This is a genomic window from Kineococcus halophytocola (assembly GCF_041276425.1).
GTDB lineage: Bacteria > Actinomycetota > Actinomycetes > Actinomycetales > Kineococcaceae > Kineococcus > Kineococcus halophytocola.
On record NZ_JBGFTU010000001.1, the window covers coordinates 168,121 to 224,828 of the forward strand.

General features: G+C 75.3%; 54 protein-coding genes and 1 riboswitch (2 of these 55 only partly in view). Of the genes, 31 read left to right on the forward strand and 23 right to left on the reverse strand.

The features are described 5' to 3' along the window. Positions 1–279, forward strand: the 3' portion of a protein-coding gene (locus AB2L27_RS00900) for a hypothetical protein (RefSeq protein ID WP_370439566.1). The gene continues 207 nt to the left of window position 1, outside the view; only the last 279 of its 486 coding nucleotides appear in the window; its start codon lies beyond the left edge, outside the window; its stop codon occupies positions 277–279. A 78-nt stretch (positions 280–357) separates the two neighbouring features. On the opposite strand, the gene AB2L27_RS00905 is transcribed toward AB2L27_RS00900, so the two are convergent. After that, positions 358–1,512 (reverse strand): glutathione-independent formaldehyde dehydrogenase, encoded by a 1,155-nt coding sequence (locus AB2L27_RS00905; RefSeq protein WP_370439567.1) that lies wholly within the window; start codon positions 1,510–1,512, stop codon positions 358–360. A gap of 124 nt (positions 1,513–1,636) precedes the next feature. Further along, complete coding sequence (locus AB2L27_RS00910; RefSeq protein ID WP_370439568.1) at positions 1,637–2,473, reverse strand: alpha/beta fold hydrolase; 837 nt, start codon at positions 2,471–2,473, stop codon at positions 1,637–1,639. Positions 2,474–2,842: 369 nt separating this feature from the next. On the opposite strand from AB2L27_RS00910, the gene trpS reads away from it, so the two are divergent. Next, the gene (trpS, locus tag AB2L27_RS00915) at positions 2,843–3,955 is read left to right on the forward strand and encodes a tryptophan--tRNA ligase (RefSeq protein WP_370439569.1); all 1,113 of its coding nucleotides are present in this window, start codon (positions 2,843–2,845) and stop codon (positions 3,953–3,955) included. 72 nt (positions 3,956–4,027) lie between these two features. Next, positions 4,028–5,224: an MFS transporter gene (locus tag AB2L27_RS00920; protein WP_370439570.1), complete on the forward strand. Its 1,197-nt coding sequence runs from the start codon at positions 4,028–4,030 to the stop codon at positions 5,222–5,224. Positions 5,225–5,258: 34 nt separating this feature from the next. Here the strand turns inward: AB2L27_RS00920 and AB2L27_RS00925 are convergent, their stop codons facing one another. Then, complete coding sequence (locus AB2L27_RS00925) at positions 5,259–5,651, reverse strand: ATP-binding protein (RefSeq protein WP_370439571.1); 393 nt, start codon at positions 5,649–5,651, stop codon at positions 5,259–5,261. 207 nt (positions 5,652–5,858) lie between these two features. After that, complete coding sequence (locus AB2L27_RS00930; RefSeq protein WP_370439572.1) at positions 5,859–6,476, reverse strand: TMEM165/GDT1 family protein; 618 nt, start codon at positions 6,474–6,476, stop codon at positions 5,859–5,861. Between the two features lie 142 nt (positions 6,477–6,618). Here AB2L27_RS00930 and AB2L27_RS00935 point away from each other — a divergent pair, with 142 nt between their 5' ends. After that, the gene (locus AB2L27_RS00935) at positions 6,619–7,506 is read left to right on the forward strand and encodes an Fpg/Nei family DNA glycosylase (RefSeq protein ID WP_370439573.1); all 888 of its coding nucleotides are present in this window, start codon (positions 6,619–6,621) and stop codon (positions 7,504–7,506) included. A 166-nt stretch (positions 7,507–7,672) separates the two neighbouring features. Continuing rightward, positions 7,673–7,945, forward strand: a complete 273-nt coding sequence (locus AB2L27_RS00940) for a hypothetical protein (RefSeq protein WP_370439574.1) — start codon at positions 7,673–7,675, stop codon at positions 7,943–7,945. Positions 7,946–8,076: 131 nt separating this feature from the next. Here the strand turns inward: AB2L27_RS00940 and AB2L27_RS00945 are convergent, their stop codons facing one another. The 6 genes from AB2L27_RS00945 to AB2L27_RS00970 form a co-directional block, all read right to left on the reverse strand. Beyond that, positions 8,077–9,096 carry a cell wall-binding repeat-containing protein gene (locus AB2L27_RS00945; protein ID WP_370439575.1) on the reverse strand — a complete coding sequence of 340 codons (1,020 nt, stop codon included), beginning with the start codon at positions 9,094–9,096 and terminating at the stop codon, positions 8,077–8,079. A gap of 26 nt (positions 9,097–9,122) precedes the next feature. Beyond that, positions 9,123–10,055, reverse strand: coding sequence for a ferritin-like domain-containing protein (locus AB2L27_RS00950; RefSeq protein ID WP_370439576.1), 933 nt, complete (start codon positions 10,053–10,055; stop codon positions 9,123–9,125). 131 nt (positions 10,056–10,186) lie between these two features. After that, positions 10,187–10,783, reverse strand: a complete 597-nt coding sequence (locus AB2L27_RS00955) for a hypothetical protein (RefSeq protein ID WP_370439577.1) — start codon at positions 10,781–10,783, stop codon at positions 10,187–10,189. A 209-nt stretch (positions 10,784–10,992) separates the two neighbouring features. After that, positions 10,993–12,552 carry a hypothetical protein gene (locus AB2L27_RS00960; RefSeq protein WP_370439578.1) on the reverse strand — a complete coding sequence of 520 codons (1,560 nt, stop codon included), beginning with the start codon at positions 12,550–12,552 and terminating at the stop codon, positions 10,993–10,995. Positions 12,553–12,697: 145 nt separating this feature from the next. After that, positions 12,698–13,072, reverse strand: a complete 375-nt coding sequence (locus AB2L27_RS00965; RefSeq protein WP_370439579.1) for a hypothetical protein — start codon at positions 13,070–13,072, stop codon at positions 12,698–12,700. Between the two features lie 381 nt (positions 13,073–13,453). Next, positions 13,454–14,020, reverse strand: coding sequence for a DUF421 domain-containing protein (locus AB2L27_RS00970; protein WP_370439580.1), 567 nt, complete (start codon positions 14,018–14,020; stop codon positions 13,454–13,456). Positions 14,021–14,238: 218 nt separating this feature from the next. Between AB2L27_RS00970 and AB2L27_RS00975 the strand changes: the two genes are divergently transcribed. The 5 genes from AB2L27_RS00975 to AB2L27_RS00995 all read left to right on the forward strand — a co-directional run bounded on the left by AB2L27_RS00975 (position 14,239) and on the right by AB2L27_RS00995 (position 20,146). Further along, positions 14,239–15,801, forward strand: a complete 1,563-nt coding sequence (locus AB2L27_RS00975; protein ID WP_370439581.1) for a cation:proton antiporter — start codon at positions 14,239–14,241, stop codon at positions 15,799–15,801. An 86-nt stretch (positions 15,802–15,887) separates the two neighbouring features. Further along, positions 15,888–16,472 carry a retropepsin-like aspartic protease gene (locus AB2L27_RS00980; protein ID WP_370439582.1) on the forward strand — a complete coding sequence of 195 codons (585 nt, stop codon included), beginning with the start codon at positions 15,888–15,890 and terminating at the stop codon, positions 16,470–16,472. Positions 16,473–16,707: 235 nt separating this feature from the next. Next, positions 16,708–17,100 (forward strand): phage holin family protein, encoded by a 393-nt coding sequence (locus tag AB2L27_RS00985; protein ID WP_370439583.1) that lies wholly within the window; start codon positions 16,708–16,710, stop codon positions 17,098–17,100. A 380-nt stretch (positions 17,101–17,480) separates the two neighbouring features. Further along, positions 17,481–19,859: a phosphoketolase gene (locus AB2L27_RS00990; protein WP_370439735.1), complete on the forward strand. Its 2,379-nt coding sequence runs from the start codon at positions 17,481–17,483 to the stop codon at positions 19,857–19,859. 14 nt (positions 19,860–19,873) lie between these two features. Beyond that, the gene (locus AB2L27_RS00995) at positions 19,874–20,146 is read left to right on the forward strand and encodes a DUF6343 family protein (RefSeq protein WP_370439584.1); all 273 of its coding nucleotides are present in this window, start codon (positions 19,874–19,876) and stop codon (positions 20,144–20,146) included. Positions 20,147–20,161: 15 nt separating this feature from the next. Here AB2L27_RS00995 and AB2L27_RS01000 read toward each other — a convergent pair whose 3' ends face one another. Both AB2L27_RS01000 and AB2L27_RS01005 read right to left on the reverse strand, forming a co-directional pair. Beyond that, positions 20,162–22,135 (reverse strand): PP2C family protein-serine/threonine phosphatase, encoded by a 1,974-nt coding sequence (locus AB2L27_RS01000; protein WP_370439585.1) that lies wholly within the window; start codon positions 22,133–22,135, stop codon positions 20,162–20,164. Positions 22,136–22,233: 98 nt separating this feature from the next. Further along, complete coding sequence (locus AB2L27_RS01005) at positions 22,234–22,764, reverse strand: SSI family serine proteinase inhibitor (RefSeq protein ID WP_370439586.1); 531 nt, start codon at positions 22,762–22,764, stop codon at positions 22,234–22,236. Between the two features lie 214 nt (positions 22,765–22,978). Here AB2L27_RS01005 and AB2L27_RS01010 point away from each other — a divergent pair, with 214 nt between their 5' ends. Beyond that, the gene (locus AB2L27_RS01010; protein WP_370439587.1) at positions 22,979–25,048 is read left to right on the forward strand and encodes a HelD family protein; all 2,070 of its coding nucleotides are present in this window, start codon (positions 22,979–22,981) and stop codon (positions 25,046–25,048) included. A gap of 6 nt (positions 25,049–25,054) precedes the next feature. Here AB2L27_RS01010 and AB2L27_RS01015 read toward each other — a convergent pair whose 3' ends face one another. Beyond that, a complete protein-coding gene (locus AB2L27_RS01015; RefSeq protein WP_370439736.1) occupies positions 25,055–25,993 on the reverse strand; it encodes a ribose-phosphate diphosphokinase in 939 nt (312 codons plus the stop codon). Positions 25,994–26,057: 64 nt separating this feature from the next. On the opposite strand from AB2L27_RS01015, the gene AB2L27_RS01020 reads away from it, so the two are divergent. Further along, positions 26,058–26,405: a rhodanese-like domain-containing protein gene (locus AB2L27_RS01020; RefSeq protein WP_370439588.1), complete on the forward strand. Its 348-nt coding sequence runs from the start codon at positions 26,058–26,060 to the stop codon at positions 26,403–26,405. 43 nt (positions 26,406–26,448) lie between these two features. Here the strand turns inward: AB2L27_RS01020 and AB2L27_RS01025 are convergent, their stop codons facing one another. Further along, positions 26,449–27,399 carry a glucosyl-3-phosphoglycerate synthase gene (locus AB2L27_RS01025; RefSeq protein ID WP_370439589.1) on the reverse strand — a complete coding sequence of 317 codons (951 nt, stop codon included), beginning with the start codon at positions 27,397–27,399 and terminating at the stop codon, positions 26,449–26,451. Between the two features lie 301 nt (positions 27,400–27,700). Here AB2L27_RS01025 and AB2L27_RS01030 point away from each other — a divergent pair, with 301 nt between their 5' ends. The 5 genes from AB2L27_RS01030 (at position 27,701) to AB2L27_RS01050 (ending at position 33,359) form a co-directional block, all read left to right on the forward strand. Then, complete coding sequence (locus tag AB2L27_RS01030; RefSeq protein ID WP_370439590.1) at positions 27,701–28,150, forward strand: ATP-binding protein; 450 nt, start codon at positions 27,701–27,703, stop codon at positions 28,148–28,150. A gap of 147 nt (positions 28,151–28,297) precedes the next feature. Beyond that, positions 28,298–30,508, forward strand: a complete 2,211-nt coding sequence (locus AB2L27_RS01035; protein ID WP_370439591.1) for a SpoIIE family protein phosphatase — start codon at positions 28,298–28,300, stop codon at positions 30,506–30,508. A 9-nt stretch (positions 30,509–30,517) separates the two neighbouring features. Next, positions 30,518–31,267, forward strand: a complete 750-nt coding sequence (locus AB2L27_RS01040; RefSeq protein WP_370439592.1) for a glycosyltransferase family 2 protein — start codon at positions 30,518–30,520, stop codon at positions 31,265–31,267. Between the two features lie 3 nt (positions 31,268–31,270). Next, a complete protein-coding gene (locus AB2L27_RS01045; protein ID WP_370439593.1) occupies positions 31,271–32,713 on the forward strand; it encodes a putative hexosyltransferase in 1,443 nt (480 codons plus the stop codon). 247 nt (positions 32,714–32,960) lie between these two features. Next, on the forward strand, positions 32,961–33,359 hold the full coding sequence (locus AB2L27_RS01050; protein WP_370439594.1) for a helix-turn-helix transcriptional regulator: 399 nt from the start codon (positions 32,961–32,963) through the stop codon (positions 33,357–33,359). 98 nt (positions 33,360–33,457) lie between these two features. Here the strand turns inward: AB2L27_RS01050 and AB2L27_RS01055 are convergent, their stop codons facing one another. Continuing rightward, positions 33,458–34,420: a sugar phosphate isomerase/epimerase family protein gene (locus AB2L27_RS01055; protein ID WP_370439595.1), complete on the reverse strand. Its 963-nt coding sequence runs from the start codon at positions 34,418–34,420 to the stop codon at positions 33,458–33,460. A 303-nt stretch (positions 34,421–34,723) separates the two neighbouring features. Between AB2L27_RS01055 and AB2L27_RS01060 the strand changes: the two genes are divergently transcribed. Genes AB2L27_RS01060 through AB2L27_RS01085 form a run of 6 tightly spaced genes read left to right on the forward strand, consistent with a single transcriptional unit; the run spans position 34,724 to position 41,358 of the window. Continuing rightward, positions 34,724–35,641 carry an HD domain-containing protein gene (locus tag AB2L27_RS01060; protein WP_370439596.1) on the forward strand — a complete coding sequence of 306 codons (918 nt, stop codon included), beginning with the start codon at positions 34,724–34,726 and terminating at the stop codon, positions 35,639–35,641. A 24-nt stretch (positions 35,642–35,665) separates the two neighbouring features. Further along, a complete protein-coding gene (locus AB2L27_RS01065) occupies positions 35,666–36,799 on the forward strand; it encodes a Gfo/Idh/MocA family protein (RefSeq protein ID WP_370439597.1) in 1,134 nt (377 codons plus the stop codon). After that, positions 36,796–37,731, forward strand: coding sequence for an MBL fold metallo-hydrolase (locus AB2L27_RS01070; RefSeq protein ID WP_370439598.1), 936 nt, complete (start codon positions 36,796–36,798; stop codon positions 37,729–37,731). The genes AB2L27_RS01065 and AB2L27_RS01070 overlap by 4 nt, the downstream gene beginning before the upstream one ends. Further along, positions 37,728–39,314 (forward strand): YcaO-like family protein, encoded by a 1,587-nt coding sequence (locus tag AB2L27_RS01075; RefSeq protein ID WP_370439599.1) that lies wholly within the window; start codon positions 37,728–37,730, stop codon positions 39,312–39,314. The genes AB2L27_RS01070 and AB2L27_RS01075 overlap by 4 nt, the downstream gene beginning before the upstream one ends. Further along, positions 39,311–40,618, forward strand: a complete 1,308-nt coding sequence (locus AB2L27_RS01080; RefSeq protein WP_370439600.1) for a glycosyltransferase family 4 protein — start codon at positions 39,311–39,313, stop codon at positions 40,616–40,618. Before AB2L27_RS01075 ends, AB2L27_RS01080 begins: the two co-directional genes overlap by 4 nt. Beyond that, positions 40,615–41,358, forward strand: a complete 744-nt coding sequence (locus AB2L27_RS01085) for a PIG-L deacetylase family protein (protein WP_370439601.1) — start codon at positions 40,615–40,617, stop codon at positions 41,356–41,358. Before AB2L27_RS01080 ends, AB2L27_RS01085 begins: the two co-directional genes overlap by 4 nt. Here the strand turns inward: AB2L27_RS01085 and AB2L27_RS01090 are convergent. Next, a complete protein-coding gene (locus AB2L27_RS01090) occupies positions 41,339–42,025 on the reverse strand; it encodes a PAS domain-containing protein (RefSeq protein ID WP_370439602.1) in 687 nt (228 codons plus the stop codon). The genes AB2L27_RS01085 and AB2L27_RS01090 overlap by 20 nt on opposite strands. Before the next feature lie 103 nt (positions 42,026–42,128). Here AB2L27_RS01090 and AB2L27_RS01095 point away from each other — a divergent pair, with 103 nt between their 5' ends. The 3 genes from AB2L27_RS01095 (at position 42,129) to AB2L27_RS01105 (ending at position 46,157) form a co-directional block, all read left to right on the forward strand. Continuing rightward, the gene (locus AB2L27_RS01095) at positions 42,129–44,690 is read left to right on the forward strand and encodes a DEAD/DEAH box helicase (RefSeq protein WP_370439603.1); all 2,562 of its coding nucleotides are present in this window, start codon (positions 42,129–42,131) and stop codon (positions 44,688–44,690) included. A 64-nt stretch (positions 44,691–44,754) separates the two neighbouring features. Then, entirely contained in the window at positions 44,755–45,735 is a 981-nt protein-coding gene (locus AB2L27_RS01100) for an aldo/keto reductase (RefSeq protein WP_370439604.1), read from the forward strand. A gap of 23 nt (positions 45,736–45,758) precedes the next feature. Then, positions 45,759–46,157: a hypothetical protein gene (locus AB2L27_RS01105; RefSeq protein WP_370439605.1), complete on the forward strand. Its 399-nt coding sequence runs from the start codon at positions 45,759–45,761 to the stop codon at positions 46,155–46,157. 31 nt (positions 46,158–46,188) lie between these two features. Here the strand turns inward: AB2L27_RS01105 and AB2L27_RS01110 are convergent, their stop codons facing one another. Continuing rightward, on the reverse strand, positions 46,189–46,851 hold the full coding sequence (locus AB2L27_RS01110) for an MOSC domain-containing protein (RefSeq protein WP_370439606.1): 663 nt from the start codon (positions 46,849–46,851) through the stop codon (positions 46,189–46,191). Positions 46,852–47,196: 345 nt separating this feature from the next. On the opposite strand from AB2L27_RS01110, the gene AB2L27_RS01115 reads away from it, so the two are divergent. Both AB2L27_RS01115 and AB2L27_RS01120 read left to right on the forward strand, forming a co-directional pair. Then, positions 47,197–47,400, forward strand: a complete 204-nt coding sequence (locus AB2L27_RS01115) for a hypothetical protein (RefSeq protein WP_370439607.1) — start codon at positions 47,197–47,199, stop codon at positions 47,398–47,400. A 476-nt stretch (positions 47,401–47,876) separates the two neighbouring features. Then, positions 47,877–48,296, forward strand: a complete 420-nt coding sequence (locus AB2L27_RS01120) for a YunG family protein (protein WP_370439608.1) — start codon at positions 47,877–47,879, stop codon at positions 48,294–48,296. A 29-nt stretch (positions 48,297–48,325) separates the two neighbouring features. Here the strand turns inward: AB2L27_RS01120 and AB2L27_RS01125 are convergent, their stop codons facing one another. From AB2L27_RS01125 to AB2L27_RS01135, 3 genes are all read right to left on the reverse strand, one after another. Beyond that, positions 48,326–48,829, reverse strand: a complete 504-nt coding sequence (locus tag AB2L27_RS01125; RefSeq protein WP_370439609.1) for a GNAT family N-acetyltransferase — start codon at positions 48,827–48,829, stop codon at positions 48,326–48,328. A 100-nt stretch (positions 48,830–48,929) separates the two neighbouring features. Continuing rightward, on the reverse strand, positions 48,930–50,978 hold the full coding sequence (locus AB2L27_RS01130) for an alkaline phosphatase (protein WP_370439610.1): 2,049 nt from the start codon (positions 50,976–50,978) through the stop codon (positions 48,930–48,932). Between the two features lie 178 nt (positions 50,979–51,156). Next, the gene (locus tag AB2L27_RS01135; protein WP_370439611.1) at positions 51,157–51,612 is read right to left on the reverse strand and encodes an Lrp/AsnC family transcriptional regulator; all 456 of its coding nucleotides are present in this window, start codon (positions 51,610–51,612) and stop codon (positions 51,157–51,159) included. Positions 51,613–51,714: 102 nt separating this feature from the next. Here AB2L27_RS01135 and AB2L27_RS01140 point away from each other — a divergent pair, with 102 nt between their 5' ends. Together AB2L27_RS01140 and AB2L27_RS01145 are read left to right on the forward strand one after the other, a co-directional pair. Continuing rightward, positions 51,715–53,391 carry an alpha-keto acid decarboxylase family protein gene (locus AB2L27_RS01140; protein ID WP_370439612.1) on the forward strand — a complete coding sequence of 559 codons (1,677 nt, stop codon included), beginning with the start codon at positions 51,715–51,717 and terminating at the stop codon, positions 53,389–53,391. A 57-nt stretch (positions 53,392–53,448) separates the two neighbouring features. Continuing rightward, positions 53,449–53,512: riboswitch (guanidine-III (ykkC-III) riboswitch) on the forward strand. Positions 53,513–53,523: 11 nt separating this feature from the next. Beyond that, positions 53,524–53,838, forward strand: a complete 315-nt coding sequence (locus AB2L27_RS01145) for a DMT family transporter (RefSeq protein WP_370439613.1) — start codon at positions 53,524–53,526, stop codon at positions 53,836–53,838. A gap of 15 nt (positions 53,839–53,853) precedes the next feature. Here the strand turns inward: AB2L27_RS01145 and AB2L27_RS01150 are convergent, their stop codons facing one another. Beyond that, positions 53,854–54,390, reverse strand: coding sequence for an SRPBCC family protein (locus AB2L27_RS01150; protein WP_370439614.1), 537 nt, complete (start codon positions 54,388–54,390; stop codon positions 53,854–53,856). Between the two features lie 31 nt (positions 54,391–54,421). Further along, positions 54,422–55,609: an MFS transporter gene (locus AB2L27_RS01155; protein ID WP_370439615.1), complete on the reverse strand. Its 1,188-nt coding sequence runs from the start codon at positions 55,607–55,609 to the stop codon at positions 54,422–54,424. A 40-nt stretch (positions 55,610–55,649) separates the two neighbouring features. Here AB2L27_RS01155 and AB2L27_RS01160 point away from each other — a divergent pair, with 40 nt between their 5' ends. Then, entirely contained in the window at positions 55,650–56,312 is a 663-nt protein-coding gene (locus AB2L27_RS01160; protein WP_370439616.1) for a GntR family transcriptional regulator, read from the forward strand. Positions 56,313–56,565: 253 nt separating this feature from the next. Here AB2L27_RS01160 and AB2L27_RS01165 read toward each other — a convergent pair whose 3' ends face one another. After that, positions 56,566–56,708, reverse strand: partial view of an acyl-CoA thioesterase gene (locus AB2L27_RS01165; RefSeq protein ID WP_370439617.1) — the final stretch only. The gene runs 292 nt beyond the window's last position; 143 of the gene's 435 nt are visible here — the last part of the coding sequence; the start codon falls outside the window, past its right edge — the gene reads right to left on this strand; its stop codon occupies positions 56,566–56,568.

Genomic DNA, 56,708 nt, shown 5'->3' on the forward strand with positions numbered 1-56,708 from the left:
CCCCGCGCGAAACCCCTCCCGCGCTGGCAGCAGCGGCTGGCGGACTGGAGCGGGGCGATGCTCACCCGCGGCCGGTGGCGCGGAGTGGTGGTGCTGGCGTTGAGTTCCTCCGTCGGCCTGCCGCCGCTGCTGCTGGTGAGCGTGAGCGCCGGGCTGGCCAGGATGCGCACGGCCGACTTCCTCGTCGTGGGGGTGCTGGGGCGCGCCGTGCGGTTCGCGGCCGTGCTGCTCGGCGCCGGTCAGCTCGTCCACTGGTTGCACGTCCCCGGGCTGGGGTGAGGGGTCCACCCGTCCCACGGACGCGCGCCGCGACCGGACCCCTCGGGGTCCGGCCGCGGCGCACGGATAAGGGGTGGGTCAGCGGGCGGTGGCCAGTTCGCCCGGGTGCAGGACGACCTTCGTCCAGCCGTCCTCGCGCCGGTCGAACGTGCCGTACGCCGAGGCCGCCTCGGTGAGGTCGAGCTCGTGGCTGACGATGAAGCCCGGGGTCGCGACGCCGGCGGTGATGAGGTTGCGCAGCTTCACGTTGTACGCCTTGACGTTGCACTGCCCGGTGCCCATCGACTGGCCCTTGAACCAGAACGTGCCGTAGTCGAAGGCGATCTTGCCCTGCTGCGACAGCTCGTCCTTGGCGCCCGGGTCCTGCGGCAGGTACACGCCGACCACCCCGATGCCACCGGTCGCCTTGACGACCTGCACGAGCTGGTTGAGGACCATCGAGGCGTCCTCCTCACCGGAGGGGTCGTGCGCCTGGTAGCCGATCGCGTCGACGCCGCGGTCGACGCCCCGGCCGCCCGTGGCCTGCATGATCTGCTCCACCGGGTCCCCGGCCGAGTAGTCGACGGGGGTGGCCCCGGCCTTGCGCACCAGCGCCAGGCGGTCGGGGTGGCGGTCGACGACGAACACCTCGGCGGCACCGCGGATGCGGGCGGAGTGGGCGGCCATGAGGCCGACCGGTCCGGCGCCCCAGACCACCACGGAGTCCCCCGGCTCGAACCGGGACAGCTCCACCCCGTGCCACCCGGTCGGGAAGATGTCCGACAGCATCGTGTAGTCGAGTTCCTTCTCGGTGCCCTCGGGCAGCACGAGCGCGTTGAAGTCGGCCCACGGCACCCGCAGGAGTTCGGCCTGCCCGCCCGCGTACTCACCCATCGAGGCGAACCCGAAGGCGGCGCCCGCCGTCCCGGCCTGGTTGGCGCGCAGGCAGAACGCCGTCCGGCCGGCGACGCAGTTCTCGCAACTGCCGCAGGCGACGTTGAAGGGGAGGCTGACGCGGTCGCCGACCTTCAGGCGGTCCACGCCCTCGCCGACGGCCTCGACGATCCCCATGTTCTCGTGACCGAGCACGCGCCCGGTCTCCATGTCGGTGCGGCCCTCGTACATGTGCAGGTCCGAACCGCAGATGTTCGTGGACGTGATGCGGACGACCGCGTCGGTGGGCCGTTCGATGCGCGCGTCGGGGACGTCCTGGACGGTGACGTCGAACGCGCCGTTGTAGACCAGTGCTTTCACGGGAGGCTCCTGAGGGGTTCGGGGTGGTCGTGGCGACGGGGCGTCACCACGGTGTTCCGGTGGCGCCCCGCTGCTGGAGACGTGGTGTCCGGTGCCGGCGGGACCGCGCGGGTCCCCGGCCGGTTCAGTCCGCGAGGAACTCCAGGAGGACGCGGTTGAACTCCTCGGCGTGGCTGACGTTGAAACCGTGCGGGGCCCCCGCGACGACGTGCAGGCGGCTGCCCGCGACGGCGGCGTGCGTCAGGGCGCCGGAACCCTCCAGCGGGACGACGGCGTCGGAGTCGCCGTGGATGACCAGCGTGGGAACGGTGATCTTCGGCAGGTCCTCGCGGAAGTCGGTCGTGCCGAAGGACTCCATCGACTTCAGGGCGGCCTTGTGGTCGGCCTGCTTCGTCAGGGCGAGCGCGTCCTGGCGCTGGGCCTGCGAGACCTTCAGCTCACCGTCGGCGGAGAAGAACGTGGTGATGAACCCGTCGTAGAACGTGTCCTCGTCGTCCTTGAGCCCGGCCTCCATCTCGTCGGCCTGCTCCTTCGTGAGCGGACCCTGCGGGTTGTCCTCCGTCTTGGCCATGTAGGGCGGGACCGCCCCGGCGAAGACGACGCTGCGCAGGCGTTCGGTGCCGTGCGTGCCGACGTAGCGGGCGACCTCGCCCCCGCCCATGGAGAACCCGACGAGGGTGACGTCGTGCAGGTCGAGCTGTTCCAGGAGGGCGTTCAGGTCCTCGGTCAGGGTGTCGTAGTCGTACCCGCTGCGGGTCTTGTCGCTGCGGCCGAAACCCCGGCGGTCGTACGTCACGACGCGGTACCCGGCGGCGGTCAGGGCCGGGACCTGCTCCGACCACGAGGCCCCGGACAACGGCCAGCCGTGGACGAGGACGACGGGGCGGCCGGGGCCACCGGTGTCGTCGACGTGCAGGTCGGTGTTCTTGAACAGTCCGTGGTGGGCGGTGATCTCGGTCATCTCGGTCTCCTCCAGCGGGTGGTCCGTGGGTGGGGGGTGACGGTCCCGCGGGCGGCGCGGGACCCGTCCCCGTCGTCGGAGACGCTACGAAGCGGTTCCGGTGGGCGCACGCCGAAACCGGCGCCGCTCGCGGGGGGAACCGGGCCGGCCGCGGGAAAACCGCTCCCACGGGACCACCGTCCGCGGCTACGGTCCGGGGGTGCCGTCGAACCCGCGCACCTGGTGGTGGTCGCTGTAGCAGCGGCTGCGACGAGAACCCGTCCGAGCCGCCCACGGCGGTTCGGGCACGCACGGTGACGTCGAGACGACGCAGCCGACGCAGGCGGTGCACCGGACGGGCGCTGGGTGGCCCCCTCCGAAGGAGTCAGCGTGCCCACCCCGTCCACCCCGTCCCACCCCTCCACCGCCCCGGTCCGGGCCGCCCTCCGTCGCAGCGCCGAGCTGGAGGAGCAGGTCCGCGCCGACCCCCGCCGGTTCCGCGTCGTGACCGGCGACCGCCCCACCGGCCCCCTCCACCTCGGCCACCTGCTGGGGACCCTGGCCAACCGCGTCCGGTTGCAGCGCGACGGCGTGGAGGTCTTCGTCGTCATCGCCGACCTGCAGGTGGCCACCGACCGCGACGACCCGGGCGACGTCCGCGCCGCGGTGCGCGACGTGCTGCTCGACAACCTCGCCGCCGGCCTGGAGCCGGGACCGGCGCCCGGTGGGGGCGCGGTCGTGTTCGTCCACAGCGCGGTCCCGGCCCTGCACCGGCTGTTCGTGCCCCTGCTCGGCCTGGTCACCGAGGCCGAGCTCCGGCGCAACCCCACGGTCCGGGCCGAGGCGGCGGCCGCGAGCGCCCGCGCCGGTGGGCGCCGGGCCGTGAGCGGGTTGCTGCTGACCTACCCCGTGCACCAGGCCGCCGACGTCCTGTCCTGCGGCGGGAACCTCGTGCCCGTGGGTCAGGACCAGTTGCCGCACCTGGAGACCGCGCGGCTCGTGGCCCGCCGGTTCGAGGAGCGGTACGGCACCGGACGGCCGGTGCTGACCGCGCCGGAGGCGCTGCTGTCGCCGGCGCCGCTGCTGCTGGGGACCGACGGCCGGAAGATGAGCAAGAGCGGGGGGAACGCGATCGCCCTGCGCGCGGGGGAGGACGAGACCGCCCGCCTGCTGCGGTCGGCGCGGACGGACGGGCAGCGGCGCATCACGTACGAACCCGACCGCCGTCCGGAGGTCGCGAACCTCCTGCTGACGGCGGCGCTGTGCTCGGGGTCGACACCGGAGGCGCTGGCCGAGCAGATCGGGGACGGCGGGGCGTCCCGGTTGAAGGCCGTGGTCACCGAGGCGGTCAACGAGCACCTGCGTCCCCTGCGGCGGCGGCGCCGGGACCTCGAACGCGCCGACGACCACCTCCGGGCGGTGCTGGCCGCGGGGGCGGAGCGGGCGGGCGCGGAGGCCGACCGGACGTTGCGGCGGGTGCTGGACGCGATGGGTCTGGGGTGAGACCCCTCCCGTCCCCGCGACCTGACGGTCGGTGGCGGTGCGTGGCGAGGTCCAGGACATGATGCCCGGGTCATGTCGACTCCCTCCCCGTCCCTGTCCCCGGCCCCCCTCCCGCGCCGCACCGCCGTCCTCCTGCTCGCCGGGCTGCTGCTCGTGGCGTGCGCGATGCGCTCGCCCATCACCGGGGTCGGGCCGGTGCTGCCCCTCGTCTCGGCCGACCTGGGCCTGTCCGCCGCGGCGGCCGGGGCGCTGACGTCGCTGCCGCTGCTCGCCTTCGCGGCCAGTTCCCTCGTCGTGCCGAAGGTCGCCGCGCGCCTGGGCGCGCGGGCCACCCTGGTGCTGGCGATGCTGCTGCTGACGGGCGGGTCCGTGCTGCGCTGGGTGCCGGGGGTCGGGCCGCTGTTCGCCGGGACGGCGCTGCTGGGCATCGCCATCGCGGTGGCCAACGTCCTCCTGCCCGCCCTCATCCGCGCCGAGTTCCCCGGCCGCATCCCGCTGCTGACCAGCGGCTACGTCGTGCTGATGCAGGTCGTGGGCAGCCTCGCGTCGGGGGTGTCGGTCCCGCTGGCGCAGACCGCGGCCGGCGGCTGGCGGACCGCGCTCGTCGTGTGGGCCGCCCCGGCGCTGCTCGCGGCCGTGCTCTGGCTGCCGCTGGTCCGCGGCCGGGGTGGCGCCGGGCCGGCCCGGCCGCACGCGCGCACCCCCTGGCGGTCGCCGCTGGCGTGGGCGGTGACGGCGTTCATGGGGACGCAGTCGATGCTCTTCTACGTCCTGCTGTCCTGGCTGGCCACGATCGCCCGGGACCGCTCCGGGCTGGACGCGACGGCCTCGGGGGTCCTGCTGTCCGAGCTGCAGGTCCTCGGCGTCGTGGGCTCGCTGCTGGTGCCGGTGCTCGCGGGCGGCTCGGTGCACCGGACGCGGTGGGTGGCCGTGGCCGCGACGCTGTGCTCGGGCGCCGGGATCGTCCTGCTGCTGGTGGCGCCCCCGCTCGCGGTGGTCGCGGTGGCCCTGGTCGGGCTGGGTGGGGGCGGGACGGTCGTCCTGGCCCTGGCCGCGATCTCGGCGCGCGCCGCGGACGCGCCGACGGCCGCCGCGCTCTCGGGGATGGCCCAGGCCGTCGGTTACCTCGCCGCCGCGGTCGGGCCCGTGGCCTTCGGCGCCCTGCACACCGCGACGGGGGACTGGGTGGTGCCGTTGGCGGCGCTGGCCGTCGTCGCGCTCGGGCAGCTCGTGCCGGCCTGGGCCGCGCACCGCGACGCGACGGTGTAGACGGTGTAGACGGTGCAGGACGCCGCGGCGTTCCTCAGGCCCGGACGGACTCGTCCGTCAGCTCGAACCACACGGTCTTGCCGAGGGGACCGACCGCGAGGTCGGTGCCCCAGCGCGTGGAGAGCATCTCGACCATCGCCATCCCGCGCCCGCTCTCGGCGTCCGCGCGCTGGCTGCCGACGAGCGGCATCCCCCCGCCGTCGTCGGAGACCTCCACGCGCAACGAGGGCCCCTCGACGCGCCGCACGGCGAGCTGGACCATCCCGTCGCCGTGCACGACGGCGTTCGTCACGACCTCGCTGGCCAGCAGCAGCGCGGCCTCGACGGTGTCCTCGAGGAGCTCGGAGGCGGCGACCCACGGCGCGCACCACTCGGTGATGAGCCAGCGGGCGACGCCGACGGACCGGGGGCTGGGGGGGAGGACCACGTGGAACAACGGTCCTCGACCTCCCCCGGCTGCGACTCAGACGCCGCGGCTCCCCGCGGCGCGTCCTCCCCGCGTGTGAGCACAGTCATCGACGCGTGACTGACAGTCAATCACTCGGCTCGCCGCTTGTCCGCACCCAGGCCGATCCCGCGCCGATCCCGCCCCCGTCCGGCACCGGACCGATCGCCGCCCCTCCCGGCCCACCGGTCACACGGGGAGCTGCACCCCGGCCGCCTCCAGGGCCGACAGGACCGCCAGGACCGTGCAGACGACCCCGCCGAACCGGCTCACGGCCGCGACGCTGAGCCGGCGCACGACGGCACGCCCGGCCACGGCCGCGAGCCCGGCGACGACCAGCAGCGCGGCCCACGCGCCCACGAAGACGGACACGGGGTCGTCGTAGCGGGCGGCCAGGCCGGCGGTGAACAGCTGCGACAGGTCGCCCCACTCGGCCAGGAAGACGACGCCGAAGCAGGTCAGGACCCCGCGCCAGCCCGACCGGCCACCACCGATCGACGCCTCGTACTCGCTGCGGGCCTGCGCGCCGGCCTCGGCCGCCTTCGCCGCGCCCCGGAACAGCACCACCGCGCCGACGGCGAACAGGACGGCGGCCGCGGCGGCGACCGGGCGCTCGGGCAACTGGGCCAGCAGCCGGCCGGCCACCACGGCGATGAGGCTCTGCACGGCGAAGGCCAGGCCGACGCCCACCCAGGCGGTGAGGGGCCGGAAGCGGGTGGAGAGCACCAGCGTGGCGACGAAGGTCTTGTCGGGCAGTTCCAGCAGCAGGACCGGCAGGAAGCTGGCGGCGAGGACGGCGAGGTCCACGGCGGTGCGGGCTCCTTCGGGGGACGGGACGGGGGCCGGGCGTCATGCCAGCACACCGGGCCCGGGCCGCGACAGCTCCAGCACTCGCGTTCGGCGGGCCGAACACCTGGTTCGGCCGCACCGGGTGCAGCAGACTGGCGCCGTGCCGGAACTCCCCGAGGTCGAAGGGCTCGCCGCGTTCCTGCGCGAGCGCCTGAGCGGACGCGTCGTCGCGACGGTCGAGGTCGGCGCGCTCAACGTGCTCAAGACGTACGACCCGCCGCCCACGGCCCTGCAGGGGTTGCACGTCACCGGGGTGCGGCGGCACGGCAAGTGGCTCGACGTCGACGTCGACGGGCTGCACCTGGCGGTCCACCTGTCCCGCGCGGGGTGGCTGCGCTGGTCCGACGCGCTGCCGAAGGCCCCGTTGCGGCCCGGTGGGAAGAACCCCGTCGCCCTGCGGGTGCGGCTGGCCCCGCAGGACGACGAGGACCCCGGCCGGCCGCCGGGGTTCGACCTCACCGAGGCCGGTACTCAGAAGCGGCTGGCGGTGCACGTCGTCCGGGACGTCGCCCAGGTCCCCGCCATCGCCTCGCTGGGCCCGGACCCGCTCGCGGACTCCTTCGACCTCGACGCGTTCCGGGCGCTGCTGCGCGGGTCCCGTCAGCAGGTGAAGGGGTTGCTGCGCGAGCAGTCCGTGCTCGCCGGCGTCGGGAACGCCTACTCCGACGAGGTCCTGCACGTGGCGGGGCTGTCGCCGTACGCCCCGGCGGGAGGGTTGCCCGAGGAGGACGTCGCGCGGTTGTACGAGGCGTTGCGCACGACCCTGACCGACGCGGTCGCCGCCGCCGGTGGCCGGCCCGCCGGGGAGCTGAAGGACGCCAAGCGGGCCGGGATGCGCGTGCACGGGCGGACCGGGCTGCCGTGCCCGGTGTGCGGGGACGTCGTGCGTGAGGTCTCCTTCGCCGACCGTTCCCTGCAGTACTGCCCCACGTGCCAGACCGGGGGCAGGCCGCTGGCCGACCGCCGGTTGTCGCGACTGCTGAAGTGACCTCCCCGCGCCGGGTTCCCGCGTCGGGTCCCCGGGGGAGGGCGTCCTCCCCCGGGAGGACGAGGGGTTTCCACCCCGGGCACGATGCGTCACCCCCACCGCCGGTCCGATCCTGGACGGGTCGTGGTCGCAGCGATCGGCGCAGCGGCCGGCGAGGGGGGACGGGATGGACGTCGTGGTGGCGGTTCTCGTGGGGGTGACCGGCGTGGTGGGCGCCGTGCTGGTCGTCGTGGCCGCGGCCGCCGGGCGGTTCGCGCAGGAGGGGAGGGGGGACGAGCGGTTGCTCGTCGCCCCGCGCGGGGCCCGGTTCGGGGCCGCGACGGACCTGGTGCTGGCCGCCGCGACCCGCGCCCAGGAGCAGGAGGACCGTCGTGCCCCGGTGGTCCGGCTCGAGGAACGTCGTCGGGTGCGCGCGAGGGCCGGTCACCACGCGGCGTGAGCCGGGCCCGGCCCCGCGCTGGAGCGGGTGCTCCACCGCGGGACCGGGCCCGGGTCGGGTCGAACTGGTGCGGGTCGAACTGGTGCGGGTCGAACTGGTGCGGGTCGAACTGGTGCGGGTTACCGAACCTCTTACTGCACGGCGGCGGTGGCGGCGTCCACGGCGGCCTGCGGGACCGAGGGCAGACCACCGAAGATCCAGCCGGTGCCGGACGTGGTGTAGTTCGCCTTGTGGGCGGCCAGGTACGCCGAGGTGCTGGCACCGAGGGAACCGTCGAACCCGGTGAACAGCAGGGGAACCCCCTGGCTGCCCGCCACCGGGGCCGCGGCCAGGGCGTCGGCCGCCGTGGCGTCGGTACCGCCCACGAGGGCAACGCTCTGGGTGTCGAAGTACTCGGTGGCGATGGCGTCGTCGGCGATCTTGGCGGCCGTCTCCTGCCGGTTCTGCCCGGCCAGGCGTTCGGTGCCGCCGGCCTGCGCGTAGACGGCGTCGGAGACGGACGCGGCACTGCCCAGGACGACCCGGTTCGTCGTCCCCAGTTCCTCCAGGGCCTCCCCGGTGGCGGCCGGCAGCGAACCGGCCTCGGTCAGCAGGATCGGGTAGTTCCGCGCCCAGGCGACGGGCCCGGCGGCCAGGGCGTCGGCCGTGCTGGTGCCGCTGGCGATGAACACCTGCTCGGGGGCGAGGCCGGAGTCGTCGGCCTCGGCCACGAGCGCCGCCGTCTCGTACCGGTCCGCACCGGCGAGGCGGGTCACGGTCTTGCCCGCGTCCTTCCAGGCGTCCTCCTGGGCCTGGGACACGCGGTTGGTGCCGCCCACGATCCACACGTTCTCGGCTCCGAGGCGGTCGATCTCCGCGGCGGTGACCGCGGGGACGGAACCGGTGTCGGTGTAGAGGATGGGCGCGGACTTCAGGCCGGCGAGGTAGGACGCGGTGAGGCCGTCGACGGTGGCGTACCCGTTGACGACGACGAGGTCGGTGGCCGACCCGTCGTCGGGGACGAGCAGCTTCGACGCGGCGACGGCCGTGGCGAAGCGGTCCGGGCCCGAGATGCGGTCGTCGAAGGCGAACCCGGGGGCGGCCTGGGCGGGAACCGCGGTTCCCAGGCCCACGAGCAGGGCGACACCGGCGGTGACGAGGGACTTCTTCATCGAACGTTCTCCTGTGGGTCGCGGGGTCAGCTGGTGGCGATCTCGCCGTTGAGGCCGGCGGGGTAGAACCCGCCCTGGGTGACCCCGGAACCCGGCGTCAGGTACACGATGTTCAGGACCTCCTGCGGGGAGCGGCTGAACGCGATGCCGTCGGAGTCGGTCGGGACGAGGTTCGCCCGGCCGCCGGACCCGACCGTGATGCCCTGGTCCTTGTCCCGGGTGGTGCCGTCGAGGCTGTCGCGGGCGTCGGAGATGAGGTTGGTGGGTTCGCTCAGGTCGTTCTCGTACAGCAGGGTGCGGACGATCCCGGAGTGGTACGCCTCGACGGCGAGGATGCCCGCGGCGGCCTCGAGGTAGGCGGGGGTGGAGATGAGCGGCGCGGCACCCTTGTACGCGGTGACGCCGACGTCCTCGAACAGGTAGGCGCCCAGCAGGAAGAACGCCTCGGAGGAGAACGGGTCGAACGTCTGTCCCTGGTCGATGACCCCGGCCGCGACGGCGGCCGCGGTGAAGGAGTCCTGCAGGTTGATGGCGGGGCGGGAGACGGCGGACGAGCCCAGGGCGCCGCGCAGGAACTTGACGTGGGCGATCTCGTCGTTGGCGATCTCCTCGGCGTAGTAGCGCATCGCCTTGGACTTGAACGGGACCCGGTGCCCGCCGGTGACCCCGCCCTGCGTCCCCGTCCCCGTCGCCAGGGCGTCCGCGAGGCCGTGGCCGTAGGCGGCGTAGCAGTAGAACTCCGCCTCCAGGTACTCCAGGTTCAGGGCGAAGTTCAGGACGCTGGCCTCGCTGGGGGCGGTGGTGGCGGCCGAGGCCGACTGCACCGCGGCCGTCCCGACGAGCCCGGCGCCCACGGTGCCCGCGGACAGCAGCCCCATCCCGCGCAGGAAGTTCCTGCGGTCGGCCGGGGTTTCAGAGCTCCGGTTGATCATGTCGACGAGCAAGGACTTCTTGAACATGGGACGAGCTCCGATGGTCGGTCCTGAGTCTGACGTCACCCATTCGTAGCACCTCGGTCAGCGGATTGCAGGAGTCGTCCCTAATCTCGTCGCCCCGCTCGTGGTTCACCCAGTGTGTGAAAGGGTTCGCATCACGTGAACGGCTGGGATCGTTCCCGCTCGCGGTCGGGGAACTGCGCCAGGCGTTCGCAGACCGGCTCGCGCAGCACCACCGGCAGTCGTGACAGCAGGACGGCGGCACGCGGGTGACCGGCCAGCGCCTCGACGAGCACGTCGGTGAGGGGACCCAGGGCGACGGCGTCGGCGTAGACGGCGAAACCCCGTTCGCGCCCCGCGTCGTCGTCGACGGCCAGGACGTCCTGGACCAGCGTCAGCCAGGGGTCCGCGCTCGGGGGCAGTTCGTCGCCCCACAGGTCCCCGAGCAGACCGCGCGCCGCCAGGGCGCGGTTGGCGGGGGGAGCGGCCGCGCCGGGTGGGCGGGGCGGGGCGGTGGTCCGGGCCGGGCCCGCCCGCCCGGACCGCGCGGTGGCCGCGAGGTCGCGGACCGCCCGGGCCTCCTCGCGCGTCAGGCGCGCCCGCCCCCGGGCGAGCGCGGCCACGACCCGCACCTCGCGCGGGGCGGGGCCGGGTCGCCGCGCCGGTTTGTCGTGGTCGTCCCGGTCGTCCCGGTCGCCCTGGCGCTCGCCCTGGTGGCCCTGGTCGTTCTGGTCGTCCGTCTGCTGTGTCATCCCGGTCCCGTGCCGTCCGCCGCCGAGGTCGTCCGACCGGGTGCCGCTGACGCGAGGTGGACGACAGGCCCTGCTCTGGACCGGGGGCACGCCTCGGCCCGGTCCGGCGGGGGCCGGCCGGGGCGGAGGGGCCCACCCCTGTTCTCTACCGCCTCAGCGCACGACCCGGCAAGCGCAGGCGGGTCCGGCGCCCGGCCGGGCAGCCGGCGTCACTGGTAGGAGACGAACAGCGGTGGGGGTCGCACCGCCGCGGTCTCCTGCGGGGTGAAGGTCGGCTGGTCCTCGTCGAGGAAGTTCTTCCACCCCCACACCAGCCCCGCCGGGCCGGGCGTGGTCAGGGCCCGGTAGGTGGCCTGCTTGTTGCCGGGGGTCCCGTGCCCGTCGGCGTGCACCACGGTCACGAGCTCGTCGCGGCCGACGTCCAGGGTCTCCCGGTCCCGGATCATCGAGGTCCGGAACTGGTGCAGCAGGAACACCTTCTGCGGCAGGGCGTGGTCGCGGACCAGCTGGGCCAGCCAGTCCCCGACCGCGTCGACCTCGCCGGCCTCGACCGACCCGATCTGCTGCAGGGGCCGCTGGTCCGGCCCGAGGCGCCACTCGGGGTCCAGGGCCAGCCCGACGTGCGGGTAGCGCAGCAACCGCTCGTACCGCCGGGCCTGGGACAGGAAGTCGCTGCGACCGGACTGCAGGTCCAGCACCACCGCGACACCCTCCCGGCCGGCCCGGTCGACCCAGGGCTCCAGCTCGTCGGGGTCCAGCTCGGTGGAGTAGTCCCCGTCCGCGCCGGGGGAACCGGCCGCCACGGTGACGATGATCTCCAGCGTGGGGACCGCGGCGAGCCCGCCCAGGCCGTCGTAGCGGGCCGCGAGCGCCTTCGCGCGCTGCAGCGTCGCGGGCAGGGACTGCTCCCCCAGGACACCCAGGCTCGGGGTCGACGGGGTGCCGTAGAGGGCGACCGCCCGCCTGCCCGCCAGCGGCAGCTGCCCCCCGCCGGGGACGTGGATGCCCGTGGACGCCGAGGCCGCACGTCCCGCGAACACCGCCGGCGGGCCGAAGACCGCGCCCACCCCGACGACGTGGGCGCTCGCCCCGGAGCCCCCGGCCCGCAGGGCGGCGGCGTGCAGGGCGTCCACGGCTCCGGGGTCGGCCCGCGGGTCCCCGCTCGGCACGGTGAGCACGCGGGCCCCGAGCGCCCGGGCGGTGGCGACGGCGGCCGCCTCCCACCCGGCCCCGGTCACGAGCACGGTCGTCGTGCCGTCGTCCGTGCCCGGGGCCGGCGAGGGGGGCGGTGCCGAGGGTTCCTGGGTGCGGACCCGGGGGGCGTCGCGGCCCTCGAACGTCGCCCGGGCCCACGTCGTCGCCTCCGCCCCGACCGCCCGGACCTCCCCGGCCCCGAGACGGCGGACCTCCGCCGCCGTCGAGGGGCCGGGCAGCAGCAGCGGGACACCCGCCTCGGCGGCCAGGGCCGCGGCGGACTCCAGGGCGGCCGGGTCCTGCCCGCTCAGCACCACCGAGGGGCTGCTGTCCAGCAGGTGCGCGCTCAGGGCGACGGCCGCCTCGCTCGCGACGGGATCCTCGGGGGCCGGGGTGTCCTGGGGGGCCGGGGGAGCGGCGGGGGTCACGGGCAGCACGGCCGCGGGGTCGGCCTGCTGCCGCAGGACCGCGCCGGCGACCGTGGACGAGCCCGCCGCGCCCCGGGACCCACCGGCCCCGGACGGGGCACCGGCGTCGTCGTCGGACCCGCCCGTGCAGGCGGCGAGGAAGGACAACCCCGTGGCGAGGACGAGACCGTGGGCGGTTCGGCGGCGGATGGGGTGCTCCCTCGGGTGGTGGTGGCGGTGGTGGGTCCCCAGCCTGCCACCCGCCGTGCCGCGCGACGGCGGGCCGGGCCCCGGGGCCCGCCGGCCCCGCGCTTCAGCGGGGCGCTCGCGGGGGCCGCAGGTCGGCCGCGAGCGCCGGGGAGTCGCGCACGGACAGCGGCACGGCCGCCGCGCCGGCGTGGTCGACGGCGCGCTGCACCTGCCGCAGACCGCCCGGGGTGCAGTCCACGACACCGCCCAGGTCGAGCACGAGCACGGACGGTCCCCGGCCCCCGGCGTGCGGCAGGGTGCCGTCGAGCACGCCGACCACGAGGTCGCCGGTGCTCGCGGTGAGACGGCCGGCCACGCGGATGACGGCCCGGTCCGGCCCGGTGCGCACGTCCAGGGACAGCCACTCCTCGCCGCTGCCGGGCTCCGCCGCGGACGCTCCGTCGGCCGGGGCGGGGAGCGGGTCGGCGGGCGCGGACATCACGCACGCTCCTGGCCGTCACGGGTGGCTGGACGGTGGTGGTGGGCGGGGACCGGCAGGCGCGGGACGGTCACGGCCGGTCCCACCGGGTTTCCCGGGGGTGGCGGAGGAGTGGTGGGCCGGTCGTCGTCGGGTGGAGTGGTCACGAGGGATCCTTCGAACGCGTCGTCCTGGGCGCTCGGTGAGCGCGGGTCTGCGGACGGCATGTCGGCAGCCGCACGGACTTGGACGGCGCATCGGCACCACGTCGGGACGTGGGGGCGGTGACAGGTTACGGTTTCGCGGTTCGGGTGCCAACCGTGCGGCGCCGCGGGTCCACGGGGTTCGCGGGGTTCGCGGGGTTCGCGGTGCTCACCGGGCAGCGGCTCCCGGTGGACCCGGTCACGCCCGCCCGCCGTCGCGGTCCGGGGAACCGTCCGGGGCGCGGGAACCCGGTGCGTCGCCGTCGGGCGCCGCGGGCAGCGCGGACCGGGACCCGGCCTGGTCCCGGGCGACGACGCTCATCCCGCCGTTGGTCTCCAGCACCACCGCGGCGACGAGTTCCAGGCCGCCGATGCCGCTGCTGCGGACGGCCGCCTGCAGGCTGTCGAGGCTGACCCGCTGCTGCTGCAGGGCTTCGTGCAGGGGTTTCCCGTCGCGCAGCAGCACCGTGGGACGGGACGTCAGGGACGTGCGCAGCGCCCGGCTGCGGGTCGTGGCCCAGGCGGCGAGCAGTTGCAGGACCGCCAGCAGGGCCAGGGCCAGCGCCCCCTCGACCAGGGCCACGGAGTTCGAGAGCAGCACGGTCGCCAGCGTGGAACCCAGGGCGACGGTGACGATGAAGTCGAACGCGTTCAACTGGGCCAGCGTGCGTTTGCCCGTGACGCGCAGCACGGCGATGAGCCACAGGTAGGCCGCGGTGCCCACCAGCAGCACGCGCAGCAGGCCCGTCCATCCGTCGAAGAGCACGTTCTCCGGTTCCTCCCGGTCGTCGGGTCCGCACCGACCGCCCCGGGGTTCCGGGCGGTCCTGGGGAGGACGAGCAGTGGTCGCCCCGCGTTGGACGACGGTCCCGCACCCGGTGCGCGGGTGCCGGACCAGGGTAGACAGGCCGACCGCGCGGCGCCAGCGTGCGGGGACGCGTTCCGGCTGGTGCGACCGTCCCGCCGGGGTCAGCATCGCCTGTCGTGGACGTCGTCGCTCTGCTGGCCCTGCTCGTCCTCGGCATCGTGGTCCTGACACCCCTGGCGGGTCGTCTGGGTGTCCCCCAGCCGGTGGTGCTCACCGTGTACGGCCTCGTGCTCGCCCTGGTCCCCGCCGTCCCCGCGCCGCGGGTACCGCCCGAGGTCATCCTGCCGATCGTGCTGCCGCCGTTGCTGTTCGCGACGACGCAGCGCGGTTCCCTGCGCGAACTGCGCCGGGACGCCGGCGCCGTCCTGACGCTGGCCGTGGGGTTGACCGCCCTCAGCGTCGCCGTGGTGGCGGTCGTCGGGCACCTGCTGGGTCTGCCGTGGGCGGTGGCCGTCGTCCTCGGGGCGATCGTCGCCCCACCCGACCCCGTCGCGGCCACGGCCGTCGCCCGCAAGCTCCGGCTGCCCCCGCGCCTGGTGACGGTCCTGGAGGGCGAGGGGCAGTTCAACGACGCGACGGCGCTGACGCTGTACCAGGTCTCGCTCATCGCGGTCACCGCCGGCGGCATCGGCATCGTGGAGATCGGGTGGCGCCTGGCGCTGGAGGTGGCCGGCGGTGTGCTGATCGGCCTGGCCGGGGGGTTCTGCGCGCGCTGGGCCCTGGCCCGGGTGCACGACGCCTCCGTGGAGACGACGCTCACGCTGGCCCTGCCGTTCGGGGTCTACCTGCTGTCCGACGGGGTGGAGGCCTCCGGCGTGCTCGCGGTGCTGGCCGCCGGTCTGTTCCTGCGGGCCCGGGGTCACCGCGCCACGACCTCCTCGGGGTGGTTGCTCGGGCGGGCGGTGTGGCGCTACGTCGACTTCGCCGTGACCGGCCTGCTGTTCGGCTTCCTGGGCCTGGAACTGACGAACGCCCTGGAGGAGACCTCCCGCCTGAGCGGGGCGCACTCGCTCGGCGTGGCCGCCGCCGTGGTGGGTTCCCTCGTGGGGCTGCGCTTCGCCGTGGTCCACACCGCCTCCGCGGTGGCCGGCCGGCGCGCGCGCCGGCGGGGGTCGGCGACGCCCGCCGGCTGGCGCGAGGCGACCGTGGCGTCCTGGGCCGGCATGCGGGGGGTGGTCACCGTGGCGACGGCGCTGGCCCTGCCGTTCACGGCGCAGGGCGGCGACTTCCCCTACCGGGCCGAGGTGGTCCTCGTCGCGCTCGTCGTCGTCATCGCCACGCTGGTGCTGCAGGGGCTCACGCTCGCGCCCCTCGTCCGGCGCCTCGGGGTCGCCGAGCCCGGTGACGCCGCCGCGGACGTCCGCCGCCTGCGGCGGGACGCGACGCAGGCGGCGCTGCGGGCCGTCGAGAGCGCGGGGGAGGGGGTCTCGGCCCGGGCGCGGGAGACGGCGGTGGGTCGGTACCGCGCACGGCTGGAGCACCAGTCGGCCCTGGTGGCCCTCCACGACGAGGGGAAGGACGATCCCGGGGCCGTCGAGCAGGTGGGGCGCCTGTTCGTCGCGGCGGTCGACGCGGAGCGTGACACGGTGCTGCAGGCCCGGCGCTCCGGTCGCGTCAGCCCGGCCACGGCCGACGAGGTGCTCCTGGACGTGGAGGCCCGCGCGGCGCGCTTCGAGTGAGCCCGCCGGGTGCGGGAACCGCTCACCCGCCGTCGTCCGGTCCTCGTCCGCGGTGCGCCGCCGCCGACCCCGGCGCACCCTGGGGCATGTCCACTCCCCGGTTCCGGCCCCCGGCACGAACCCCCGCCCCCTGGCGTCGACGGTCCCTGGCCGCGGCGCTCGTCCTCACCGCGGGCCTGTCGTCCGGCTGCTCGTTCACGCTGCGGGGGGACGACCCCCCGCCGCCCGCGACCGGTTCGGCCGCCGTGCCGGCCGGCACCACGACCGTCGACCTGCAGGTGCTCCAGCAGGGCCCGGCGACCCTCGCCCTGGTCCCGGTGACCATCGCCGGGCAGGGGCCGTTCCCGTTCGTCCTGGACACCGGCGCCTCCAGCTCGGCGGTCAACTCCGGCCTCGTCCAGCAGCTCGGGCTGGAACCCACCGGTGGCAGCGCCGACGTCAGCGGGGTGACCGGGACCCAGCAGGTGCAACTGGTCACCGTCCCGGACTGGGCGGTGGGGGACACGGCGCTGCCCGCCGGGGCCGTCGGCGCCATCGACTTCCCCAGCCCCGGCGGCGAGGGCGGAGGAGGTGCTCCGGAGATCGCCGGTCTGCTGGGCTCGGACGTGCTGAGCACGTTCGGCAGCATCACCGTCGACTACGTCGCCGAGGAACTCCGCTTCACGCGGTGAAACCCCCGGCGCCGCTCCCGCGGTGCGGGGCCGGGGAGGTGCGCGTAGCGTCCCGACGAGGCGTTGAGCACGGCAGCGCCGCCGAAGCGCGAACCGGTGGATCCCGGGCGGCTGTCCGCCCACCGCGCCGGTGGGTCACCCGTCGGCGGTGACCCGGGAGGCCGACGTTCCCTCCCACCGCGCCACCGCGGGTCCGTCCCCGACCTGGGACCCCGCGAAACCCGGGAGGACGACGATGACCGAGAGCACCCACCGCACGACCGGGGAACTCGTCGACGAGCTCACCTCCGACACCGCGGCCCTGGTGCGCGCGGAGGTGCGGCGCGGACAGCAGGAGCTGTGGTCGAAGGCCCGCGAGGCCTCCCGCGCCGCGGCGTTGCTGGGAGGTGGTGCGGTGCTGGGTGCCCTGGCGGCCGGCACGTCCGCCGCCGCCGTGGTGCGGCTGCTCGACCGGTTCCTGCCGCCGACCACCGCCGCCGTGACCGGGACCCTCGTGTTCGCCGGCACCGCTGCCGCGCTGGTGTCGGCGGGGACGGCCGAACTGCGTCGCGTCGGCCCGTTGTGGCCCGAGGAGACGGTCGCGAGCCTGCGCGAGGACGTGCGCGCGGCGCGGCCCGCGACGGGCTGACCCGGCGGCCACCGCACCGGACACCGCACCGGGCACCGGCCCGGTCCGGGGAGGACGGGTGACCGACCGGCCGGGGAGCACCCCCGTCCGCCCCGACGACACCGGTCGCACCGTCGCGGACCCCGCAGGACGACCCCGACCTCCTGACCGGTGCGAGTCCCGCACGTCCGTGCACGGCTGCCACGGCGTCACCCCGTGGGCGCCGGGGTGCACGCGCCCGCCGTGGCCCGTCGTGCCCGTGTTGTGAGCCGTCCCCGGGGTTGCCCGCCAGGCGCAGGGGTAGGGGTCCGGCGACGGCGGACCCGACGACCCTGGAGGACGCAGTGGACGCCACGGACCTGGCACGCTACCGGCGAGCGGCGGACTACCTCGCCGTCGCCATGATCTACCTGCGGGACAACGTGCTGCTGCGCGAACCGTTGCGGCCCGAGCACGTGAAACCGCGGTTGCTGGGCCACTGGGGGACGTGCCCGGGCATCACGTTCGTCCACGCCGGGCTGAACCGCCTGGTGGCGCGCACGGGCCAGCGCACGCTGCTGGTGACCGGGCCGGGCCACGGGGCACCGGCCAACCACGCGAACCTGTGGCTGGAGGGGACGCACGAGGAGTTCGACCCCGCCCTGACGCGGGACGCCGCGGGGATGGCGGAACTGGTCCGCCGGTTCTCCTGGCCGGGGGGTTTCCCCAGCCACCTGTCGCCGCAGGTGCCGGGCGTCCTGCACGAGGGCGGGGAACTGGGGTACGCGCTGGCCACGGCCTTCGGTGCCGCCTTCGACGACCCGGGCCTGCTGGTGACCTGCATCGTCGGTGACGGCGAGGCCGAGACCGGGCCCACGGCGGGGGCGTGGCACTCCCCGAAGTTCCTCGATCCCGCGACCAGCGGGGCGGTCCTGCCCGTCCTGCACCTCAACGGGTACAAGATCGCCTCGCCCACGGTGTACGGGGCGATGAGCGACGCCGAACTCACCGCGTACTTCGAGGGGGTGGGCTGGGAACCGACGATCGTCGACGTCACGACGGGGCCCGACGCCGACGAGCCCGACGCCGCCCTCGCCCGGGCCCTGGACGCCGCGCACGAGCGGATCGGGTCGATCCAGCGCGCCTACCGCGTCGTCCCGGTCGGCGGGGAACCCCGCGAGGAGGAGAGCGGGCCCCGGTGGCCGGTCCTGCTGGTGCGCAGCCCCAAGGGCTGGGGCGCGCCCGCCCACGACGTGGACGGGAACCCGCTGGAGTCGACGTTCCACGCCCACCAGGTGCCGGTCGAGGGGGTCGCGGACGACCCGCGGGCGCTGCGGCTGCTGGAGGACTGGCTCCGCTCCTACCGCCCCGAGGAGTTGTTCACCGCCGACGGGGAACCGGTGCCGGAGGTCCTGGCGGTCCCCCCGCGCGGGGACCTGCGCCTGGGCATGGTCCCCCAGGCCAACGGCGGGACCCTGCGGCGCCCGCTCCCGCTGCCGGAACTGCGCCCCTACGCGGTCGACGTCCCCGCCCCCGGGGCGGTCGAGGCCGGGCCGACCCCCGTCCTGGGCCGGTGGCTGGCCGACCTGCTGCGGGCCACCGAGGAACGGCGCGACTTCCGCATCGTGTGCCCGGACGAACTGGCCTCGAACAAGCTCGATGCCGTGCTGGAGGCGACGGGACGGGCCTTCACCTGGCCCCTGCAGCAGCCCGCCGCCGGTTACAGCGAGGGCCTGAGCCGGTCGGGACGGGTGCTGGAGACGTTGAGCGAGCACAACTGCCAGGGCTGGCTGCAGGGGTACCTGCTGACCGGCCGGCACGGGCTGTTCCCCTGCTACGAGGCGTTCGTCTCGATCGTGGACGGCATGGTCAACCAGTACGCGAAGTTCCTCAAGACGGCCGGCGAGGTCCCGTGGCGCGCACCGCTGGCGAGCCTGAACTACCTGCTGACCAGCGAGGGGTGGCGGCAGGAGCACAACGGCTACTCCCACCAGGGCCCGGGGTTCATCAACCAGGTCCTGCAGAAGAAGAGTTCCGTGGCCCGCGTCCACCTGCCCCCGGATGCGAACACGCTGCTGGTGACGATGGAGCACGTGCTCGACAGCACCGACCGCATCAACGTGGTGGTGGCGGGCAAGCAGTCCAGCGCCCAGTGGCTGACGCTGGAACAGGCCCGGGACCACGTGGCCGCCGGGGGCGGGGTGTGGGAGTGGGCCGGCAACGGTGACGAGCCGGGGCGCGACCCCGACGTCGTGCTGGCCTGCGCCGGGGGCATCCCGACGGTCGAGACCCTCGCCGCGGCGTGGTTGCTGCGCCGCGAGGCGCCGGACCTGCGGGTCCGGGTCGTCAACGTGGTGGACCTGCTGGCGTTCTCCCCGCCCGAGCGGCACCCGCACGGGGCCGGGGCGGCGGAGTTCACCGCCTGGTTCGGCACGGCCTGCCCCGTCGTGGTCGACTTCCACGGGTACCCCTCCGCCGTGCACGAGGTGCTGCACGGCCGGCCCGACCCCACCCGGTTCCACGTCAAGGGCTACGTCGAGGAGGGTACGACGACCACGCCCTACGACCTCCTGGCCAGCAACGGCGTCTCCCGCCACGACCTCGCGGCCGAGGCGGTGCGCCGCGCCGCCGAGAACGGGTGGCCCGGGCCCGCCGAGCGGCTCGCGGGCCGGTTCGCGGACGAGCGCGAGCGCATCCGGGCCGGGGTGCGGCGGGCGGGGGAGGACCCCGAGGAGATCACCGGCTGGCGGTGGTCCGCGGGGCGCGAACCCGTTCCGGGCGCGACGGCGGCCGTCCCGTGAGGCGGGACGGGAGGGTGGACGCGGCGCCGGACGACCCCGGCCAGCCGCCCGGCCGGAGCGGGACCGAGGCCAGGACGGCGCGGTCCCCGCTGCGGTTGCGGCTGGTCCTGGCCACCTTCGGTCTCCTCGTGTGCACCGTCCTGGCCGTCGTCTGGTTCACCGCCGACGACCCCGCGCTGTCGAGCCGGGCACCGGGGTGGCTGTTCGCCGCCCTGGCCGTGCTGGCCGCTCTCGACCTGGTCGTCGTCGGGACGAGGCTGCGGCGGCGTCGACGGGGCCGCCGGTGACGCGGGCCGGGGCCCTCAGCGGCCCTGCGGGTGGGCGCGGACGGCCAGGACGGCGCAGTCGTCGTCGGGGTCGTCCCCGACGAGTTCGCGGACCAGGTGGTCCAGCAGGTCCTCCAGGGTGACCGCGCCGTCGGCGTGACCGGCGCTCAGGACCCGCTCGAGCTCCTCCAGCCCGTCGGTGAGGGACCGGCCGCGGTGCTCGATGAGCCCGTCGGTGTACAGCAGCAGCGTCGACCCCGGCGGCACGACGGCCTCGTGGTCGCTGCGGCCGGTGCGTTCCAGCAGCCCGATGAGCAGTTCGGGGGTGGAGTCCAGCACCCGGGTGCTGCCGTCGGCCAGGAGCAGCACCGGTGGCGGGTGCCCGGCGTTGGTCCACCGCAGCCGGCGCAGACCGGCCTCGGCGTCGGCGTCGGTCTGTTCGATGCGGGCCAGGACGAGGGTGGCCAGGGTGTCCACGCCCAGACCGGTCACGGCGCGGTCGAGGCGGCCCACCAGGGCCGCCGGCGCCTCGTCGCGGTCGTAGGCGAAGGCGCGCAGCAGCCCGCGGACCTGCCCCATGCCGGCGGCGGCGGCCATGTCGTGACCGGTGACGTCGCCGATGACCAGGGTGGTCGCCCCGTCGGGGGTGACGACGGCGTCGTACCAGTCGCCCCCCACCCTCTCGCCGCTGGCGGCCGGGACGTACCGGGCGCGGACCTCCAGGCTGTCCGGTTCGGGCAGCCGGGTCAGCATCGAGCGCTGCAGCGTCTCGGCGCTGGAGCGCAGCCGGGCGGCGTACTGCACCCGGGCCAGGGTCTGGGCGGTGTAGTCGGCCAGGGACAGCCACAGCGCCCGGTCGGCCTGGTCGGCGGTGTCGCGGGGGGCCGGCCAGACCAGGACGAGGGCCCCGGAGGTCTGCCGGTGCGGGCCCGGGGTGCCGGACAGCAGCGGCAGGATCACGACGGCGCCGGGGAAGTCCCACGCGCCCTGGCTGGTCAGGTGCGGGTCGGTGGCGAGCACGGCGTCGCGGTCGTCGCAGAAGAAGGCGGTGCCCTCGGCCACGGCGCGGGCGGCGGGGGCGGTGGAGGCGCGCAGGTCGAAGGACTCCCAGGCCGGGTCGGTGCCCGGGGGGAACGTGGACATGTCCACGTAGCGGGCCCGGTGGTGCTCCACCTCGTGCAGCAGCAACCCGAAGTGGTCCACGCCCAGCTGCCGGCGCAGCAGGTCGGTGAGGATGTCGGAGACGTCCTGGACGGTCTCGGCGCGCGAGAGCCCGCGGGACAGGCTCAGCAGCAGGCGGCTGCGGTTCTGCACGGCGCGGGTGGCGGCCAGGGCCACGGCCATCTGCTGCTCGGCCGAGACCGCGCGGCTGGTCAGGACCCTGGAGCGCAGTTCGGCGGCGGCCGCGGCGGCCAGGTCGGTGACCAGCTCGCGGTCGCGCTCGTCCCAGTGCCGGGGGGCGGTGTCCAGGACGCACAGCACCCCCCACACCACCGTGGGTTCCCCGGGCGCCCGCCCGTCGCGGGGGGCGCCGGGGTCGTCGAGGTCGTCGAGGTCGTGGATCTCGGGCAGGTCCAGCACGACCTGCACGTCCCGCAGGACGGCGTCCTCCCCGGTCCCCGCGTCCCGCGCCCCGGGGCCGTCGTCGAACAGGCGCGTGAAGTCGTGCGTGAAGCGCAGCGGGGCGGCGATCCAGGACCGCACCCCGAACGCCTCGACGGCCGCGGCGTACTGCGGGGCCCGGGGGTCGTCGGCGACGTCGTCGACGACGACGAGACCGCCCGTGCCGTCGGTGGCGAAGCGGCACAGGGACTCCCCCCACCGCATCGTCCGCTCGCTCTGCCACGGGTCCGGCATCCCGGCGGCCCCGGGCAGGACGACCCGGTCGGTCTCGTCCAGGAGGGACAGCACCGCCATCGGCGCGCGCAGGGTGCGGGCCGCCAGGGAGGCGAAGCGGTCCAGCAGCGCATCGGGCTCGGGCGGCAGCATCACCGCGGACGGCCACTTCACGATCGGTCCCCCCGGGTGCGGGTGCCTGCACCGGATGTCCAGGTCGTCAGGCGCCATGATGCACGACCGCGCGCCGGCGCGACGGCGGTCGGGGCCCCTCAGGCGCCCCCGCGGCTCCGCTCGCTCACCGCGGTCCCCGGCTGCAGCAGCGGGGCGAGGCGGTCCCAGCGCGCGATCTGGCAGCCGTCGTTGCGGGCGAACCGCGCGTCGACCGGTTCCCCGCGCCACGTCCCGGTGACCACGGCGGTCTGGGGGCCGCCGTAGATCTGCGTGCAGGCCATGTCCTTCGGGACCGGCGCCCAGGGGGCCTTGGCCGCGTCGACGGCCGCGCACGCGTTCTGCGCGTCGGGGTGGTCCCCGCCGGTGGTGCCGTCGGCCGAGCACGTCAGGGTCCACGTGCGCTGCTCGCCCGCGCCGTCGTCCACCACGACCGTGAGGTCGCCGGCCGAGGCGGCGGGGACGCCGTCGGAGGGGGCGCTGCTGGAACTGCCGCCGGACGTGGGGCTGCTGCTGGTCACCGGTGCTCCTGCCTGCTGGTCACCGCAGGCCGCGAGCAGGCCGAACCCCGCCACCACGAGGGCGACGGTGCGGGCGCGGGCACTGCGCTGGACGGTCCTGCGTACGGTCACGGGAGTACGACGCCCGGGACCGGGCGACGGTTCCCCCGCGGCGCCGCGGGAACGGGTGACACCGGGTGTCCTGCCGGGGTACGGTGGAGATTTCCCGCGGTCGGGTTTCTCCCCGCGCCACCACGGACATCGTCCCGCGGGGCGCCGTGTGATCGCAACGTTGTTGTCGCGCAGCGGTTCCGGCAGGATCGACGGTCGATCCGATGGAGGAACCGTGTCCGAGCACACCCCGGACGAGGTGCTGGCCGCCGAGCAGCGGCACCTCGACCACGCCCGCGCCGAACTGGCCCGCATGCGGGCCCACACCCTGTCCCTCGTCGATTCCCTGGCCCCCGGGCACGCCGGTGACGCCGGCGCCGACGAGGCCCTCGGCTGGACGCTGCACCGCCGCGCCGCCGGTCTCGTCGACGACCCGTCCACCACCCTGTTCTTCGGCCGCACCGACCACGACGACGGCCAGCGCCTGCACATCGGCCGCCGCCACGTCACCGACTCCGCCGGCGACCCCGTCGTCATCGACTGGCGCGCCGACGTCTCCCGCGGGTTCTACCGCGCCACCCGCGAGGACCGCGGCGGCGTGCGGCTGCGCCGCCGGTTCGGCGTCGAGCAGGGGCGCCTGAGCGCCTACGAGGACGAGCACCTCACCGACGCCCTGCCCGACGGTGCCGAGGGGGACCCCGCCTCGGCCATCCTGGCCCGGGAGATCGAACGTCCGCGCTCGGGCCCCATGCGCGACATCGTCGCCACCATCCAGCCCGAGCAGGACGCCCTCGTGCGCGCCGACGCCCAGACCACCGTCTGCGTCCAGGGCGCGCCCGGCACGGGGAAGACGGCCGTCGGCCTGCACCGCGCCGCGTGGCTGCTGTACGCGCACCGGGAACGCCTGACCCGCCAGGGCGTCCTCGTCATCGGGCCGAACCGCGCGTTCCTGCAGCACATCTCGGCGGTGCTGCCGGCCCTCGGTGAGGTCGAGGTGGAACAGCGCACGGTCGAGGAACTCCTCACGGTGGCGACCGAGGGGCGCAAGGAGGTCCGCGTCCGCGGCACCGAACCCCCGGGGGTGGCGACCCTCAAGGGGGACGGCCGGATGGCCGAGGTCGTCCGCCGCGCCGTGTGGTCGGCGGTCGGGGACCCCGCGCGGGTGCTGGAGTCCGGGGCCGTCGTCGTCACGCGGGGCTCGCGGCGCTGGCGGGTCCCCGGGTACGTCGTGCGCGACCTGCTGGAGGAGCTGACCAGCCGCGGCGTCCGCTACGGGGCGGCGCTGAACCTGCTGCCGCAGCGCCTGGCGCACGCCGTCCTGCAACTGCTGGAGGCGGCCGGGGACTCCCCGGACGACGCCGTGCAGGACGCCGTGGCCCGCAGCCCCGAGGTCCGCCGCGCGGTCAAGGCGCTCATGCCCGTGCAGGACCCGGCGAAGGTGCTGCACCGGTTGCTGTCCGACGCGGAGTTCCTGCGGGCCTGCTCCGACGGCGTCCTCACCGACGCCGAACGCGACCTGCTCACCTGGCCCACCCCGCCGCGCACGGCGGGTTCGGCGAGGTGGACGGCGGCCGACGCGGTGCTGCTCGACGAGGTCCGCGACCAGGTGCGGCGCACGCCCTCGCGCGCGCACGTCGTCCTGGACGAGGCCCAGGACCTGTCGGCCATGCAGTTGCGCGCCGTGGGGCGCCGGTGCAGCACGGGGGCCGCGACGGTGCTGGGGGACATCGCGCAGGGGACGACGCCGTGGGCGGCCCGCAGCTGGGACGACGTGCTGGACCACCTCGGCAAACCCGGCGGGTCCCTGGAGGTCCTCGACCGGGGTTTCCGCGTCCCGTCGGCCGTCATCGACTACGCGGCGAGGTTGCTGCCGCGCATCGCACCCGACCTCACCGTCCCGACGTCCGTGCGCACCGATCCCGGTCTGCTGCAGGTGCTGCGAGTGCAGGACCCCGTCGCCCGCGCGGCGCGCACGGCCCGGGAACTGGCCGGGCTCGACGGTTCCGTCGGGGTCGTCGCCGCGGCCACCGCGGTGGAGGAGCTGGCCCGGGAACTGGCCGCGCAGGGGGTGCGGTTCTCCCGGCTCGACGACCCCGACCCCGAGCAGCAGCGCGTCTCCCTCGTGCCCGCGGGGCTGGTCAAGGGCCTGGAGTTCGACCGGGTCGTCGTCGTGGAACCCGCGGCCGTGGTGGCCGCCGAACCCGACGAGCGCACCGGGTTGCGCCGCCTCTACGTGAGCCTGACCCGCGCGGTGAGCGCGATGGTCGTCCTGCACCGCGAGGACCTGCCCGCGGAACTGGCGTGAGGGGGGTCAGTGCTCGAACAGGGCGCTGACCGACTCCCCCTCGTGGATGCGCGTGATGGCGGCCGCCAGCGCCGGGGCCACCGAGATGACGGACAACCCCTCCCGCGGGCCGCCGCGCAGGGGGACGGTGTCGGTGCACACGACCCCGTCGATGGCGGGGTGGGCCAGCAGCCGGTCGAGGGCGTCGCCGGCGAAGATCCCGTGGGTGCAGACGACGCGGATGCTGCGCGCCCGCAGTTCGGTCAGCCGGTCGGTGAGCTTGAAGACGGTGCTGCCCTTGGCGATCTCGTCGTCGAGCACGATGACGTCCTTGCCCGTCACGTCGCCGATGACGTTCGCGATGACCACCCGGTCGTCGGGGAACCGCTGCTTGGCGCCGGTGGCGATGCCGCAGCCGAGCATCCGGGCGAAGGCCGCGGCGGGTTTGGCGTTGCCCAGGTCGGGGGAGACGACGACCGCGTTCGAGAGGTCCTCGCCCTCGAAGTGGGTGGCGAGCTGGGTCAGGGCGTGCAGGTGGTCGACGGGGACGCGGAAGAACCCGTGCACCTGCGGGGAGTGCAGCGTCATGACCAGGACGTGGTCGGCCCCGGCGGTCTCCAGCAGGTCGGCCACGAGACGGCCGCCGATGGAGATGCGGCCGGTGTCCTTCTTGTCCGAGCGCGCGTAGGAGTAGTGCGGCACGACGGCGGTCACCCGGGCCGCGGAGGCGTGCTTGGCCGCGTCGAGCATGAGCAGCAGTTCCACCAGCGCCTCCTGCACGGGCGGGACGAGCGGCTGGACGACGTACACGTCGCGCTGGCGGCAGTTGGCCTGCAGCTGCACCTCCAGGCAGTCGTTGGAGAAGCGGCTGACGCGGGTGGGGGACAGCTCGACCCCCATCTCCGCGGCGACCGCGGCGGCCAGCTCGGGGTGGGCCGAGCCGCTGAACACGGCGATCTCTCGCAGGGTGTCTGCCACGGGGCGCCACGCTAGCGGGACGGCTCGCCGGGACGGTCGTACGCTCGGGTCCATGAGCGAGTCCCGGACCTTCGACGTCGACGGCGTGCCCACCACCGCGGTGACCGACCTGCCCCAGGACGCGACGATCCTCGACGTCCGCGAGGACGACGAGTGGACCGCCGGTCACGCCCCCTCGGCGCTGCACATCCCGATGGGGCAGGTGCCCCAGCGCCTGGAGGAGCTGCCGCAGGGGCAGCTGCACGTCGTGTGCCGCGCCGGTGGCCGGTCCCAGCGCACGGCGCAGTGGTTGCAGCACAACGGCTACGACGTGGTGAACGTCGAGGGCGGGATGGCGGCCTGGGCCGAGGCGGGCCGGGAGATGGTCTCGGAGTCCGGCCAGGAGCCGTTCGTCCGCTGAGCCGTTCGTTCGCTGAGTCGGGCGGCCCGGGGCGGGGGCAGGGTCAGGAGACCTTGGCCGGCCGGTCCCGGTACCCCTCGACCGTGACCATCGGCGGGCGCTCGTCGAGGGTGAGGACGTGGGTGACGGGGGCGTAGTGCCCGTACCCGTCGCGGGCGAACTGCGTCATGGCGGGGGGCCGGCCCAGCCCCTGCCCGGCCGCGCGCTGGTGCACGACGTGGGTGATCTCGGCCGCCATCCGGCCCAGGGCCGCGGTGTCCTGGTGGCTGTGGCCGCGGCGGCCGAGGTCGACCTGGGCGATGGCCTGCAGGCCCCTGGACTCCAGGGTGTCGATGAGCATCGCGATCTCGACGCCGTAGCCGCCGCAGAACGGGATGGCCTCCAGCAACCGGCGCCGCCCGGCGTACTCCCCGGCCAGGGGCTGCACGACCCCGGCGAGGTCGGGGTAGAAGCGGCTGATGAGCGGGCGCGCGACGAGTTCGGTGACCCGGCCCCCGGACGTGCTGCCGGCCCCCTGCAGGGGCCGGTCGTAGCAGCCCTTGACGAGCTCGACGCCGGGGTCGGTCAGCAGCGGGCCCAGCAGGCCGGTCACGAGCTGGGGCTGGGGGTCCACGAGGTCGCTGTCGACGAAGACGACGACGTCCCCGGTGGTGACGGCCAGCGACTTCCACAGCACCTCGCCCTTGCCGGGGCGCGAGCCGGTCTCGGGCAGGACGTCGTCGCGGTGGTGCACGACCGCGCCGGCGGCCGCGGCGACCCGCGCGGTGCCGTCGGTCGAGCCGGAGTCCATGACGACGACCTCGTCGACGAGGCCGGTGTCCTCGGCCAGGCGGCGGACCATCGTCACGACCCCGCCGACCGTGGCCTCCTCGTCGAGGGCGGGGAGCACGACGCTGACCCGGGTCCCGGCCTTCTGGCGGCGCAGCCGTTCCAGGGGCCAGTCCCGCGCGCGGGAGGTGGACCGGCCGAACCAGGCCTGCACGGGAAGCTTCACGGGGTCCTCCGTCACCTCGGGGCCGGGTCGGCCCCGTCCACCGTGGCACGCGGCGGTCGGCGGCGACCACCGCCGGCGGCAGAGTTCACGCCCGCGCAACACGGGCCCGGTCCGGGCCCGCCCAGGTTGCGGCCACGTTGCGGCCCGTTGTCCGGCGCGTCTCGGGTCCGTGCGGGTGAGGTGCGGGTGAGGTGCGGGTGAGGTGCGGGTCCGTGCGGGTGAGGTGCGCGTCCTCGCAGGTTTGACCTCCGCGGGCCTCGGGTACCCACCGTCCGGTCGATCCGCAGGAGAGTGGAGGAACATGCCGACGGGAGCACGGCCGGTGCCGGCCACCCACTGGGCGACCTTCGCCCACGACGCGGCGTCCGTCCCACGGGCCCGTCACGTGGTCCGCATGGTCCTGGACGGTGCCGGTCTGGACGAGATGACCACGGCGGAGATCGAGATCGTGCTGTCGGAGATCGTCGGCAACGCGATCCGGCACGCCCGGCCCCTGGTCGGTGGGGACATCCACGTCCAGTGCGAGGTCGTCTCCGAGGACCGCCCGCACGTGGAGATCGCGGTGACCGACGGCGGGTCGCCGGGGTCGGTGGTCAGCCCCCGGGCGGCGGCGGACTCCGACACCAGCGGGCGCGGGTTGTTCATCGTCGACGGCCTCGCGCACGAGTGGGGCGTGGTCGAGGACCTGGACAACCTCAGCCGCACCGTCTGGGCCTCCTTCGGGGGGCCCACCCGCCACCACCCGCACTGACCGGGGTTCCCGGCACCTCCGGACGGGTCACCTCACCCGTCCGGGCCACCGGTCTGCCCAGGACCCGGCACGCAGTGCGCTCGGTCGGCTACCTTCTGTCCACGGGCTCGCGCGGTGCGGACCGTGGACCCGGTGGGAGGCGGCAACGTGGACTCGCCCACGGCGCCCCCGCCGCTGGAACTGCTGCACCGCACGGCCGCCGAGCTGGCCGCGGCCCTGGACGTGCGCGACGCCGTGACCTCGGTCCTGCGCGCCGGCCGCGAGGTCGTCGGCACCAACACCTGCGGGGTCACGCTCCTGGACGAGACCGGGACCCTGCTCGTGCCCACCCCGCCGCGCGACGGCTCCGACCTCGCCGGTCTCGGGACCGGGGTGCCCGTCCCGCTCGACTCGGCCACCCCCAGCGCCGAGGCCGCCCGCACCCTGCGCCCGGTGCTCCTGCGGGACCGGGTCGAGCTGGCCGCCCGCTTCGGGCAGGGCCCCGGTCGCGGGCTCAACGACACCGTCCTGGCCCTCGGGGAGCACTCCTGGGCCATGTACCCCCTCGTCGCCCGCGGCCGCCTCGTCGGCGTCCTGCGCTTCGGGCTGCTGCGCGAGGGGTCCCTGGACCTCGACGAGCAGCTCGTCGCGGCCACCCTGGCCGACCAGTGCGCGCTCGCCGTCGAGCGGGCGCGGCTGCTGTCCGAGGCCCGGCGCAGCGCCCTGCGGTACCGGACGCTGGCCGAGGCCGGGTCCCTGGACGTGTTCACGGCCCGTCCCGGCGAGGGCGTGACCAGCGAGCTGCCGGGGTGGACGGCGCTCACCGGCCGCACCGACGTCCGCGGCCACGGCTGGCAGGCCGACGTGCACCCCGAGGACCTGCCCGGGGCCCTGGAGCGGTTGCGCGAGGGCACGCGCGAGCGCTCGACCGTCCGGTTCCGGGTGCGGGTGCGTGCCCTGACCGGCTGGCGGACGATCGCGGCCGTCGCGGTGCCCGTCCTGGCCGACCCGGCCGACCCCGCGGCCGGGATCGTCGAGTGGGTCGGCTCCCTCGACGACGTCACCGACCGGGTCCGCACCCGCGCCCAGACGCGCACGCTGCACGCCCTCACCGCGGCCCTGGCCACCGCCGGCGGGTACGAGCAGGTCCTCGACGCCGTGCTCCACGCCTGCCTCGACGGGACCGGCGCGGTGCGCGCCGTCGTCACGGTCGCCGAGGGGCAGGGCGAGAGCGGGCTGGTCGCCCACCGGATGGGCCCGGACCGCCGGCGCACCCGCCTGGAGATGCCCGGGGTCACGCGCTCGGGCGTGACGGCCCTCGCCGGGGACCGCGGCACCTTCCCCGTCGCCGCGTCCGGGGTCGCCGCCCTGCCGGCGGACGTCCGGCCCTACTTCGAGGCCGGTGCCCGGGCCGGGGAGACGTCGTGGGCGGTGCTGCCGCTGGCCACGCGGACCCGCCGCCTCGGGACCCTCGTCCTGGCCTTCACCTCCGGGACCGACCCCGCCGACCGGGCCGCGGACGAGCGCGAGGACGAGGACCGCGACTTCCTGCTGACCTTCGCCCGCCAGGCCGCGACGGCCCTGGACCGCGTGCAGCTGCTGGAGCAGCAGCGCGACACCGCCACCGTGCTGGCCGAGGCCCTGCGCCCCGGACCGCTGCCGGAGGTGGCGTGGCTGGCCACGCACCGGGTCGCGCAGACCAGCGCCGGGGTCGAGGTCGGCGGCGACTGGGCCGAGCTGATCCCGCTGCCCGCGGGGGAGGGCCCCGACGGCGAGCGCGTCGCGGTCGTGCTGGGCGACGTCATGGGCCGCGGGGCCCGGGCGGCCACGGTGATGGGCGAGGTGCGCACCCAGGTCCGCACCCTGGCCCACGTCGACCCGCACCCCACCGCCGTGCTGCGGGGGCTGGACGCCCTGGCCCGCGCCGGCGGCGGGGAGGACCTCGTGACGATCTTCTACGGCGTCCTGGGCCGTGACGGCCGGCTGCTGGCCGCGAGCGCCGGGCACCTGCCGCCGCTGACGTGCAGCACGGGACCGCACTACCTCGACGTGCCGCCGGGGGTGCCCGTCGGTGTCGAGGGGGACCCGCGCACCGACGTCCTGGACGTGCGGCTGGTCCCCGGCAGCGCCCTGGTCGTCTTCTCCGACGGTCTCGTCGAGACCCGCACCCGCTCCCTGGACGAGGGGCTGGCCCAGGTGCTGGGGCACTTCCGCGAGACCGCCCGCGGGACGCCGGCCGGCATCGTCGGCACGCTGGTGGACCGGATGGTCGGGACCGGCGGCCGGGACGGGGACCTGGACGGGGACCTGGACGGGGACGGGGGCGTGGAGGGGGACGTGGACGACGACGTCACGGTCCTGGCGCTGCGGCTGCGCTAGCGTCGCGGCGTGCCTGCGCTGCATCCGTCCTCGACCGTCGCGGTCGTCATCCCGGCCAAGGACGAGCAGGACCGGATCGCCGCGACCGTCCGCGCCGCCGCCGGGCTGCCCGTGGTCGACGTGGTCGTGGTGGTGGACGACGGCTCCACCGACCTGACCTCCACGGTCGCCCGCGACGCCGGTGCCGTCGTCGTGGCCCACCGGCGCAACCGGGGCAAGGCCGCCGCGCTGCAGACCGGGGCGCGCGCGGTCGCGGAGTGGGAGCGTGCTCGCCCCCGGCCGGGGGTGCGGCCCCGGCCGCTGCTGCTCGTCGACGCCGACCTGGCCGGCAGCGCCGTCGAGACGGCCCCGCTGACCGTGCCCGTCCTGGCCGGTGAGGCCGACATGACCATCGCCGTCCTGCCCCGGCAGGCCACCGCCGGCGGCGGGCACGGGTTCGTCGTGGGTCTGTCCCGGCGCGGCACGCTCGCCGCGACCGGCTGGTCACCGGAGCAGCCGCTGTCGGGGATGCGGTGCCTGACCCGCGCCGCCTTCGAGGCCGCGCTGCCGCTGGCCCCCGGGTGGGGGGTCGAGACGGCGATGACGATCGACCTGCTGCGGGCGGGGTTCCGCGTCCGCGAGGTGCCCTGCGACCTGCACCACCGCGTCTCGGGCACCGACCTGCGCGGCCAGCTGCACCGGGCCGCGCAGTTCCGGGACGTGGCCCGGGCCCTGGCGCGGCGCCGGGTGCAGGACGTCGTGCGCCGCCGCACCCGCTGACCCGTGGCGCGCGCTGACCCGGCCACCGGCCCGCGGCGGCCGGTCCGCTGGGCCGTGGCCGGCACCGCCGTGTGCCTGCTGGCCTGGCTGACCGTCGCCGTCCTGGGCCCCTCGGCCGCCGCGCCCGCGCTGGGGCCGGGGTTCGGCGCCCTCGACCTGGGCCGGCACCCGTCCTCGGCGACCGTCAGCGTCCTCATGGCCCTGTCGGTCCTCGCCGGCGGGGTCGGGCTGGGCGGTGGGGCCCTGGCCGTCGCCCGCGGGTGGCGGCCCCGGCGCTTCCTGCTCCTGACCGGGGTCGGGGCCGTCCTGCTCGTGCTCGTCCCGCCCGTGGGTTCGGCCGACCACCTCAGCTACGCCGCCTACGGGCGCATCGCCGCCCTGGGCGGGGACCCGTACAGCCAGCCGCCGGACGCCTTCGCCGGCGGCGCCGACCCCGTCGTCTCCGCCGTGCGGGACCCGTGGCGGTCCACGACGTCGGTCTACGGGCCGGTCGGCGGGCTGTTCATGGCGCTGTGCTCGGTGGTGGGCGGGGACTCGGTCCGCACGACGGTGTGGGCCTGGCAGGTGCTGCTGCTGCTGGCGTGGGGCCTGGTCGCCGTCGTGGGGCACCGCGTGCTGCCCGACCCGCGGCGCCGGGCGTGGTTCGCCGTCCTGTCCAGCGCCAACCCGCTGCTGCTGACGGTCGGGCTGGGCGGCGCGCACGCCGACGTCCTGGCCGGTGCCGCCGCCGTCCTGGCCCTCCTGCTGGCGGCCGGCGCGCCCGTCGCGGCCGGGGTGGCGCTCGCCGTGGCCGCGGGCACCAAGCTGCCCTACGGGGTGGTGGCGGTGGGGATCGTCGTGGCCGCCGTCGCCGCCCGCCGGCTGAGCGCCGGGTGGCTGGCGCGCGGGGTCCTGGCCGCGCTCGTCGTCCTCGTCCCCGCGCACGTGTGGGCCGGGGTCCACGCCTACGACCAGACGCGGACCGCGAGCCGGTACGTGTCCCTGGCCACCGTCTGGCGCCCGCTCGTCGACGCCGGGCTGCCGCGCGGGCTGCTCCTGCCGGGGACCGCCCTCGTCGTGGTCGTGGTCGCCGTCCTGTGGTGGCCCGCGCTCGTGCGCGGCGGTCGCCTGGAGCGGGCCGCGGGGGTCGGTGCCGTCCTCGCGGCCGGGTACCTGCTCGGGGCCGCCTACGAGCTGCCCTGGTACGACCTGCTGCTGTGGGGGCCGCTGGCGCTCGCGGTGGGGGCGGCCGCGCCCGCCGCCCGCCTGCTCGTGGGGGTGCTCGTGGTGCGTTCGACGGTGCTGTCGCTGGCCTACGTGCCCGGGCTGGTCGACGGGATGAGTCCGCTCGTGCAGGCCGTGACGCTGGGGTACCGCCGGGAGGTGGGCCCGTGGGTGGCGTGGGCGGCGCTGCTGGCCGTCGTTGCGCTCGGTGTTCGGTCGCGACGCTCGGTGGCGAACGTGTGACGGTGTGGCATCCTCGGGTGAGGTCTCAACCAGTACCCGCGCGTCGGTGCCACCGGCGGCCACCGGGGCTGGATGATGGTTCGGCAGCACCGGGTGACCGCCCGTCTTGAACGGTTCATCCGGACGGGTGGTTGTTCTAGTAGAGCGGTCAAGGACGTCCAGCTGCCCCCCGAACCACGTACGGGGGGTGGGACACCGTCCCTCGCAGCAGGACACGTCGAGCAGCGGCTGAGGAGTCTGAGCGCAGATGGAGAACGAGGTGGCGGTCGTGGACGGGAGCCCCGTGCAGGTCCCCGGTGACTGGTGGGGCGACGTGCTGCGCACCGTCACCGACGGTGACCGCCGGGTGGTCGTCGAGGACGCGGCCGGGCACCGCTTCGTGCTCGTCTCCGAGGCCCGCTACCGGGCGCTGGAGGAGGCCGAGCGCGGTCAGGGCCTCACCCGTCCCGGGGTGACCCTCACCGCGCGGGAGCGGGAGATCCTGCAGATGATCGCCGACGGCTGCCCCGGTTCCGTCGTCGCCGAGCGCCTGGGCCTGGCCCCGAACACCGTCGCCCAGCACCTGGCCTCGGTCCGGCGCAAGTACGGCGTCCGCTCCTCCGCGGCCGCCGCCACCGCCGCCCGCCGGGACGGCTTCCTCGACTGAGGGACACCGGCGCGCGAAGGCCCCCGGGGTGCTCCCCGGGGGCCTTCGCCGTCCACGCCCGCCCCGTCCCCGCCCGGGGACGGGGCGGGCGCGCGGGGTCAGCGGGCCGGGACGGTGGCCCGCGCCTCCAGGGCGGTCAGGTCGGTCACGTCCACCGGTCGCGCCAGGGACGGGAAGTGCTCGCGCAGGAACTCCTCGCTGCGCCGGGCGGCCTCGCGGTGCACGGCGTCGTGGTCGTAGAGCTCCACGCTGATCCAGCCCTCGAACCCGCCGGCCAAGACCCGGCCGACGGCGTCGAAGTCCACGTCGCCGTCCCCGGGGACGAGGTGGGCGTGGACGCGGTTCGCGATGTCCTCGACCTGCAGGTGGCGGGTGATGGGGAGGTGGCGGGCCAGGGACCCCAGGGCGTCCTCCTCCTCCACGACGCAGTGCCCGAGGTCCTGGCTCAGCCACAGGTCCGGGCTCGCGGTGCGCTCCAGCACGACCGCGACGTCGGCGTTCGTGCGGCAGTGGAACCCGGGTTCGGGTTCGATGCCCAGGACCGTGCTGCCGCGGGGGAGGCCGGCCGCGTCGAGCGTGTCGTGCAGCGTGTCCAGCAGGACGGCCAGGGCCTCGTCCAGCCACGCGTCGGCCTGGGCCGCGGAGACCTCGGGCCGGCGCCTGCCGGTGGAGAACACGACGAGCGGGACCCCGACGAGGACCCCCATGCGCACGCTGCGCTGCAACAGGTCCAGCCGGCGGGCCCGTTCGGCGGGGTCGGGGTCCACCAGCGCGGGCTCGAAGGCGTCCGCGCTCAGCAGGTGGGGGTCCCCGGTGGCCAGGCTGCACGCGACCACGCCGGTCGCCTCCAGGGTCTCGCGCAGGCGGCCGGCGTCGGCGGCGGTGAACGCCCACGGGTCGACGTGCTGGGCGTTGAGGGAGAGTTCGATGCCGTCGTACCCGCGGTCGGCCAGGGTGCGGACGGCGTCGTCGAGGCTCACCGAGCGCAGGCCGTTCGCGTTGTAGGCGAGACGGGTGCGCGGGGTCGACGGGGTCGACGGGGTCGGGGACGTGTGGGGCACAGGTGCTCCTGGTGATCGCGGTGGGGCGCGGGGAAGGGGAGGGATCTGGTCAGCGTGGCAGTGCGGCCGGTGCCGCGCTCCCCGAACAGTCGCGAGACCTCACGCAGAGCCGTTTCGGAACCACGGACCGTGAACATCGTCACGTGGGTTCGGTGTGCGGACCTCCGGGGGGCCGGGCACAGTGACGCCCGTGACGTTCACCGTGCAGAGCGCAGTCGCTCCACCCTGTCGATGACCGCCCCGAACCCCGCCCCCGTCCCGGGGGCTGACACCGGAACCCTTCCGTCCCCCGACGGTCCCGTGGTGGGACCGTCCACCCTGCAACTGCTGCGGGAGGTCGCGGACGTCAAGCGCCTGCGCGACGCCCGCGGCGCGGGGTCCCTGGCCGACCGGGCGTTCACCCGGTCCTGGCGGGTCCTGCTGCAGGACTGCTCGCCGGAGGCCGTGTCGGACCTGGCGCTGCGCGAGGTCGCGCACGCCCTGGTCGCGGCCCGCCTGGCCGGGGTGGACGCGACCGTGCTGGCCACGGCCGGGCTGGACCGCGACGAGCGCCTCACCGTGCTGCGCCGCGCGTTCGACGCCGTCACCGCGACCGCCGAGGGCGGTTTCGGCGACCTCGCCGACCTGCGCGCCGCCCTGGACCCCGAACCCCGCACCGAGGAACTCCTGCCCGCCCCACCGGCGTTCGTCAACGCCCTGGTCCGCCAGCCCCGGGCCGGGGCCACCCACCCCGTGCTGCCCCGCGTCGTGGTCGAACCCCCCGAGAGCCACGGCGACCACTGCTTCGTCACCGCGGTGTACTCCGCGCTCGTCGCACCCCGCTTCGGCGTGGGCCGGGGCGAGGCGTTCCTCGTGGCGCTGGCCCACCACCTGCCCAACGGCGACCTGCCCGACGCCGGTTTCGGCGGTGAGGTGCTGCTCGGCGAGCACTACCTGAGCGTGCTGGCCGCGCTGGAGGAACGTTCCCTGCAGCAACTGCCCCGGGGCCTCGCGGAACGGCTGCGGGTCCTGCTGCCGCAGCGGGAGACCACGGACACCGCCGTGGGGCGGGTCTTCAACACCGCCGACGTCCTGGACCGCGTGCTGCAGGTCCACCACCACGCCCGCGCGGCGGCGTTCACCGCCGCCCAGGCCCTGGACGACCTGGACATCGTCCACCCCGGCACCGTCCAGCAGTTCCAGCTCGGCGTCCTCGCCGGCGCCGGCATCCCGGTGCGCTGAGCACCCCGTCCACCGAGGAGATCCGTGAACACCGCCGAGGCGAACACCGCCGACGAGCAGCACCCCGACGAGCGGACCGGCTGGGTCATCGCCGGGGCGGGCTGGGTCGCCCGCGACCACATGGCCCCCGCCCTGGCCTCGTCGCCCACCAGCCGCGTCGTCGCGGTCGTCGACCGCGACCTCGCCGCGGCCACCGCCCTCGCCGACCGCTTCCCGGGGGCGCAGGCGCACGACGACCTGCAGGCGGCCTTCGCCACCCCCGGCGCGCAGGTCGTCTACGTCGCCACCCCGAACCACGCCCACCGCGAGGTCGCCCTGGCCGCGGCCGACGCCGGGCTGGCCGTCCTGTGCGAGAAACCCCTGGCAGCCGACCTGGCCGACGCCGCGGCGCTGGTCGCCGGGTGCGAGCGCGCCGGCGTGGTGGCGGCGACGGCCTTCGACCAGCGGTTCCACCCCGCCCACGAACTCATGGCGCGCGCGATCGCCCGGGGCGACCTGGGCACCGTCACCGCCGTGCGCATCGTCTACGCCTGCTGGTTGCCGCCGGGCTGGGCCCCGCCGGGCAGCCGCACGGGCGACAACTGGCGCATCGACCCCGTCCGGGCCGGCGGCGGGGCCTACGTCGACCTCGCCCCGCACGGGCTGGACCTCGTCGGGGCCCTGCTGGGCGAGGACGTGGCCACGGCCACCACCCACGTCCAGCACCGCGTCCACGACTACGCCGTCGACGACGGTTCCGTCCTCGTCGGCAGCACCGCCTCCGGGGTGCTGGTGACCATCTCGAACTCGTTCAACACCGTCGAGACCCTCCCGCGCCGCCGGCTGGAGGTCGTCGGGACCGCGGGCCAGCTCATCGCCACCGACACCATGGGGCAGGAGGCCGGCGGTCGCGTGGAGTTCGTCGACGCCGGGACGGGGGAGTCCCGCGACCTGGAGTTCGACACCACCACGTCCCCCTTCACCGGGGAACTGCGGGCCCTGGAGGCCGCGGTCACCGGCGGGCAGGAGTGGCGGTTCCCGATGTCGCGGGACCTGCGCCTGCTGAACCTGCTGCACGACGCCCTCGGCGCGGGTGTCCCGCAGTCGCGCCCCGACCCGGTCCTCACCGCCCAGGAAGTCCGAGCCCAGGACGTTCGACCCGAGGAGGCACGAGCGTGACCGGACCGGACGACTCCCACGCGCTGCGCGGCGTCCGCGCCGCCGAACTGGCCCCGCTGCCCACCCGGGCCCACCGCCAGCACCGCGCCTACTCCTGCACGAACTGCGGCCACTGGCAGCGCTGGTTCGCGCACACCCCGCCGCCGGCGTGCCCGGTGTGCTCGGACGTGCGCAACGAACTGCCCGTCGACGGGTTCGAGTTCCTGCGCGAGGACGAGGTCGACGCGCTCGTGACGACGTCCTGGCGCGAGGCCGTGCCGGGGGTCACCGAGTTCTGGTGCGACCCCGTCGTCGGGCTGGGGTCGCACGGCTGGGTGCTGGAGACCGCCGACGGCCTGCTCGGTTTCGAGGCCGCCCCCTGGTACTCCGGGGCGGCGCTGGCCGAACTGCGCCGTCGCGGGGGGTTGCGCGTGCTGGCCTCCAGCCACGTGCACGGTTTCGGCGGGTTGTGGCAGTTGCAGGACGAGCTCGACCCGCCCGTCGTCTCCGTCGGGGTCCACGACCTCACCTGGACGAAGGCGTTCCGCGTGACGTGGCCCGCCGACGACCGGACCGAGCTGGCCCCCGGGATCACCCTGCACCGCACCGGCGGCCACTTCCCCGGGCACAGCGTGCTGCACGACCCCGCCCGCGGGTTGTTCTTCTGCGGCGACTCCCTGAAGATCGACCTCGACGAGGACGGGAACGCCGCGGCGCTGAGCGCCCACAAGGCGTTCCACGCGCAGATCCCGTTGTCGCGGGCCGAGCTGCGCAGCATGCGCGAGATCGTCGGGCAGCTGGAGTTCGACACCGTCTTCAGCCCCTTCGAGTTCGCGCGCGGGGTGACCACGGCCCACGTCGTGGCCCTGGTCGACCACATGCTCGCCAACCCCCCGTCGGCGTCCCCGGTGCCGATGGACCTGCTGACCCGGTCCGTGGAGGTCTTCTCGTGAACGCCCCCGCACCCCGCCGGCTGACCGTCGACCACCCCGTCCAGGAGGGGCGGGACCACCGGGCGACCGAACGCTTCCGCGACGTCCTGGGCGAGCGCGACCGCTTCCAGTTCCCGACCTACCGCCTGGACACCGTCGGGATCCCCTCGTGGTGGACCATCGCCACGACCGGTGGGGCCGCGATGGCCGCCATCGGCCACGGTTACGGCGGCACCGACGCCGACGCGCGACGCTCCAGCTGGGGGGAGTCCGCCGAGCTGGGCCTGCTGCGCCGCACCGTGTCCACCCTGGAGCACCGGCGCGCCTCCCACGAGGAGCTGGTCGCCGAGCTCGGCGCGGAGGCGGTCCTGGACCCGCCGGCGGTGTGCCTGGACGCCGGGGCGCCCTACGCCCCCGACGCGACGCTGAACTGGCTGCCGCTGCAGCGGTACGGCACCGGGGAACGCGTGTGGGTCCCCGCCGACGTCGTCCTGCGCGACGCCGAGGGCCTGCCCGAGGCTTTCGTCGACGACCTGCCCCGCCTGGTCACCCGGCACGGCAACGGCCTCGGCGCCGGCGACAGCCTCGAACGCGCCGTCGCGCACGGCATCGGCGAACTCCTGCAGCGCGACGGCAACGGGACCCGCTTCCGCGCGCTGGACACCGGGGTCGTCCTCGACCTCGGTCCCGACGACGAGCTCGTGACCGACCCGGTGACCCGCGAGGCCCTGGCCCGGTTGCGGGCCGCGGGCGTGCGGGTCGTGCCCAAGCTGGCCAACGACTGGTGGGGGATCGTCAACATCACCGTCGTCGGCACCGACGACGACCCGCTGCAACCGGTCATGGTGACCGCCGCCGGGGAGGCCGCCCACCCCGACCGCGAGGTCGCCCTGCGCAAGGCCGTGCTGGAGTTCGCCGCGGCCCGCTCGCGCAAGGCGTTCACCCACGGCGACCTCGACGCCGTCCGGGACATCAGCCCCGCCGGGTACGTCGAGCGCTACGCCGCCGACCCCTCCACCCAGGAGGAGCGCGCCCTGCGCGGGATGCTCGGCTGGCTGGAGAAGGACGCCGCTCAGTTGCGGGCGCTGCTGGAACCCGTCGTGCTGGCCGAGCGCAGCCGGCGCCGCTTCGACACCCTGCCGACGTGGCGGGCCCCCGAGGGCGCCGACGAGCAGCAGGCCCTGTGCGCCCACCTCGTCGGCCTCCTGCGCGAGCGGGGTTTCGACGTCCTGGTGCTCGACTGCTCCGCCCCGGCCCCGGACGGGGGCACCGTCGCGGTGGCCCGGGTCGTGGTGCCGGGTCTGGAGGTCGAGATCGTCAGCTACGGCCGGATCGGTGAACGCGGGCTGGTCGACCTGCTCGAGCGCGGCGACGGCCGCACGGGGCTGCACGGCATCGCCGGGCTCGGGGTGCCCGGGGCCGACGGGGTCCCCGCCTCGGCCGAACCCGTCCACCTCACCGCCGCCGCCCGCGAGCGCCTCGGCGCCCCGGCGTGGCTGGACCGGGCCGCGCTCGACCGCGTCCTGGGGGAGCTGTACCCGCTGTACCGCGAACCGGCGCTGCACGCGGCCGCGGTGGCCCGCGCGAAAGGATGGACCGCATGAGGATCTGCCTCGTCTCCCGGCGCTACTGGCCGGCCGTGTCGGGCATGAGCGTGTACGCCGAGAAGCTCCTGGAAGGTCTCGTCGCCCTGGGCCACGAGGTGGTCCTGGTCTCGCAGTTCCGCGGTGATGCCACCGGCAGCGCGGTCTACGGCGGCGGCCCGCCGCCGGCGGACCGGGTCCCGGCCGGGGTGCGCGCGGTCGGGCTGGAGGCGTTCGGCGAACAGCGCTCCAGCGAGGGCCTGCCCGCCGACTTCGACGCCGACATCGCCGCGATGCGCGAGACTGTGGAACGGCTGCACGCCGAGGAACCCTTCGACGTGCTGCACGCCCAGTACGCCTGGCCCACCGGGATGGCCGTCCTGGAGGCCTCCGCCGCGCTCGGCCTGCCCTCGGTGGTCAGCGTGCAGGGCGGCGACGGGCACTGGGTCGGGTTGTGCTGCCCGGCCCACTCCGTCGGGATCCGGACGGTCCTCGACCACGCCGGGGCGGTCCTCATCGGGTCCCGGACGTTCGCCGAGGAGGTCACCGACCACCACGGGACCGACCCGGCGCGCTTCGACCTGGTCGGCGGGGCCACCGACACGCAGGCGTTCACCCCCGCCGACGAGTCCGCCGTGGGCGTGCTGCCCGACGACGCCCCGGTGACGCTCGTGTTCCACGGCCGCGTCGACCGCCGCAAGGGGGTCCTGGACCTGCTGCACGCCCTGGCGGCGCTGCGGGCGGAGGGTCGCGCGGTGCGGTTGCTCGTCTCCGGGATCGGGCCCGACGTCACCGCCGTGGCCGACCTCGTCACCGAGCTGGGCCTGGAGGACGCCGTGGAGCAGCGCGGGTACGTCCCCTACACCGACGCCCCCGCCGTCTACCGCGACGGGCACGTGTTCGTCTCCCCGACCCAGTCCGAGGGGTTCTCCAACACCATCCTGGAGGCGATGGCCGCCGGGCTGCCCGTCGTCACCACCCGCACCGTCGGGGTCGTGGACTGCGTGCGCGACGGCGAGAACGGCCTGCTGCACGAGGTCGGCGACGTCCAGGGTCTCGTCGGGGCCCTGCGCCGGTTGCTCGAGGACCCGGCGCTGGGGCCCAAGATCGCCCAGCAGGCGCTGGCCGAGGTCCGCGACGTCTGGTCCTGGCCGGCCCTGACGGCGCGCGTGGAGGCCGTCTACGACCGCCTCGTCGGCACGCCGCCGGACTCCTCGTGGACGCAGGTCCCGCCCGCGCGGCGCCCCACCAGCGGCGGACGAGGGGTGGAACCCACCACGGCCGACGCCGACTGCCGGTTCCTCCTGGCCCCCCACCTGCTGTGAGCCCCGCCGCCGGGCCCGCGCGGGTCGTGGCCGTCTCGCCGCACCTGGACGATGCGGTGTTCTCCGCCGGGGCGCTGCTGACCGGGCTGGCGGCCGCGGGGGCCGAGGTCACGGTGGTCACCGTGTTCACCGGCACCGTCGCGGACCCGCGGGGTTTCGCCCTGTCGTGCCAGACCGACAAGGGGCTGACCGCGGACGTGGACTACATGGCCCTGCGCCGGGCCGAGGACGACGCCGCCACGGCCGCCCTCGGCGTGGTCGGGTCCCACCTGCCCCTGCTGGAGGCCCCGCACCGCGGGTACCACAGCGCCGCCGCGTTGTTCGGGCCCGTCGTGGCCGGGGACGAGGGGTGCCCGGACGCGGTGCGGGAGGTCCTGGAGGCCTTCCTCGCCCAGCGCTCCGGGGGTGCGGTGGACCTGCTGCTGGGCCCCCAGGCCCTCGGCGACCACGTCGACCACCGCCACGTCCGCTGCGCGGTCGACGCCCTCGCGCGGGACCGGGGCCTGCCCCTGGCCCGGTGGGCCGACACCCCCTACGTCCTGCGGCCCGGGGCGCAGACCCCCGAGGGCGGGCCCCGGTACCCGACGGAGGAGGAGCTCGACGCCAAGGTGGAGGCCTGCGCGGCGTACGCCACGCAGCTGGGGTTCCAGTTCGACGGGACCGCGGCGATGGTCCGGGCGCTGCGGGCGCTGCCCGAGACGTTCGACCCGCCCCTGCCCCTCAGGGACTGGGCATCGTGAAGCCGACGACCTGCTCGGTCCCGCCGTCCTCGCCCTTGAGGGCGTGACCCACGGTCGAGAGCCACTGCACCGACCCGTCGGCCAGCACGACCCGGAACCGCAGGCTCAGCGACGACGACTTGGCGAAGGCGTCCTGGGTGGTGGCGAAGACCCGGTCCCTGTCGTCGGGGTGCACGTGCCGCAGGGACTCCCTCCACGGCAGCCGGTGCTGGCGGGAGGGGAAGCCGAGCAGACCGCTGACGCGTTCGTCCAGGTCCACGACCTGCGGTGAGGCGTGCATCGCGAAGGCCCCCGAGGGGACCTGCGGCAGCCCGCGGTTGGTCGCCCAGGACCGCAGCCCGACGGGGTCGACGGTGGAGGCGGCCAGGTCGATGCGGGCGCGCACCGACGCCGGCAGGTCCACGAGCACCGCCTGCCCGACCGGGCTGGTCAGCAGCAGCCGGACCAGCACGTGGAACGGGACGGCGTCCCCCTGCACGAGCAGCCCCGCCTGACGGCCGTGGTCGTCGTCGAGGGCGATGCTGTCCACCAGCGAGGTGATCTCGGGGTCCGGGCCGGGCGGCGGTTCGTCACCCCACAGCTCCTGGACGTCGGCCCGCACCCGTTCGGCCCGTCGCCGGACGTGGTGCTCGCGCGACAGGCTGTCGTCGTGGCCGATCGGTCCCACCCCCCGTGAACGCTCCCGCCCTCGCCCACAGGATGTCCTACCGGGCAGCGGTCCCGCACCACGCACGGCCCCGTCCCGCCTCCGGTGGGACCATGGGAGGGCCATGACGACCCTCGCGCCCACGCTCCCCGAGCTCCTGCCCGCCCCCGCCGACGCTCCTGCCGACCCCGACGCCGTCCTCGCGGCCTTCACGGAGTGGGTCACCGGCCGCGGCATCACGCTGTACCCCGCGCAGGAGGAGGCCCTGCTCGAGGTCGTCGCCGGGTCCAACGTCGTGCTCGCCACCCCCACCGGGTCCGGCAAGTCCCTCGTCGCCGCCGGCGCCCACGCCGCGGCGCTCGCCGCGGGCGTCCGCTCCTTCTACACCGCCCCGCTCAAGGCCCTGGTCAGCGAGAAGTTCTTCGCCCTCATCGAGGTCTTCGGTGCGCAGAACGTCGGGATGATGACGGGTGACGCCTCGGTGAACCCCGGCGCCCCCGTCGTCTGCTGCACCGCCGAGGTCCTGGCCAACCTCGCGCTGCGCTCGGGCGCGTTCGCCGACGTCGGCCAGGTCGTCATGGACGAGTTCCACTTCTACGCCGACCCCGACCGCGGCTGGGCCTGGCAGGTCCCGCTCATCGAGCTGCCGCAGGCGCAGTTCCTGCTCATGTCCGCGACCCTGGGCGACGTCACCGCCCTGCGCGAGGACCTGACCCGCCGCACGGGCAGGTCCACGGCCCTCGTGACGTCCGTGGAGCGGCCCGTCCCGCTGCACTACTCCTACGCGACGACACCGCTGCAGGAGACGGTCGAGGAACTGCTGCAGACCGACCGCGCCCCCGTCTACGTCGTGCACGCCACCCAGGCCGCCGCCGTCGAGCAGGCGCAGGCCCTCACGAGCGCGAAGATCGCCACCCGCGAGCAGCGCGACGCCATCGCCGAGGCCATCGGCGGGTTCCGGTTCGCCGCCGGGTTCGGCAAGGTGCTGTCCCGGTTGCTGCGGATGGGCGTCGGCGTCCACCACGCCGGGATGCTGCCGAAGTACCGCCGGCTGGTGGAGACGCTGGCCCAGGCCGGGCTGCTCAAGGTCATCTGCGGCACCGACACCCTTGGCGTCGGCATCAACGTGCCCATCCGCACCGTGCTGTTCGGCGGGCTGACGAAGTTCGACGGCCGCCGCAACCGGCACTACCGCGTGCGGGAGTTCCACCAGATCGCCGGGCGCGCCGGGCGCGCCGGGTTCGACACCGCCGGCACCGTCGTCGTGCAGGCCCCCGAGCACGAGGTCGAGAACGCCCGCCGCGTCGCCAAGGCCGGGGACGACCCGAAGAAGCAGAAGCGCGTCCAGCGGGTCAAGGCGCCGGAGGGTTTCGTCTCCTGGTCGCAGCAGACGATGGACAAGCTCGTCACCGGCGAACCCGAGCAGCTCACCTCCCACTTCCGCGTCACCACGTCCATGCTGCTCAACGTCCTGCAGCGGCCGGGCAACCCCGTGGAGGCCATGCGGCACCTGCTGCTGGAGAACCACGAACCCCGCAAGAACCAGCTCAAGCACGTCCGTCGTGCGGTCGAGCTGTTCCGCGCGCTGCTCGACGCCGGGATCGTGGAGACGCTGCCCGAGCCGATGCCGGACGGGCGGCAGGTGCGGCTCGTGGCCGACCTGCAGCTCGACTTCGCCCTCAACCAGCCGCTGTCGCCGTTCGCGCTCGCCGTCGTCGACGACCTGCTCGACCCCGCCTCGCCCACCTACGCGCTCGACGTCGTGTCCGTCATCGAGGCCACCCTCGACGAGCCGATGAAGGTGCTGCTCGCGCAGCGCTCGAAGGCCAAGGGCGAGGCGGTGCAGCGGATGAAGGCCGACGGCATCGAGTACGAGGAGCGCATGGAACTCCTCGAGGACGTCGAGTGGCCGCTGCCGCTGGCCGAGGAGCTGCGCGCCGCCCACGAGACGTACCGGGCCGGGAACCCCTGGGTCGGCGACTACGAGGTGCGGCCCAAGTCCGTCGTCCGCGACATGTACGAGCGGGCCATGACGTTCGGCGACTTCGTCCAGCACTACCAGCTCGCCCGCTCCGAGGGCCTGGTCCTGCGCTACCTGTCCGACGCCTACAAGGCGCTGAAGCAGACCGTGCCCGACGACGCCCGCACCGAGGAGCTCACCGACCTCGTGGAGTGGCTCGGTGAGGTGGTGCGCCAGACCGACTCCTCGCTGCTGGCCGAGTGGGAGGCGCTGCGCGACGGCGTCGACGCCGCCGACGTGGAGAACGTCGTCGCCCCGCAGGAGGACGAGGCGCCGCCCGTCACCGCCAACGCCCGCGCGTTCCGCGTCCTCGTCCGCAACGCGGTGTTCCGGTTCGTCGAGCTGTGCGCCCTCGACCGTCCCGCCGCCCTCGCCGAGCTCGACGGGTCCCCCGACGAGGACACGTGGGCCGACCAGCTCGACGCGTACTACGAGGAGCACGAGAGCATCGGGACCGGCCCCGACGCCCGCGGCCCGCACCTGCTCCAGGTCGACGACGGCTCCGGCCCCGAACCCAAGGGGTCGGCGCGGAACTGGTACGTGCGCCAGGTGCTGGAGGACCCGGCCGGTGACCGCGACTGGGGGATCGTCGCCGAGGTCGACCTCGACGCCTCCGACGAGGCCGGCACCGCCGTCCTGCGCGTCGCGGGGTTGCTGCGGCTGTGACGTCCACCCCCCCGGCGGTGGCGCGGTCGCGCGGACGGGCGGGAGCGCTCGTAGGGTCGGACCCGTGCAGACGAGGACACTGGGCAGGACGGGCCGCGACGTCGGCGTCGTCGGGATGGGTTGCTGGCAGATCGGCGGCAGCTGGGGGACGGTCGACGAGGACGCCGCGCTGGGGACGCTGCAGGCCGCGGCGCAGGCCGGGGTGACGTTCTTCGACACCGCCGACGTCTACGGCGACGGCCGCAGCGAGCAGTTGCTGGGCCGCTTCCTGCCGACCGCACCGGACGGTGTCGTGGTCGCGACGAAGATGGGCCGGCGGGCGGACCCGCACGTCGCGCAGGCGTACACGCTCGACGCGTTCCGCGCCTGGAACGACCGCAGCCGCGAGAACCTCGGGGTCGACACCCTCGACCTCGTCCAGCTGCACTGCCCGCCCAGCGACGTCCTGCACACCGACGCGGTGTTCGACGCCCTCGACACCCTCGTCGCCGAGGGCCGCACCCGCGCCTACGGGGTGTCGGTGGAGACGGTCGCCGAGGGCCTGGCCGCCGTCGCCCGCCCGCACGTGGCGAGCGTGCAGATCATCCTCAACCCGTTGCGGCTCAAGCCGGTCACCGAGTTCCTGCCCGCCGCGGCCGAGGCCGGCGTCGGGGTCGTCGTCCGGGTGCCGCTCGCCTCCGGGTTGCTGACGGGCCGCATCGACGAGTCCACGACGTTCCCCGCCGACGACCACCGGAACTTCAACCGCAACGGCGAGAGCTTCGACGTCGGGGAGACGTTCGCGGGGGTCCCGCTGTCGGCCGGCGTGGCGGCGGCGAAGCGGCTCGGCGAGGTCGCCGGGGACACCCCGCTGGCCGCGTTCACGCTGCGCTGGATCGCCGAGCAGCCCGGCGTCAGCGTCGTCATCCCCGGTGCCCGCTCGCCCGAGCAGGCGCGGGGCAACGCCGCCGCGGCCGACCTGCCCGCCCCCACCGTCGCCCAGCTCGACGCGGTCGAGGAGGTCTACCGCGACCTCGTCGCCGAGCACGTGCACCACCGCTGGTGAGGCGTGCGGCGGCGGGGTGAGCGGTGCGACTGGGGTTCGCGAAGCACCCGGTGACGAACCTGCGGCAGGCGCTGACGGGGTTCGAGCGCAGCGGGTTCACGGTGCTGTGGCGACCGGACCGGGACTCGGCCCTGCTCGCCGCGCCCGGGACGCCCTGGGCGGCCGTCCTGCTGGAGGTGCACGACGTCGAGCTGGAGCTCGGAGCGGGCGGGGTGTACCTGGTCCGGGCCCCCGGTGACGTCGACGCGTTCGCCCAGGCCCACGCCGACCGCGAGTGGGTCGTCGAGCCGTGCGACCACGCGCTCGGCCGCTACGCCGCCCTGCGCACCCGCGCCGCGCTGGCGCAGCGGTTCCTCAGCCCGTCACCGGCGCTGGCGCGTCACCTCCCGCCGGGGGGCGGCCTCGTGGGGCAGGAGGGGTGAGCGGACCGGGGGAGTCCGCGGACCGGGCGGTTCAGCGCCGCTCCAGCCGACGCGCCACCGCCTCGGCGTCCTCCCGCGGCAGTTCGGGGACGTCCCGCAGCAGCGGCAGCAGTTCCGGCTCGGTCGTCAGGGCCGCGAACGCCGTCGCCACGCTCACCCCGTGCGCCGGGACGTCCGTGACGCGGACCGGGGTGCCGGCGGTGAGCGTCCCGGGCGACAGCACCCGCAGGTAGGCCCCCGGCACGCGGGCACGGGTGAAGCGCGGCAACCACCTCTCCTCGCCCACCCACACCGCGAACGTCACGCACGGGATCCGCGGGCACGAGACCTGAAGCACGACGTCGCCGATGCGCCACCGCTCCCCGATGACGGCGCCGTCGACGTCGATCCCGGACGTCGTGAGGTTCTCCCCGAAGACACCGTTCGGCAGGTCCCGGCCCAGTTCCCGTTCCCACCCGTCGAGGTCCTCGCGGGCGTAGGCGTACACGGCCTGGTCGTTCCCGCCGTGGTTCGCGGTGTCGCTGATGTGGTCACCGGAGAGCCCGCTGCCGCCCACACCCTTCGGGCCCGGGGCCCGCACCTCGACGGGCCCCTCGACGGGTCGTTTGTCGATGCCGCTCGTCCCCGACTTCGCCGCGACCGCCCGTCGCCGGCCGACGTTGACGCTGAGGACGACGCCGCGCGTGCTGGCCATCCGCACACCCTAGGGAACCCGGGGCCGACGGTCACCGGGTTTCACCGCCGGGACGGGCCGGGATCCCGCAGGACCGAGGACGTGCGCTCGCCGCGGGACACCGACGATCCGCTCTCGCGCCACGGGGACCCCCTCCCGCGGCCGGGCCCGGTCTGGACCCGTGCGACGGCCGCTGACCAGGTGCCCACCCTTCAAGGTGCGGTCCCGGGCGTCCGAGGGGAGGGAGTGGATCCCACCGCGTCCGTCCCGGACTGCCCGCAGTGCGGCCGTGCGCTGCGTCCGGGGGACGCCTGGTGCCCGCTGTGCTTCACACCCGCCCCGTCACCGACCTACCGGGGTCCGCTGGTGACGCGACGCAGCGACAACCCCGCTCCGGTCGAGGGGGTGTGGTACCGCTCCTCGCGCTGGGCGGCCTCGGACGTCAGTTTCGGGCCCGTCGTGCTGTGGTTCTCCCCGCTCGGGGGCGTGCTGTTCCTCGTGGTGTGGAGCGCCGTCGTCGTCCCGCGGGGGCTGCGCGACGTCTGGCGCGGGGTGCGGGTGCGGCGCTGAGGAGGGGTCACCGGCCCGGGAGACGGTCTGCGTCCTGCGGGATCCGTGCGGCCGAGTGTTCTGCGTCCACCTGCCGGACAGGCGAGTTCGGGTTCGCTGCGGGTTCCACGCCGGGGGCGGGTCGCCTGGTGGCCGACCCCCCGGCCACCAGGCCGTCACCCCGAACTCCGCGAGCCCGACGCGTCCTCTCCGACCCCCCCCGGTCGGGACGCGCCCCCCGGACTCCCGGGTCCGACCGTCCGGTGGTCGACCCCCCGACCACCGGACTCCGGTCGTGCGTCCTGCGTTCCCCCCGAGTCCGTCGCGCCGCCAGGCCCCCCGACCGGGACACGCCCCCCGGACTCACCCGCGACATCGCTGCCCCGGGCGGGATCGTTACACCCGTCCGGACGTGTCCTGAGTCACACGTCCGTGACGCACCGGCGCCTCCGTCCTGCCCGTCGTCCGCGTCGTCCCCGTGCGGCACGATGCCGACCGTGACCACCCCGCCCACCCCGCCCGTGCCCGTCTGGACCCTGACCGCGATCGAGACCGCCGTGCGGGCCTCGTGGGGACCCGACACCTGCTTCGCCTCCGCCGAGTACCTGGCGCGGGGCGAGGGGCGGCCCTCCCGCGGGCAGTGCGGACCGACCGCCCTCGTCCTGCACGAGCTGCTGGGCGGTGACCTGGTGGTCGCCGGCGTCGAGCACGAGGGGCGGGTGGAGGGGGTGCACTACTGGAACGTGACCACCGGGGGTGTGCAGATCGACCTGACCCGGGACCAGTTCACCGCCGGGGAGTCCCTCGTCGACGTGCGCCGGGTCGCGGTGCTGCGCGACCGGCAGGGGCCGGGGGAACGGCCGTTCCAGGTGCTGCGCGGCAGGGTCGCCACCGCCCTGGGGTCCGTGCCGGCCTGACCCCCGGGGACCGGGGAGCCCCGCCGGGGCTACCGGTCCAGGGAGCGCGCCATCTCCAGCTCGCGCTGCCCGGCGTCCAGCACGTACGGCTCGGACCGTCCGGTCAGGGCGTACCCGCGGCGGCGGTAGAAGGCCTGGGCCCGGGTGTTGTCCTCGTGCACGAGCAGGCGCAACGTCGGGCCGCGACCGGCGGCCCACGTCTCGACCGCGTCGAGCAGGGCGTCGGCGACCCCGGCGCGGCGACCGCGCAGGGTGGGGGTGACGTACACGCCGACCAGCACCGGGCCGGTCCCGGGGTCGTACCCACCCATGGTGCCGACCCAGCGCCCGTCCCCGTTGATCGCCACCTGGGCCGTGCTCGTCCCGGCCTGGCCCCGTCGGCCCCGCACCCGCCACTCGGCCTCGTCGTGGCCGAGGGCGGTCTGCAGCGTCTCGACGTACGCGTGGGGGGTGTCGGCCAGCATCTCCAGGCGCAGGGCCCGCACCTCGCGCCAGTCGTCCTCGGTCGTGGACCTGATGAGCACCGGGGTCACCCGGCCGACCCTAGCCGGGCGACGCGGCCCGGGAACGCCGGATCCCCGGCCTCGGGATCGAGACCGGGGATCCGGCGTGCCCACCGTCGGGGCGGCACGGTCAGCTGACGAGCGCGCCCGTCGTCGCGGCCGCAGCCGACGCCGGGGCGGCCGTCGCGGCCACCTCGGTCTCGGCGAGCTTGCCGGCGCTGCTCTTGAGCGAGTACGTCGGGATCTGCAGGCCCATCGCGGCGCAGATGGCGTGGAACACCTCGGTGTTGTCCAGCAGCTTCCCGAACTCCTGCGACCCCGGGCCGGAGGCGCCGATGTAGACGTCCTCGACCGTGTGCACGCAGTTCGTCTGGTCCAGCGGCAGGTTGCCGATCTGGACGACCGAGCCCGGGTCGCGCGCGGGGTTCGGGAACGCCCGCTCGGTCACCGGGTCCTCCAGCGCCGGCTGGGCCAGGACGGCGTTGTGCGCGAAGTCGTCCGGGTGGTCGGGGTGGTTGGACCAGCCGAAGAACAGCTGCACGTCCGGGTTCGGGTCGTCCGGGAACCCGTCGCCGTTGGAGTCGACGTAGGTGGGGAACCCGGCGTCGGCGTACACGCCGTTCTGCTGGCGGGCGGGCGAACCCTCCTTGGACAGGGTGTGGGTGCCCGCGATGCTCATGGCGTGGTTGTGGTCGGCCGTGATGACGATGAGGGTGTCGTCGCGGTCCTTCGCCCACTCCTTCGCGGCGGCGAGCGCCTGGTCCAGCTCGATCGTGTCGTAGACCGCGCGCGGGCCGTCGAGGGGGTGCTCGGACTTGTCGATGGAGGCGGCTTCCACCATGAGGAAGAACCCGTTGTCGTTCTTCTCCAGGACCTTCAGCGCGGCCTTCGTCATGTCGACCAGACCGGGCTGGTCCGGGAAGGCGCCCAGGACCTCGGGGTTCGGGGTGATCTCGCGGTCGATGTAGACGTTGAGGTTGCCCAGGGTGAAGGTGCCCAGCAGCTTGTCCGGGGTGCCGGAGGCCATGACGGCGGCGAGCTCGGTGCGGCTCCCGGCGTAGGCGAAGCCCTTGTCCTTGAACTCCTCGATGAGGTTCCGGTCGTCCTTGCGCCGCGAGCCCTTCTCCGACTGCGGCAGGAAGGTGGCGCGGCCACCGCCCATGAAGACGTCGGGCATCTGACCGGGTTCGAGGGCCTGGTCCATGATGTCGACGTACTCCGACCGGCGGCGCGTGTGCGCGAACACGGCGGCGGGGGTGGCGTCCTGGACCTCGGCGGTGGTGACGATGCCGACGGACATGCCACGGGCCCGCTTGAGGACCTCGGCCATCGTCTCGACGTGGGGGCTGGCGGTGGGGTCCTCGGAGTTGCCGGGGTAGACGCCCATCGCGTTCACGGCGGACTTGTGGCCGGTCATGTACGCGGACATGGAGTTCGCCGAGTCGGTGGCGATGGAGTCCATGCCGGAGGTCGTGACGTTGCCCCGGTGGTCCATCGTGTCCATCTCGAGCAGGGCCTTGTACTTGCCCTCCACGATGCCCTTGGACAGGATCCGGGCGCCGGTGATGGCGGCCTGGCCCATGCCGTCGCCGAGCAGGAAGATGACGTTCTTGGCCTTCTTGCCCTTCGCCTCGGACAGGACGACCTCGTGCACGACCTCCTGGGAGGCCGACCCCGCCGAGGAGGTGACGGCGGCGGCGATGCGGTAGGTGCCCGCGGCCGGGTAGACGAGGTTCTTGAAGGTGACCTCGACCGAGTCCGCCGCCGAGCTGGTGCGGACGGGGGCGGGGCTGAGCAGCGGCGCGGGGCCGTTGCCGTCGCTGACCTTCACGACGATCTTCGTCGTCTCCGGGTCGACGCCGGTGGCCTCGACGCGCAGGTCGAAGGTGGCGCCGACCTGGAACTTGGCGTTGTCGATGGGCAGGACGCGCACGGCGCTGCCGGAGGTGGTGGAGGCGCGGACGATGCGGCGCACGGTGGTGCCGAAGTGGGCGTCCTTGGCGTGGAGCTGCGCGGGGACGTAGGCCGGCGCGGCGGACGCGGAGGAGGCGTCCACCAGGCCCTTGCCGAAGACGACGGCGGTCGCCAGACCGCCGGTGCCGAGCAGGCCGCGGCGGGTGAAGAACCCGCGCCGTTCCTGGGCGCCGTCCTCGTTCGGGGTGTTCTGCGTGTCGGGCACGAGTGACCTCTCGTCAGTGGTTCCCGGCGCTGAGCGCCGGCTCCGGGGGCAGCCACAAGCTGACAGGGCCCGGGGAACGGCGGCCGAACTCACCGCGAACGCCGGGTGCACGGTCGGTGCCCCGAGCAACGCGGCCCCGCGGGCGCCCAGCGGGTCGCACGGCGGGTCGCACGGGGCGTCAGTCGAGCAGGTGGTCCATCCGGTAGCCGAGGAGTTCGCGCAGCACGATGGACGTCGAGGTCCGGCGGATGCCGCGGCAGCGCATGATGCGCTGGGTGATGTCGTAGACGTGGTCGGCGTCGCGGGCCGCGATCTGGATCATCAGGTCGGAGTCGCCGGAGATGCCGAGGCACTCCACGACCTCGGGGATGCCGGCGATGTCCTCCACGAGCCCGGTGAACTCGCTCTGCTCGACACCCGCTGTGACCAGCGCCCGCATCGGCAGGCCCACCCGCCCGGGGTCCAGGCGGGTCGAGTTGGCCCGCAGCACGCGTTCGGCCGCCAGTCGTTCCAGCCGGCTGTGGACGGTGCCCCGGGCCAGGTGCAGGGTCAGCGCGAGCTGGGCCACGGTCGCGCGCGGATCGCGGTCCAGCGCGAGGAGGATGCGCCGGTCCGTGTCGTCGAGAGTGGTCACGTCGACCAGCCTAGGTGCCCCATCTCCGACCGGACTGGTCGGATCGACCAACGCGGCGCGCGTCTCTTGTGCGTTCCGACCGACTGGCGTGTCATCGGGGGCATGACCGCCACCGTCACCGTCGGCACGTACCTCGCCCGCCGGCTGGAACAGCTCGGGCTGCGCCACCTGTTCGGCCTGCCCGGGGACTTCAACCTCGGGCTGCTCGACGAGATGCTCGGCGGATCGGGTCTGCGGTGGGTCGGGTCGAGCAACGAGCTCAACGCCGGGTACACCGCCGATGGTCACGCTCGGTTGCGACGCGGGCCCGCCGCCTTCGTGACGACGTTCGGCGTGGGGGAGCTGTCCGCGGTCAACGCCACGGCCGGCAGCCGCGCCGAGGACGTCCCCGTCGTGCACGTCGTGGGCCTGCCGGCCACCCGCGCGATGGCCGAGGGGGCGCTGCTGCACCACTCCCTGGCCGACGGCGACTTCGGCCACTTCGTCCGCGTCGCCGCCGAGGTCAGCGCCTCGGCCGTCGTCGTCCGCACCCAGAACGCCGGCACCGCCGTCGACCGGGCCCTGCTCACCGCGGTCGGCTCCTCCCAGCCGGTCTACCTCGGCGTCCCGGCCGACGTCGCCGTGGCGCAGGTCCCGGCGGCCCCGCTGGCCCGGCCGCTGCGCGTCCTGCGCAGCGACCCCGCCGTCGCCGAGGAGTTCCGCGAGGCGCTGGCGGAGTTCCTCGACGGGGCGCAGGAGGTGACCGTCCTGGCCGGGCCGCGGTTGCACCGCCGCCACCTGGAGGACCGGGTGCGGGCCCTGGCCGCCCAGAACGGGGTCCGCATCGCGACGCAGTCGGCGTCCAAGGCGATGCTCGACGAGTCCCACCCGGCCAACCTCGGTGTCTACGCCGGCACCTTCACCCGCGACCCCGAGACCCGCCGGCGCGTCGACGAGGCCCGGCCGCTGGTCCTCGCCGGTGTCGTCATGACCGACTTCCTCACCGGTTCCTTCACCCACGGGTTCGACCCCGACGCGGCCGTCGACCTGCACCTGGACCACGCCCGCATCGCCGGGGCCGCGTTCTACGGGCTGTTCCTGGAGGAGTCGCTGCGCATCCTGGAGGAGGTGCTGGAGGCGCGGTCCCCGCGCCCGGCCCCGCTGCCGCGCCGCGCCGTCGCCCCGGCGCCCGAGCACGTCCCCGCCGACCCCGACGGCCCGCTCACCCACGCCGACCTGTGGCCGCTGCTGCAGGGCTGGCTGACCCCGGGCACCCTCGTCGTCGCCGAGGCCGGGACCTCGTTCTACGGGGCGCTGGAACTGACGCTGCCCGACGGGTGCGACCTGCTGGGGCAGCCGGTGTGGAGTTCCATCGGCTACACGCTGCCCGCCACGCTGGGGGCGATGCTGGCCGCCCCCGAGCGCGAGACCGTCCTGGTGATCGGTGACGGGTCGGCCCAGCTCACGATCCAGGAACTCGGCCGGCTGCTGACGTCGGGGCTCACCCCCACCGTGCTGCTCGTCAACAACTCCGGCTACACCGTCGAACGCGCCATCCGCAGCCCCGAGGCGCCTTACCAGGACGTCGTCGAGTGGGACTGGACCCGGTTGCCCGCCGCCCTGGGCGCGCCGGGGACCCCGGTGTTCCAGGCCCGCACCCCCGCCGACCTCGTCGAGGTCCTGGCCAAGGTCCGCGCCGACCGCGACTCCGGCGGGGGGCACGCGCACTTCGTGGAACTGTTCCTGCCCCGTGACGACGCCCCCGACTCCCTCGTGCAGCTGGCGCGTTCGGTGCGCTGAGCCGCCCACCCCCGTCGCGCCGGTTTGACCCGGGCCCCACCCCGGGGGAACCTGGGGCCAGCGCCGGTGACCGGTGCCCGGACGAGCCCGCCGTACCCGGACTGCGACAAGACGGTGGGGGAGGGTCTTCCCGTGGCGTGGCTCGTGCTCGTGCTGTCCGGTGTCCTGGAAGCGGTGTGGGCCACCGCCCTGGGCCGGTCGGAGGGTTTCACCCGCCCCTGGCCCACCGCCGTGTTCGCCGTCGCCGTCGTCCTCAGCATGGTCGGTCTGTCCTGGGCGATGCGCACCGTCCCGACGGGGACCGCCTACGCGGTGTGGGTGGGCATCGGCGCGGCCCTGACCGTCGGCTACGCCATGGCGACCGGCGCCGAGGCGGTGTCGGTGGCGAGGGTCCTGCTCATCCTCGGGCTGGTGGGCTGCGTCGTGGGGTTGAAGCTGGTCCACTGACCCCGGGGCGCCGGGTCAGCCGCCGAGGCCGGGCAGGTGCGCGGCGTAGGCCGCCCGCAGTTCCCGCAACCGCAGGTTCGTCGCCGTCCCCCACGCGCTCCAGTCGACCGAACCCCCCTCGAGGGCGACCGCGAGCTGGTCCAGGTGCAGGTGCCAGGCCGCGAGCGACATCGGGACCCACTCGTCCTCGCCGTCCAGGTCGTTCGTCAGCCGCAGCCGGGTGCGGGCGCGCAGCGCCCCGGCGTCGAGGGGTTCCAGCTCCCAGCGCAGCAGCCCGTGCTCGGAGTTCGTGTGCTCCAGCAGCCGGGGCGGGTCGAACGCCGTGATCCGCCCGGGCCACCACTCCAGGTCCTCCGGCGGGCCGGAGAGCCACTCCAGGGAGAAGTCCCCGCCCGGTCGCAGGTCGGCGCGCAGTTCGGCCCACCACAGGCGCGTGAGCGCCGGGTCGGTCAGCGCCGTCCACAGCGTCGCCACGGAGTGCGGGTACTCGCGCGCCAGCCGCAGCGTCGCGCGGTCCCCGCCGTGCAGGACGGCGTCACCGAGGAGGTCCACGGTGCCCATCCTCCCCGACGCCCCCGGGTGCTCAGGCGTGGGCGTCCCGGCGGGGGACCAGGGGCAGCGCCGCCAGCGGGGCCAGGGCGACGAGGGCGACCGCGCCACCGAAGCCGACGAGCGGGACGAGTGCGCCGATCCCGGGGCCGACCGCGGACGCGGCGAGGAACTGCCCCGTGTTCTGCACCCCCAGGGCCCGGCCGGCCCAGCGCGAGCCGGCTGCCTCGGCGACGGACGTGAAGGCGAGACCGTTGTCCGCGACGGAGATCGTCGTCGCGAGGACGAGCACGACACCCGTGAGCAGCGGGACGTGGCCGGCTCCGCTGAGCGCCAGCACGAGCAGGGCCAGCACCCCGGCCACCGCTACCCAGCGCAGGACGCGGACCCGGCTGCCGACGCGGTCGCTGAGCGCCCCGACGGCGATGCGGCCGACGGCCCCGACGAACTGCGCGGCCCCCACGAGGACCCCGGCCACCGTCGGGTCCCAGCCCAGGCCGACGGTCAGCCAGACGAGCCCGAACGTCGACAGCGTGAACTGCGGGACGACCAGCAGCAGGGAGACGGCGTGGACGCGCCAGAGGAACCCGTCGCGCCGGTAGGGGTTCGGGGTCGCAGTCGTCCCGGTGCGGGCGGCCCGGGGCGGGTTCCGGACTCCGACCGCGCAGGCGACGGCCAGCACCAGCAGGCCGGCACCGGCCAGAAGGAGCGGCGCGCCGGTGCCGTGGCGGGCGGCGAGCGGGGGGACGACGACGGCGGCGACGGCCACCCCGAGCGGCTGGGAGACCTGCCGGACGCCCATCGCGAGTCCGCGCCGCCGGGCCGGGAACCAGCCCACCACGACCCGTCCGCTCGCGGCGTTGGTGCTCGCCGAGGCGGCACCCCCCAGGGCGAGCAGCACGCCCAGCAGCACGAGGTCGTCGACGGGCGCGGCGACCAGGGCGGTCACCGCCGTGAGGGCCAGGCCGCCGGCGATGACCCAGCGCTCACCGAACCGGTCGGCCAGCGCACCCCAGGCGACGAGCGTCAGGACCATCCCAAACGTGGGGGCGGCGGCCAGCGTCCCGGCCCGCGACAGCGACAGTCCGTCGCGCTCGTGCAGGAGCGGGACGAGGTACACCGGCGTGCTCACGAGGAAGGTCCCGGCGGCCTGCGCGGCGACGCCGAGACCGAGCATCCGCCACGCGGCTCGCGGGACGGCGTCGTCGGTGTAGGTTGGCATGCCAACTTGGTATACCACTTTCGTCGACGGGGAGGCTGCCGTGGGTGAGGCGTACGAGGTGCTGCGCCGGGCCGTGCTGACGATGGAGCTGCTGCCCGGTCAGGCCCTCAGCGAACGGGGGCTGGAGTCCCTGGCCGGCGCCTCCCGGACGCCCGTGCGCGCCGCGCTGGTGCGGCTGGCGCACGAGGGGCTGACCGTCCGGGACGGCCGCGGCTGGCGCGTCGCGCCGCTGGACCTCGACGAGGTCCGGGCCGTGGTCGAGCACCGGGAGGTCGTCGAGTGCGGCGCCGTCGCCCTCGCCGTCGAGCGCGCCACCCCGGCCGGCCTCGACGCCGTCCAGGTGCTCGCGGAGTCCGCCGCCGACGACGCCGACACCGGTCTGCGCGACGGCGCCCAGTTCCACGTCGCCCTGGCCCGGCTGTCCCGCAACGACTTCCTCGCCGACGCCGTGGAGGGGGCGCTCACCCGCCTGGCCCGGACCCGCTGGCTGGAGGTGCGGTCGGGGGCGTCCCGGGAGCAGGCCCGCGCCGAGCACGTCGCGATCCTCGCCGCCGTCCGGGCGGGCGACGCCGACCGGGCCGTCGCCCTCGTCCGCGAGCACGCCCGCGGGACCCGCGACCGACTCCTCGCCCACCTCGAGGCCGACCGCCTCGGGCTGCGGAGCCGTGGGGTGGCCGTCGTCGGCGCGGCTCCGGCGGGGTGACCTCGGGAACGCCCGGGGACAACGCCCGGGGACACCCATCGGTGTCACCACGTGGAGTGAGCTGTGGGTGTCCCGATCACGTCGCCCTGACGACGTCGAGGGGACACCCACGGGTGTTCCCACACCCGTGCCCGCCCCCACACCCGGTCCGACGTGGGTGCACTCGTGGGACCGGCTCGCCGGTCGCGATCACGACGCCCGCACCGTCCCCACGCCCGGTCCCACGCCCCGCTCGCGCCGCGCGTCGGCGAGGTCAGGCCGTCGTCATGGAGCTGGGGATCCGGTCCCGGTCGTACGTGATCGTCGAGTACCCGTGCGCGAGCGGCTGCCCGTCCGCGTCGAGGTTCACGAACACGATCTTCTCGATCGTCAGGATGCTCTGCCGCGTGATCATGT

Coding starts and splice junctions, on each gene's coding strand:
- AB2L27_RS00910 (WP_370439568.1), bottom strand. CDS start 2,473: ATGACCGAGATCACCGCCCACCACGGACTGTTCAAGAACACCGACCTG.
- AB2L27_RS00920 (WP_370439570.1), top strand. CDS start 4,028: ATGTCGACTCCCTCCCCGTCCCTGTCCCCGGCCCCCCTCCCGCGCCGC.
- AB2L27_RS00940 (WP_370439574.1), top strand. CDS start 7,673: ATGGACGTCGTGGTGGCGGTTCTCGTGGGGGTGACCGGCGTGGTGGGC.
- AB2L27_RS00945 (WP_370439575.1), bottom strand. CDS start 9,096: ATGAAGAAGTCCCTCGTCACCGCCGGTGTCGCCCTGCTCGTGGGCCTG.
- AB2L27_RS00950 (WP_370439576.1), bottom strand. CDS start 10,055: ATGTTCAAGAAGTCCTTGCTCGTCGACATGATCAACCGGAGCTCTGAA.
- AB2L27_RS00955 (WP_370439577.1), bottom strand. CDS start 10,783: ATGACACAGCAGACGGACGACCAGAACGACCAGGGCCACCAGGGCGAG.
- AB2L27_RS00965 (WP_370439579.1), bottom strand. CDS start 13,072: ATGTCCGCGCCCGCCGACCCGCTCCCCGCCCCGGCCGACGGAGCGTCC.
- AB2L27_RS00980 (WP_370439582.1), top strand. CDS start 15,888: ATGTCCACTCCCCGGTTCCGGCCCCCGGCACGAACCCCCGCCCCCTGG.
- AB2L27_RS00985 (WP_370439583.1), top strand. CDS start 16,708: ATGACCGAGAGCACCCACCGCACGACCGGGGAACTCGTCGACGAGCTC.
- AB2L27_RS00990 (WP_370439735.1), top strand. CDS start 17,481: ATGATCTACCTGCGGGACAACGTGCTGCTGCGCGAACCGTTGCGGCCC.
- AB2L27_RS01020 (WP_370439588.1), top strand. CDS start 26,058: ATGAGCGAGTCCCGGACCTTCGACGTCGACGGCGTGCCCACCACCGCG.
- AB2L27_RS01030 (WP_370439590.1), top strand. CDS start 27,701: ATGCCGACGGGAGCACGGCCGGTGCCGGCCACCCACTGGGCGACCTTC.
- AB2L27_RS01050 (WP_370439594.1), top strand. CDS start 32,961: ATGGAGAACGAGGTGGCGGTCGTGGACGGGAGCCCCGTGCAGGTCCCC.
- AB2L27_RS01080 (WP_370439600.1), top strand. CDS start 39,311: ATGAGGATCTGCCTCGTCTCCCGGCGCTACTGGCCGGCCGTGTCGGGC.
- AB2L27_RS01095 (WP_370439603.1), top strand. CDS start 42,129: ATGACGACCCTCGCGCCCACGCTCCCCGAGCTCCTGCCCGCCCCCGCC.
- AB2L27_RS01110 (WP_370439606.1), bottom strand. CDS start 46,851: ATGGCCAGCACGCGCGGCGTCGTCCTCAGCGTCAACGTCGGCCGGCGA.
- AB2L27_RS01140 (WP_370439612.1), top strand. CDS start 51,715: ATGACCGCCACCGTCACCGTCGGCACGTACCTCGCCCGCCGGCTGGAA.
- AB2L27_RS01155 (WP_370439615.1), bottom strand. CDS start 55,609: ATGCCAACCTACACCGACGACGCCGTCCCGCGAGCCGCGTGGCGGATG.